52 protein-coding genes and 5 tRNA genes are annotated in these 57,671 nt (G+C 57.5%); 16 read left to right on the top strand and 41 right to left on the bottom strand.

Annotated features, from left to right (window positions below):
- Window positions 1-104 precede the first annotated feature (104 nt).
- Both rhtB and ABLV64_RS15720 read left to right on the top strand, forming a co-directional pair.
- A complete protein-coding gene (gene rhtB, locus ABLV64_RS15725) occupies window positions 105-725 on the top strand; it encodes a homoserine/homoserine lactone efflux protein (RefSeq protein WP_217325172.1) in 621 nt (206 codons plus the stop codon).
- A 162-nt stretch (window positions 726-887) separates the two neighbouring features.
- Entirely contained in the window at window positions 888-1,832 is a 945-nt protein-coding gene (locus tag ABLV64_RS15720) for an Rpn family recombination-promoting nuclease/putative transposase (protein ID WP_345759364.1), read from the top strand.
- 44 nt (window positions 1,833-1,876) lie between these two features.
- Here the strand turns inward: ABLV64_RS15720 and rhtC are convergent, their stop codons facing one another.
- From rhtC to pldA, 3 genes are all read right to left on the bottom strand, one after another.
- The gene (gene rhtC / locus ABLV64_RS15715) at window positions 1,877-2,497 is read right to left on the bottom strand and encodes a threonine export protein RhtC (RefSeq protein ID WP_004886772.1); all 621 of its coding nucleotides are present in this window, start codon (window positions 2,495-2,497) and stop codon (window positions 1,877-1,879) included.
- A gap of 61 nt (window positions 2,498-2,558) precedes the next feature.
- Window positions 2,559-4,385 (bottom strand): ATP-dependent DNA helicase RecQ, encoded by a 1,827-nt coding sequence (gene recQ / locus ABLV64_RS15710; RefSeq protein ID WP_004886773.1) that lies wholly within the window; start codon window positions 4,383-4,385, stop codon window positions 2,559-2,561.
- A 67-nt stretch (window positions 4,386-4,452) separates the two neighbouring features.
- On the bottom strand, window positions 4,453-5,313 hold the full coding sequence (pldA, locus tag ABLV64_RS15705) for a phospholipase A (RefSeq protein WP_004886777.1): 861 nt from the start codon (window positions 5,311-5,313) through the stop codon (window positions 4,453-4,455).
- A 152-nt stretch (window positions 5,314-5,465) separates the two neighbouring features.
- Between pldA and yigI the strand changes: the two genes are divergently transcribed.
- Both yigI and rarD read left to right on the top strand, forming a co-directional pair.
- Window positions 5,466-5,930, top strand: coding sequence for an acyl-CoA thioesterase YigI (gene yigI, locus ABLV64_RS15700; RefSeq protein WP_002883404.1), 465 nt, complete (start codon window positions 5,466-5,468; stop codon window positions 5,928-5,930).
- A gap of 48 nt (window positions 5,931-5,978) precedes the next feature.
- The gene (gene rarD / locus ABLV64_RS15695; protein WP_017899396.1) at window positions 5,979-6,872 is read left to right on the top strand and encodes an EamA family transporter RarD; all 894 of its coding nucleotides are present in this window, start codon (window positions 5,979-5,981) and stop codon (window positions 6,870-6,872) included.
- Window positions 6,873-6,959: 87 nt separating this feature from the next.
- Here the strand turns inward: rarD and corA are convergent, their stop codons facing one another.
- From corA to ABLV64_RS15655, 8 genes are all read right to left on the bottom strand, one after another.
- Complete coding sequence (gene corA, locus ABLV64_RS15690; protein WP_002883400.1) at window positions 6,960-7,910, bottom strand: magnesium/cobalt transporter CorA; 951 nt, start codon at window positions 7,908-7,910, stop codon at window positions 6,960-6,962.
- Window positions 7,911-8,062: 152 nt separating this feature from the next.
- Window positions 8,063-8,119 carry a YsgD/CorL family protein gene (ysgD, locus tag ABLV64_RS15685; protein ID WP_212743980.1) on the bottom strand — a complete coding sequence of 19 codons (57 nt, stop codon included), beginning with the start codon at window positions 8,117-8,119 and terminating at the stop codon, window positions 8,063-8,065.
- A gap of 148 nt (window positions 8,120-8,267) precedes the next feature.
- Entirely contained in the window at window positions 8,268-10,430 is a 2,163-nt protein-coding gene (gene uvrD, locus ABLV64_RS15680) for a DNA helicase II (protein ID WP_004886784.1), read from the bottom strand.
- A gap of 63 nt (window positions 10,431-10,493) precedes the next feature.
- Complete coding sequence (gene yigB / locus ABLV64_RS15675; protein WP_004886786.1) at window positions 10,494-11,210, bottom strand: 5-amino-6-(5-phospho-D-ribitylamino)uracil phosphatase YigB; 717 nt, start codon at window positions 11,208-11,210, stop codon at window positions 10,494-10,496.
- Window positions 11,210-12,112, bottom strand: coding sequence for a tyrosine recombinase XerC (gene xerC / locus ABLV64_RS15670; RefSeq protein WP_004886788.1), 903 nt, complete (start codon window positions 12,110-12,112; stop codon window positions 11,210-11,212). The genes yigB and xerC overlap by 1 nt, the downstream gene beginning before the upstream one ends.
- Window positions 12,109-12,816 (bottom strand): DUF484 domain-containing protein, encoded by a 708-nt coding sequence (locus ABLV64_RS15665; protein WP_004886790.1) that lies wholly within the window; start codon window positions 12,814-12,816, stop codon window positions 12,109-12,111. The genes xerC and ABLV64_RS15665 overlap by 4 nt, the downstream gene beginning before the upstream one ends.
- Window positions 12,813-13,637, bottom strand: a complete 825-nt coding sequence (gene dapF / locus ABLV64_RS15660) for a diaminopimelate epimerase (protein WP_002883394.1) — start codon at window positions 13,635-13,637, stop codon at window positions 12,813-12,815. The genes ABLV64_RS15665 and dapF overlap by 4 nt, the downstream gene beginning before the upstream one ends.
- Window positions 13,638-13,672: 35 nt before the next feature.
- Complete coding sequence (locus ABLV64_RS15655) at window positions 13,673-13,876, bottom strand: lipoprotein (protein WP_004886794.1); 204 nt, start codon at window positions 13,874-13,876, stop codon at window positions 13,673-13,675.
- 146 nt (window positions 13,877-14,022) lie between these two features.
- Here ABLV64_RS15655 and cyaY point away from each other — a divergent pair, with 146 nt between their 5' ends.
- The gene (gene cyaY, locus ABLV64_RS15650; RefSeq protein WP_004886799.1) at window positions 14,023-14,343 is read left to right on the top strand and encodes an iron donor protein CyaY; all 321 of its coding nucleotides are present in this window, start codon (window positions 14,023-14,025) and stop codon (window positions 14,341-14,343) included.
- Window positions 14,344-14,391: 48 nt separating this feature from the next.
- Here cyaY and cyaA read toward each other — a convergent pair whose 3' ends face one another.
- Window positions 14,392-16,944, bottom strand: a complete 2,553-nt coding sequence (gene cyaA / locus ABLV64_RS15645; protein ID WP_002883383.1) for a class I adenylate cyclase — start codon at window positions 16,942-16,944, stop codon at window positions 14,392-14,394.
- A 357-nt stretch (window positions 16,945-17,301) separates the two neighbouring features.
- Between cyaA and hemC the strand changes: the two genes are divergently transcribed.
- Genes hemC through hemY form a run of 4 tightly spaced genes read left to right on the top strand, consistent with a single transcriptional unit; the run spans window position 17,302 to window position 21,392 of the window.
- A complete protein-coding gene (gene hemC / locus ABLV64_RS15640; protein ID WP_004886804.1) occupies window positions 17,302-18,243 on the top strand; it encodes a hydroxymethylbilane synthase in 942 nt (313 codons plus the stop codon).
- On the top strand, window positions 18,240-18,980 hold the full coding sequence (gene hemD, locus ABLV64_RS15635) for a uroporphyrinogen-III synthase (RefSeq protein WP_017899402.1): 741 nt from the start codon (window positions 18,240-18,242) through the stop codon (window positions 18,978-18,980). Before hemC ends, hemD begins: the two co-directional genes overlap by 4 nt.
- A 21-nt stretch (window positions 18,981-19,001) precedes the next feature.
- Window positions 19,002-20,192 (top strand): uroporphyrinogen-III C-methyltransferase, encoded by a 1,191-nt coding sequence (gene hemX / locus ABLV64_RS15630; RefSeq protein WP_004886808.1) that lies wholly within the window; start codon window positions 19,002-19,004, stop codon window positions 20,190-20,192.
- 3 nt (window positions 20,193-20,195) lie between these two features.
- Window positions 20,196-21,392, top strand: a complete 1,197-nt coding sequence (hemY, locus tag ABLV64_RS15625) for a protoheme IX biogenesis protein HemY (RefSeq protein ID WP_004886811.1) — start codon at window positions 20,196-20,198, stop codon at window positions 21,390-21,392.
- A 461-nt stretch (window positions 21,393-21,853) separates the two neighbouring features.
- Here hemY and ABLV64_RS15620 read toward each other — a convergent pair.
- From ABLV64_RS15620 to trxA, 19 genes are all read right to left on the bottom strand, one after another.
- Window positions 21,854-21,930, bottom strand: a tRNA-Pro gene (locus ABLV64_RS15620).
- Window positions 21,931-21,972: 42 nt separating this feature from the next.
- Window positions 21,973-22,059: transfer RNA gene (locus ABLV64_RS15615), tRNA-Leu, on the bottom strand.
- Between the two features lie 23 nt (window positions 22,060-22,082).
- A tRNA-His gene (locus ABLV64_RS15610) sits at window positions 22,083-22,158 on the bottom strand.
- Window positions 22,159-22,213: 55 nt separating this feature from the next.
- Window positions 22,214-22,290: transfer RNA gene (locus ABLV64_RS15605), tRNA-Arg, on the bottom strand.
- A gap of 102 nt (window positions 22,291-22,392) precedes the next feature.
- Window positions 22,393-23,778, bottom strand: a complete 1,386-nt coding sequence (locus ABLV64_RS15600) for an amino acid permease (protein ID WP_004886813.1) — start codon at window positions 23,776-23,778, stop codon at window positions 22,393-22,395.
- 205 nt (window positions 23,779-23,983) lie between these two features.
- Window positions 23,984-24,724, bottom strand: coding sequence for a lipopolysaccharide N-acetylmannosaminouronosyltransferase (gene wecG / locus ABLV64_RS15595; protein ID WP_004886818.1), 741 nt, complete (start codon window positions 24,722-24,724; stop codon window positions 23,984-23,986).
- A gap of 11 nt (window positions 24,725-24,735) precedes the next feature.
- Window positions 24,736-26,082 carry an ECA oligosaccharide polymerase gene (wzyE, locus tag ABLV64_RS15590; RefSeq protein ID WP_017899404.1) on the bottom strand — a complete coding sequence of 449 codons (1,347 nt, stop codon included), beginning with the start codon at window positions 26,080-26,082 and terminating at the stop codon, window positions 24,736-24,738.
- Entirely contained in the window at window positions 26,079-27,155 is a 1,077-nt protein-coding gene (locus tag ABLV64_RS15585; protein ID WP_023319444.1) for a TDP-N-acetylfucosamine:lipid II N-acetylfucosaminyltransferase, read from the bottom strand. The genes wzyE and ABLV64_RS15585 overlap by 4 nt, the downstream gene beginning before the upstream one ends.
- On the bottom strand, window positions 27,152-28,402 hold the full coding sequence (gene wzxE / locus ABLV64_RS15580; RefSeq protein WP_004886828.1) for a lipid III flippase WzxE: 1,251 nt from the start codon (window positions 28,400-28,402) through the stop codon (window positions 27,152-27,154). Before wzxE ends, ABLV64_RS15585 begins: the two co-directional genes overlap by 4 nt.
- Before the next feature lies 1 nt (window position 28,403).
- Window positions 28,404-29,534, bottom strand: coding sequence for a dTDP-4-amino-4,6-dideoxygalactose transaminase (gene rffA, locus ABLV64_RS15575; RefSeq protein WP_004886831.1), 1,131 nt, complete (start codon window positions 29,532-29,534; stop codon window positions 28,404-28,406).
- A 4-nt stretch (window positions 29,535-29,538) separates the two neighbouring features.
- Window positions 29,539-30,213, bottom strand: a complete 675-nt coding sequence (gene rffC / locus ABLV64_RS15570) for a dTDP-4-amino-4,6-dideoxy-D-galactose acyltransferase (RefSeq protein ID WP_017899406.1) — start codon at window positions 30,211-30,213, stop codon at window positions 29,539-29,541.
- Window positions 30,191-31,072, bottom strand: coding sequence for a glucose-1-phosphate thymidylyltransferase RfbA (rfbA, locus tag ABLV64_RS15565; protein WP_348843314.1), 882 nt, complete (start codon window positions 31,070-31,072; stop codon window positions 30,191-30,193). Before rfbA ends, rffC begins: the two co-directional genes overlap by 23 nt.
- 19 nt (window positions 31,073-31,091) lie before the next feature.
- A complete protein-coding gene (gene rffG, locus ABLV64_RS15560) occupies window positions 31,092-32,159 on the bottom strand; it encodes a dTDP-glucose 4,6-dehydratase (protein ID WP_049114905.1) in 1,068 nt (355 codons plus the stop codon).
- Window positions 32,156-33,418 carry a UDP-N-acetyl-D-mannosamine dehydrogenase gene (wecC, locus tag ABLV64_RS15555; RefSeq protein WP_048293967.1) on the bottom strand — a complete coding sequence of 421 codons (1,263 nt, stop codon included), beginning with the start codon at window positions 33,416-33,418 and terminating at the stop codon, window positions 32,156-32,158. The genes rffG and wecC overlap by 4 nt, the downstream gene beginning before the upstream one ends.
- Entirely contained in the window at window positions 33,415-34,545 is a 1,131-nt protein-coding gene (wecB, locus tag ABLV64_RS15550) for a UDP-N-acetylglucosamine 2-epimerase (non-hydrolyzing) (protein WP_004886844.1), read from the bottom strand. Before wecB ends, wecC begins: the two co-directional genes overlap by 4 nt.
- Before the next feature lie 56 nt (window positions 34,546-34,601).
- A complete protein-coding gene (gene wzzE, locus ABLV64_RS15545; RefSeq protein WP_004886846.1) occupies window positions 34,602-35,648 on the bottom strand; it encodes an ECA polysaccharide chain length modulation protein in 1,047 nt (348 codons plus the stop codon).
- Window positions 35,649-35,661: 13 nt separating this feature from the next.
- Complete coding sequence (gene wecA / locus ABLV64_RS15540) at window positions 35,662-36,765, bottom strand: UDP-N-acetylglucosamine--undecaprenyl-phosphate N-acetylglucosaminephosphotransferase (protein WP_004886849.1); 1,104 nt, start codon at window positions 36,763-36,765, stop codon at window positions 35,662-35,664.
- A gap of 240 nt (window positions 36,766-37,005) precedes the next feature.
- Window positions 37,006-38,265 carry a transcription termination factor Rho gene (rho, locus tag ABLV64_RS15535; protein WP_002883293.1) on the bottom strand — a complete coding sequence of 420 codons (1,260 nt, stop codon included), beginning with the start codon at window positions 38,263-38,265 and terminating at the stop codon, window positions 37,006-37,008.
- A 332-nt stretch (window positions 38,266-38,597) separates the two neighbouring features.
- Window positions 38,598-38,927: a thioredoxin TrxA gene (gene trxA, locus ABLV64_RS15530; protein WP_002883224.1), complete on the bottom strand. Its 330-nt coding sequence runs from the start codon at window positions 38,925-38,927 to the stop codon at window positions 38,598-38,600.
- A gap of 342 nt (window positions 38,928-39,269) precedes the next feature.
- Here trxA and rhlB point away from each other — a divergent pair, with 342 nt between their 5' ends.
- Window positions 39,270-40,535, top strand: a complete 1,266-nt coding sequence (rhlB, locus tag ABLV64_RS15525) for an ATP-dependent RNA helicase RhlB (protein ID WP_002883222.1) — start codon at window positions 39,270-39,272, stop codon at window positions 40,533-40,535.
- A 117-nt stretch (window positions 40,536-40,652) separates the two neighbouring features.
- Window positions 40,653-42,143: a guanosine-5'-triphosphate,3'-diphosphate diphosphatase gene (gene gppA / locus ABLV64_RS15520; RefSeq protein ID WP_023319439.1), complete on the top strand. Its 1,491-nt coding sequence runs from the start codon at window positions 40,653-40,655 to the stop codon at window positions 42,141-42,143.
- A 51-nt stretch (window positions 42,144-42,194) separates the two neighbouring features.
- Here gppA and rep read toward each other — a convergent pair whose 3' ends face one another.
- Entirely contained in the window at window positions 42,195-44,219 is a 2,025-nt protein-coding gene (rep, locus tag ABLV64_RS15515; RefSeq protein WP_348843312.1) for a DNA helicase Rep, read from the bottom strand.
- A gap of 112 nt (window positions 44,220-44,331) precedes the next feature.
- Here rep and ppiC (ABLV64_RS15510) point away from each other — a divergent pair, with 112 nt between their 5' ends.
- Complete coding sequence (gene ppiC / locus ABLV64_RS15510) at window positions 44,332-44,613, top strand: peptidylprolyl isomerase PpiC (protein WP_004886860.1); 282 nt, start codon at window positions 44,332-44,334, stop codon at window positions 44,611-44,613.
- A 50-nt stretch (window positions 44,614-44,663) separates the two neighbouring features.
- Complete coding sequence (gene ppiC, locus ABLV64_RS15505; RefSeq protein WP_004886861.1) at window positions 44,664-44,945, top strand: peptidylprolyl isomerase PpiC; 282 nt, start codon at window positions 44,664-44,666, stop codon at window positions 44,943-44,945.
- 203 nt (window positions 44,946-45,148) lie between these two features.
- Here the strand turns inward: ppiC (ABLV64_RS15505) and ilvC are convergent, their stop codons facing one another.
- A complete protein-coding gene (ilvC, locus tag ABLV64_RS15500; protein WP_002883178.1) occupies window positions 45,149-46,624 on the bottom strand; it encodes a ketol-acid reductoisomerase in 1,476 nt (491 codons plus the stop codon).
- Window positions 46,625-46,776: 152 nt separating this feature from the next.
- Here ilvC and ilvY point away from each other — a divergent pair, with 152 nt between their 5' ends.
- The gene (ilvY, locus tag ABLV64_RS15495) at window positions 46,777-47,667 is read left to right on the top strand and encodes an HTH-type transcriptional activator IlvY (protein ID WP_002883176.1); all 891 of its coding nucleotides are present in this window, start codon (window positions 46,777-46,779) and stop codon (window positions 47,665-47,667) included.
- On the opposite strand, the gene ilvA is transcribed toward ilvY, so the two are convergent.
- The 6 genes from ilvA to ilvL form a co-directional block, all read right to left on the bottom strand.
- The gene (ilvA, locus tag ABLV64_RS15490; RefSeq protein WP_080936265.1) at window positions 47,664-49,208 is read right to left on the bottom strand and encodes a threonine ammonia-lyase, biosynthetic; all 1,545 of its coding nucleotides are present in this window, start codon (window positions 49,206-49,208) and stop codon (window positions 47,664-47,666) included. The genes ilvY and ilvA overlap by 4 nt on opposite strands.
- Before the next feature lie 2 nt (window positions 49,209-49,210).
- Window positions 49,211-51,061 carry a dihydroxy-acid dehydratase gene (ilvD, locus tag ABLV64_RS15485; protein ID WP_002883173.1) on the bottom strand — a complete coding sequence of 617 codons (1,851 nt, stop codon included), beginning with the start codon at window positions 51,059-51,061 and terminating at the stop codon, window positions 49,211-49,213.
- Window positions 51,062-51,121: 60 nt separating this feature from the next.
- On the bottom strand, window positions 51,122-52,051 hold the full coding sequence (gene ilvE, locus ABLV64_RS15480) for a branched-chain-amino-acid transaminase (RefSeq protein ID WP_002883171.1): 930 nt from the start codon (window positions 52,049-52,051) through the stop codon (window positions 51,122-51,124).
- Window positions 52,052-52,067: 16 nt separating this feature from the next.
- Window positions 52,068-52,325 carry an acetolactate synthase 2 small subunit gene (ilvM, locus tag ABLV64_RS15475; RefSeq protein ID WP_004886870.1) on the bottom strand — a complete coding sequence of 86 codons (258 nt, stop codon included), beginning with the start codon at window positions 52,323-52,325 and terminating at the stop codon, window positions 52,068-52,070.
- A complete protein-coding gene (ilvG, locus tag ABLV64_RS15470) occupies window positions 52,322-53,968 on the bottom strand; it encodes an acetolactate synthase 2 catalytic subunit (RefSeq protein ID WP_064178653.1) in 1,647 nt (548 codons plus the stop codon). The genes ilvM and ilvG overlap by 4 nt, the downstream gene beginning before the upstream one ends.
- Window positions 53,969-54,108: 140 nt before the next feature.
- Entirely contained in the window at window positions 54,109-54,207 is a 99-nt protein-coding gene (gene ilvL, locus ABLV64_RS15465) for an ilv operon leader peptide (protein WP_001311244.1), read from the bottom strand.
- A 354-nt stretch (window positions 54,208-54,561) separates the two neighbouring features.
- Between ilvL and ABLV64_RS15460 the strand changes: the two genes are divergently transcribed.
- Window positions 54,562-56,082: a YifB family Mg chelatase-like AAA ATPase gene (locus ABLV64_RS15460; protein WP_004886875.1), complete on the top strand. Its 1,521-nt coding sequence runs from the start codon at window positions 54,562-54,564 to the stop codon at window positions 56,080-56,082.
- Window positions 56,083-56,106: 24 nt separating this feature from the next.
- Here the strand turns inward: ABLV64_RS15460 and ABLV64_RS15455 are convergent, their stop codons facing one another.
- Window positions 56,107-56,445, bottom strand: coding sequence for a DUF413 domain-containing protein (locus ABLV64_RS15455; RefSeq protein WP_004886877.1), 339 nt, complete (start codon window positions 56,443-56,445; stop codon window positions 56,107-56,109).
- 118 nt (window positions 56,446-56,563) lie between these two features.
- Here ABLV64_RS15455 and hdfR point away from each other — a divergent pair, with 118 nt between their 5' ends.
- Window positions 56,564-57,385, top strand: a complete 822-nt coding sequence (hdfR, locus tag ABLV64_RS15450) for an HTH-type transcriptional regulator HdfR (protein ID WP_004886879.1) — start codon at window positions 56,564-56,566, stop codon at window positions 57,383-57,385.
- A 108-nt stretch (window positions 57,386-57,493) separates the two neighbouring features.
- Here hdfR and ABLV64_RS15445 read toward each other — a convergent pair.
- Window positions 57,494-57,569, bottom strand: a tRNA-Trp gene (locus ABLV64_RS15445).
- Window positions 57,570-57,671: the final 102 nt, after the last annotated feature.

The raw sequence follows: 57,671 nt of genomic DNA, 5'->3' as shown, positions 1-57,671 counted from the left end.
TTACACCCCTGTTAACCGCTGAAAATCGTTTTTTTGCCGTGTATCACACAATGCTGACACAATAGCGTATTGTGGCATAAAAACAGACAATCAGGGAGTTTCTCATGACCATTGAGTGGTGGTTCGCCTACCTGCTGACATCAATCATTCTCAGCCTGTCCCCGGGTTCCGGAGCGATTAATACCATGACCACCTCCATTAACCACGGATACCGCGGCGCGGCGGCGTCAATTGCCGGTTTGCAGACCGGGCTGGCCATTCATATCGTGCTGGTCGGCGTCGGTCTCGGCACCCTGTTCTCCCGCTCGGTGCTGGCCTTTGAGGTGCTGAAATGGGCCGGCGCAGCCTATCTTATCTGGCTGGGTATCCAGCAATGGCGCGCGGCAGGGGCCATCGACCTGAATACGCTGGCGAAGGCGCAGACGCGCGGCAAACTGTTCCAGCGTGCGGTGTTCGTGAATCTCACCAATCCCAAAAGCATTGTTTTTCTGGCCGCCCTGTTTCCGCAGTTTATCCTGCCCCACCAGCCCCAGGTGATGCAGTATCTCGTTCTGGGCGTCACCACCATCGTCGTCGATATCATTGTGATGATTGGCTATGCGACCCTGGCGCAGCGCATTTCAGCCTGTATTAAAGGGCCAAAGCAGATGAAGGCGCTGAATAAAGTCTTTGGTTCACTGTTTATGCTGGTTGGGGCGCTCCTCGCCTCCGCCCGTCACGCCTGAATGATGAAATCTCGCTCGCAAAGAGAGGTTCGCCTGGCGGGCGAAGCTATCTCTCTGCGCGAGCCGGCGCGCAAAGTGGGAAATTAATTTTTTTGCCCGCTGTCGACGCAGAGCCCACCGTGTCAGGATGCCGCCAGATAGGTGATTCACGGATGAACGGCGATGGCAGAAACGGCGACCCCTCATGATGCGGTATTTAAAACTTTTCTCTCACGGATAGAGACGGCGCGCGATTTCATCGAGATCCACCTGCCTCCGGCGTTAACAGCGATCTGCAAACTGGATACCCTACGTCTGGAATCCGGCAGCTTTCTTGAAGACGACCTCAGGCCCTACTACAGCGATATTCTCTATTCGCTGGAAACCACCCGCGGTAAGGGGTATGTCCATGTTCTGATCGAGCACCAGAGCGCCCCCGATAAACTGATGGCCTTTCGCTTAATGCGCTATGCCGTCGCCGCCATGCAGCGCCATCTGGAGAACGGCCATAAAACGCTGCCTCTGGTTATCCCGGTCCTCTTCTATCAGGGACGACGCAGCCCCTATCCCTGGTCTATGAGCTGGCTGGATAATTTCGCCGATCCCGAGACCGCCCGCCAGCTCTATAGCGGAGCGTTTCCGCTGGTCGATATCACGGTGATCCCCGACGACGACATTATGCAGCACCGCAGCATGGCGGCCCTGACGCTGGTGCAAAAACACATCCGTCAGCGCGATATGGCGCAATTGCTGGATAAGTTGACCCAACTCTTAATGCTGGAGCAGATGAGCGGACAACAAATCACCGTATTGGTAAACTATATGGCTCAGGCAGGGGATGCCGAGGATACTCGGACACTCTTATACGGGCTGGCACAGCGCGTGCCGCAGCATGGAGGATTACTGATGACGCTGGCGGAAACATGGCTCGCAGAAGGTATGGAAAAAGGCATCAGGAAAGGCGTACAGCAAGGTATAAAGGAAGGTATAAAGGAAGGTATAAAGGAAGGCAAACATCAGGCCCTGCTGCAGGTTGCCGAAGCGATGCGCAAACGCGGTATTGATGACGAAGCGATTATGGAAATGACCGGTCTGTCTGAAGACGAGCTGCAGCGGCTTCGCCACTGACACTTTCTCCACCCGGATATAGCCGGGTGGAGCATCACGCCAGGTTAACGCGAGATAATCAGGTGGATGCCGAAGCCCGCAAACAGGGTGCCGGCGATACCGTCGATCCACTTCGCCATCCGCTGATAGCCGCGGCGCATCCCCGGCAGGGCGAACAGGCTGGCAACCACCATAAACCAGGCCAGCGTCTCCATGATAATCAGCAGAAAAATACCCCAGCGCGCGCCGGCGCCAACGCTGTCACCGACGAACAGCGAGAACACCGAGCCGAAGTAGATAATCGCTTTCGGGTTCGCCAGATTGGTCAGCAATCCCTTCAGAAAGCTGCGTCCGCTGCGGGCCAGCTCAACCTGCGGCTCTGGCGGGGATACCGCCTCTTTTTTCAACGCGCCGCGCAGCATCTGGTAGCCCATCCAGCACAGGTACAAGCCCCCGCCGACCATAATGATGTTGTGCAGCCACGCCATTCTGGCGAGGATCAGGTTCAGGCCGAGCAGCGCTACCCCCGCCCAGATCATTACGCCGCAGGTGATCCCCAGCACTCCCATCATCGCCTCTCTGCGCGAGCGGCTGATGGCCGTTTGTGAGACAAAGAAAAAATCCGGCCCCGGACTCATCAGCGCAATGATATGCACCAGCGCCACGGTAAGGAAAAGCATCAGCATAGTTAACTCGCAGGAAAATAATGAAGAGGATAACTATTCTGGCACTTTTATAGCCAGCTGACTACTCGTCGTCGCCATCGACATGCGACCGGATCAGCGCCATAAACGGCTTGCCGAAACGCTCGAGTTTACGTGTCCCCACGCCGTTGACGCTGAGCATTTCGCCGGCGGTTAGCGGCGACTGCTCCGCCATCTCAATAAGCGTCGCATCGTTAAAGACCACGTACGGGGGAATGTTTTCTTCATCGGCAATCGCTTTACGTAATTTGCGCAGCTTGGCAAACAGCTTACGATCGTAATTACCGCCGAAGGATTTCTGCATCGCCTTCGGCTTCAGCGCCACGATACGCGGTACGGCAAGCTGCAGCGGGACGTCGCCGCGCAGCACCGGGCGTGCGGCTTCGGTCAGCTGCAGCGCGGAGTGCTGGGCGATATTCTGCGTCACCAGCCCAAGGTGAATCAGTTGGCGGATCACGCTCACCCAGTGCTCGTGACTCTGTTCCCGGCCGATGCCGTATACCGGGAGCTTATCGTGGCCCATCTCACGGATGCGCTGATTGTTGGCGCCACGCAGGACTTCCACCACATAACCCATCCCGAAGCGCTGGTTGACCCGATAAATAGTGGAGAGCGCCTTACGGGCGTCCATTAAGCCATCGTACTGCTTCGGCGGATCAAGACAGATATCGCAATTGCCGCACGGCTCCTGGCGTCCTTCGCCAAAGTAGTTCAGCAGCACCAGACGACGACAGGTCTGGGCTTCAGCAAACGCCCCCATCGCGTTCAGCTTATGCCGTTCGATATCCTGCAGCGGCCCGGCGGGCTTCTCTTCCAGACAGCGGCGCAGCCACGCCATGTCCGCCGGATCGTAAAACAGCATCGCTTCCGCCGGCAGGCCGTCACGCCCGGCGCGGCCGGTCTCCTGATAGTAGGATTCAATATTGCGCGGGATATCAAAATGCACCACAAAGCGGACGTTCGGCTTGTTGATGCCCATCCCAAAGGCCACTGTCGCCACCACAATCTGCAGATCGTCGCGCTGGAATTTCTCCTGCACGTCGGCGCGCACGTCGTTTTCCAGGCCGGCATGGTAAGCCGCCGCGCTGATGCCGCGGCTCTGCAGACGCGCGGCGGTATCTTCCACTTTCGAACGGCTGTTGCAGTAGATAATGCCCGATTTGCCGCGCTGATCCTGGACGTAGCGCATCAGCTGGTCGAGCGGCTTGAATTTCTCCATCAGCATATAGCGGATGTTCGGCCGGTCGAAGCTGCTGACCTGTATGAGCGGATCGTTAAGTCCCAGCAGACGGACGATATCGCGGCGGGTGGTGTCATCGGCGGTGGCGGTCAACGCCATAAACGGGATCTGCGGCATCCGCTGACGAAGCTGGCCCAGCGCGGCATATTCCGGGCGGAAGTCATGGCCCCACTGGGAGATGCAGTGCGCTTCGTCCACCGCCAGCATCGCCAGATTCCAGTTCGCCAGATGCTCAAGGAAATTGTCGAGCATCAACCGTTCCGGGGCGATATACAGCAGACGAACCTGCCCGCTGCGGCAGCCGGCCATCACGTCCTGCTGCTGTTCGCGGCTCTGGGTCGAGTTCAGACAGGCCGCCGCCACGCCGTTGGCCAGCAGCTGATCGACCTGATCTTTCATCAGCGAGATCAGCGGCGAGACCACTACCGTCAGGCCGCCCATAACCAGCGCCGGTACCTGATAACACAGTGACTTGCCGCCACCGGTCGGCATGACCACCAGGCAGTCACGGCCCTCGAGCACCGTCTCGATAATCGTCTCCTGGCCAGGGCGGAACTGCTGGTAGCCGAAGGTCTCTTGTAAAACCTGCTTAGCCAGCGATTCCTGATTTAATACTTCCGCCTGTGCCACGTTGACCCCATTTGCCTGAAAAGAAAACAGGCGCTATTTTCAGCGCCTGCGAGCCAGAGTGCAACGATTAAAACAGATCGTTGAGCATTAGCCCGACGCCGACGCGCGTTTGATTAAAGTTATAGTCGATAAGCGATTCGCCGTAGCCGCTGTAGATCTGGGTGTAAGCGCGAACATGTTTGGTGATGGGATAGCTCACCCCCAACTCCGCCCCGCCGTAGCCAGTGTTCCAGTTATATTGCCCCTGCGCGCTGAGGATTGCCTCGCCCAGCTGGTAACCCACCTTCAGGCGGTAATAGCCCATATATTTGGTGATATCCGGGTTATCATCGGTGCTGCCCACCACATACCAGGGTTTCACTTCCACCAGCCAGTTGCCATTTTGCGCCATCAGGCGGGCATAGAGCCGGTTCCAGCTGCGCGAGGTGGGATCGGAGCGGCCATTCGAGTCGTGGTTATATCCCATTTCGATATCGCGCAACGTCCAGCCGGCAAACTGATAGTCGGTGGCAAAGCCAAGAAACAGCTGGGGTTCGTAGTTGGTTTCGCGAAACGGCGCCGACTCTTTGCTGTTGGAGAGCTGCCACCAGGACTTCTGGGTATAGGACGCGCCGAGCAGCGAATTATCCCCCAGGATGCCGCGCCACAGCGGGAAGGCGAGGCTCAGTTGAAACTTCACTTCATCTTTACGGGCATTTTCGGCCCAGTCATAGCTGCGAATCGCCTCTTTATTGAGATCGCTGGTCCACGTGTAGAGCAAATAGTTGCTTTCATAAGGGTAGAGCAGAAAAGGATTATCATGATCCTGTAGCAGGTTGGCGATAATACTGCCGCGCACTGCTGGTTTGTCGTGTACCGACGCATCCTGCGCCATAACACCAGCCGGTAGCGCGCACAGCGCCGCCAGGCAGGCCAAAGAGATACGCATGCTGGTCTCCTGATAAATAGTTTTTATTTTTGTTTCACCTGAAGACATTCTACCTGTTTATTAATCCCCTGCCCCCAAATCCACTCCGAAAGTGGAAATCAATATTTTAGAAGCATAAAATCAACATTTTATTAACGAATGGAACCGGTGTTATGTCTGAACTTACTGCCGAAGCAGCTCTGAAACTGGTGGGGGAGATTTTCGTCTATCACATGCCGTTTAACCGCGCCCTCGGCCTCGAACTGGAGCGCTATGAAAAAGCGTTTGCCCAGCTCAGCTTTAATAATCAGCCGATGATGGTCGGCAACTGGGCGCAAAGCATTCTGCATGGCGGTGTAATCGCCTCCGCGCTGGACGTCGCCGCAGGTCTGGTCTGCGTTGGCAGCACCCTTACCCGCCATGACACCATCAATGAAGAAGAGCTGCGCCAGCGGCTTTCCCGCATGGGAACCATCGACCTGCGCGTGGACTACCTGCGTCCGGGCCGCGGCGAACGTTTTACCGCGACCAGCACCCTGCTGCGCGCCGGCAATAAAGTGGCGGTAGCCCGTGTGGAACTGCATAACGAAGCTCAGGTATATATTGCCAGCGCAACAGCGACCTATATGGTGGGTTGATTGCCCAAAATCGAGTAACATCACTCTCTTTGGCAATGGATTTTACCGATGGATGCGAAACAGACGCGGTTGGGGATTATTCTGGCCCTCGCCGCCTACTTTATCTGGGGTATCGCGCCGGCGTACTTCAAACTTATCTACTATGTTCCCGCCGATGAAATTCTGACCCATCGCGTGATCTGGTCTTTCTTCTTCATGGTGGCGCTCATCAGCGTTAGCCGTCAGTGGCCGCAGGTGAAAAAGCTGCTGAAGACGCCGCGCAAGATCTTCCTGCTGGCACTCTCTGCGGTGCTGGTCGGTGGCAACTGGCTGCTGTTCATCTGGGCGGTGAATAACCACCATATGCTGGAAGCCAGCCTCGGCTACTTTATCAACCCGCTGGTGAATATTCTGTTAGGGATGATTTTCCTTGGCGAACGTTTCCGTCGCCTGCAGTGGCTGGCGATGATCCTCGCCTTTTGCGGCGTGCTGGTGCAGCTCTGGACCTTTGGTTCGCTACCGATAATCGGCCTTGGTTTGGCCTTCAGCTTTGCCTTTTATGGTCTGGTGCGGAAGAAAATCGCTGTCGATGCGCAGACCGGCATGCTGGTGGAAACGCTGTGGCTGTTGCCGGTGGCGGCGATTTGGCTGTTCGGCATCACCGACAGCCCCACCAGCCATATGGGGCAGAACCCCTGGTCGCTCAATCTGCTGCTGATGGCGGCGGGCGTGGTGACCACCATCCCTCTGCTGTGCTTCACCGGGGCGGCAACGCGTCTGCGGCTCTCCACGCTGGGCTTTTTCCAGTACATCGGCCCGACGCTGATGTTCCTGCTGGCGGTGACGTTCTACGGCGAAGTGCCGGGCAAGGATAAAATGGTCACCTTTGGCTTTATCTGGGTGGCGCTGGCGATATTCGTGATGGATGCGGTGTATACGCAAAGGCGGGGGCGTCGGAGCTAGGACATTGCCGGATGGCGGCTCCGCCCTATCCGGCTTACAAAAGTACAGCACTCAGGCCGGATAGGCGCAGCGCATCCGGCACAACAACTACAGCCAGTTTTTACGCTTGAAGTAGAGATACGGCGCCAGGCCAGCCAGCATCATAAAGACGATCGCCCCCGGGTAGCCGAAGCTCCAGTGCAGCTCAGGCATAAATTCAAAGTTCATCCCGTAGCTGGAGGCCACCAGAGTTGGCGGCAGGAACACCACCGACACCACCGAGAAGATCTTGATGATGCGGTTCTGCTCGATGTTGATAAAGCCCATCGCCGCCTGCATCAGGAAGTTCACCTTCTGGAACAGCGATTCGTTGTGCGGCAGCAGGGATTCGATATCGCGCAGGATCTCCCGCGCCTGCTCCAGCTGGCCCGCCGGCAGGCGCGCTTTGCGCACGAGAAAGTTCAGTGCGCGCTGGGTATCCATCAAACACAGGCGGACCTTCCAGCCGATATCTTCCAGCTCCGCCAACGTCGACAGCGCTTCGTCGTACTCATCGCCCTGGTGCCCTTCCATAATCACGCGGCTCAGCTTTTCCAGGTCGCTGTAGATGTTTTCTATCTCATCCGCCAGCTGTTCGATTTTGGTCTCGAACAGATCTAACAGCAGCTCGTAGGCGTTGCCGTCCACCAGGGTCTGGTTACGCACGCGCATGCGGTAGAGGCGAAAAGCGGGCAGTTCACGCTCACGCAGCGTAAACAGGCGCCCTTCGCGGATGGTAAACGCCACGGTAGAGTTACCCGCGTGATCGTCGGCATCTTCGAAAAAGAAGAAGGAGTGGATATGTAACCCGTCTTCATCTTCAAAGAAACGCGCGGAGGCTTCGATATCTTCCAGCTCCGGGCGCGTCGCCAGGTTCTGACCCAGTTCCGTCTGCACGCGGCTTCGCTCATCGTCGTCAGGCTCGACCAGATCGACCCACACCGAGCTGGCGAGGTGCTTGATCTCATCGGCTTCCAGGCGCGTTAAACGATTGTTTTCCAGTTGAAATGCGCTCAGCATGACCGGGACTCCCAATGCAAAAAAATTATCGGACAGTTCGGTGGGCACACAGAAACAAATTGGGTTTCAGACCATTAAACAGCCTGACTCAGCGCGACGGGAATAATGCAGTCGCTGACAACCACTAAGGCCATCAGCAAGAGGAGATAGCCTTAGGAGTTGTTCCTGGATGACAGGGAATTGAGCCAGTATCTACTGGGTGTGTCCAAGGCGAATGTCCTCTTAGCGTAATCGTGCGCGCATGTTACGCCAGCGCAAAATCGGCGTCAACACGCAACGGAACGCGAAAGCGCAAATCAGGCGCCTTAACGTATAAAGGTAGCAGAATATTACAAAATAATGATATTTTTCTTAAAGTTACACTTCCTCGAGCCGGGCGTAAGCCGCGACCAGCCATTTGATCCCCTGACCCTGAAAAGCCACCTGCAGCCGGCTGTGCTCGCCGCTGCCTTCGAGGTTGACGATGGTGCCTTCGCCAAACTTCGGATGCCGTACGCGCTGGCCTAATTTGTAGCCGGTATCGCTCTCGGCAATCGGCGCGCCCAGTCGCTGATGGTTTACCGGGCGGCTCACCGTAGCCCGCAGACGCACTTCTTCTACGCACTCCTGCGGCAGTTCTCCAATAAAGCGCGACGGCCGATGGTAAACCTCTTTGCCGTACAGACGTCGGGTTTCCGCGTAGGTCAGCGTCAGCTTCTGCATGGCGCGGGTCACGCCGACGTAGGCCAGACGACGCTCTTCTTCCAGGCGGCCGCCTTCATCAAGGGCCATCTGGCTCGGGAACATCCCCTCCTCGACGCCGACGATGAACACCTGCGGGAACTCCAGCCCTTTCGCCGAGTGCAGGGTCATTAGCTGAACCGCGTCCTGCCAGGTATCCGCCTGTCCCTCGCCCGCTTCCAGCGCGGCGTGGGAGAGGAACGCCTGCAGCGGCATCAGATCTTCATCTTCTTCGTTGTAGCTAAACTGGCGCGTCGCCGTCACCAGCTCCTCTAAGTTTTCAATACGGGTCTGACCCTTCTCGCCTTTCTCCTGCTCGTACATCGCGCGCAGCCCGGAGTCTTTAATCACCCGATCGGTCTGGACGTGCAGCGGCATATCGGTGGTCTCCTGCGCCAGCGCGTCAATCAGCTCCATAAAGCGCTGCAGGGCGCTGGCGGCGCGACCGGCCAGCGCTTTATCTTTCAGCAGCTCACGGCTGGCCTGCCACAGAGTCAGCTGACGATCGCGTGACGTCTGGCGCACCACGTCCAGCGTGCGGTCGCCGATGCCGCGGGTCGGCGTATTGACTACGCGCTCAAACGCCGCATCGTCGTTACGGTTGGCGATCAGACGCAGGTACGAGAGCGCGTCTTTGATTTCCTGGCGTTCGAAGAAGCGCATGCCGCCATAGATGCGGTACGGCATACTGGCCTGCAGAAGCGCCTCTTCCAGCACGCGCGACTGGGCGTTGCTGCGATAGAGGATGGCGCACTGCTCCAGCGCCCCGCCGTTCTCCTGCCAGGTTTTTATCCGGTTCACTACGAAGCGTGCTTCGTCGAGATCGTTGAAAGCGCAGTACAGCGAGATCGGCTCGCCGTCGGCGCCGTCGGTCCATAGCTTCTTGCCCAGGCGACCGTTGTTGTTTTCAATCAGGGCGTTGGCGGCGCTGAGGATGTTGCTGGTCGAGCGATAGTTCTGCTCAAGGCGGATGGTTTCCGCACCGGGAAAATCGTTAAGGAAACGCTGAATGTTCTCGACCTGCGCGCCGCGCCAGCCGTAAATCGACTGATCGTCATCGCCGACGATCATCACCTTGCCGGTATCGCCCGCCAACAGGCGGATCCACGCGTACTGAATGTTGTTGGTATCCTGGAATTCGTCGACGAGGATATTGGTGAACCGCTCACGGTAGTGCTGGAGGATATGCGGCTTATTCAGCCACAGCTCGTGGGCGCGCAGCAGCAGTTCGGCGAAGTCCACCAGCCCGGCGCGATCGCAGGCTTCCTGATAGGCCTGATAGACCTTCTGCCAGGTCTGCTCGACCGGGTTGCCGTAGCTCTGAATATGATGCGGACGCAGCCCTTCATCTTTCTGGCTGTTGATGTACCACATCGCCTGACGCGGCGGCCACTGCTTCTCATCGAGGTTCATCGCCTTAATCAGACGCTTCAGCAGGCGCAGCTGGTCTTCGCTATCGAGGATTTGGAAATCCTGCGGCAGGTTGGCGTCCAGATGGTGCGCGCGCAGCAGGCGGTGGGCCAGGCCGTGGAAGGTGCCCACCCACATGCCGCCCTGGGTGGTGCCCATCAGCTGGCCGATACGGTGGCGCATCTCTGCCGCCGCTTTGTTGGTAAAGGTCACCGCCATAATAGAATACGGCGAGCAGTTCTCCACGCTCAGCAGCCAGGCGATACGGTGCACCAGAACGCGCGTCTTACCACTGCCCGCCCCTGCCAGAACCAGCATGTTGGTGCGCGAGGCCGCTACGGCTTCACGCTGTTTGTCATTAAGGCTGTCGAGCAGGTAAGAAACGTCCATTGGCACCGCCGGAAGAGAAGGGGTTCCACGAACCCCTGTTAATATATACAGAGTAACTGGTGATTATATCAGCGAGGTCAGAGATGCCAACCGTGAAATTTCAATATGCGGCAGCAGGCGGCTGTCCGCGGTGTGCATCAGGTCCGCGCCTTGCGGTTTGATCCAGCAGGCCTGCATGCCACAGCGCAGCGATCCGGCGACGTCAGTGGTCAGGTCATCGCCGACGTGCAGAATATGCCCGAGCGGTAAGTTCAGGCGCTCCGCCGCCAGATGGTACATGTCGGCAAACGGCTTGGAGCGGCCATCCGGCCCGGCGCGCAGCACAAAGCGGAAATAGTCGCTCAGGCCGAACAACTCTGGTCGGGCGTTGCCGTTGGTAATCGCCACCAGCGGCCACTTCTCCGCCAGCTTCGCCAGCGTATCGTGGGTCTCCTGCGGGACATCGACGCGGCTGCGCCACTGGGCGAAGTGTTCCATCGCCGCATCGGCCCCCGCTTTCGCCTCGTCGGCGGAGAGTCCGGCGTTACGCATGCCTAACTCCAGCGCACGGTGGCGCCAGACGGTCACGTCGTGATAGATCTCAGGCTCGGATGCCAACAGCGTCTGGCGCAGCTGATTAAGCTCATGGGCGTCGAACTGGCTGAGCGACGGATGGTAGCTGCGTACAAAAGCCAGCGACTCGTGCATCGTCCGGTCAATGACCGGGCGGTTATCATAAAGGGTATCGTCCAGGTCAAACGTCAGCGCGGAAATCTGGCCCAGAGGTCGGTAAAAACGCATTATTTCCCCCGTTTTGCGCGCGGATGCGCGGCATCGTACACCGAGGCAAGGTGTTGAAAGTCGAGATGGGTATAGATTTGGGTGGTGGAGAGGTTAGCATGACCCAACAGCTCCTGCACACCGCGCAGATCGCCGCTGGACTCCAGCATATGGGTGGCAAAGGAGTGGCGAAGCTTGTGCGGATGCACATGGCTGTTCAGCCCCTGCTTAATGCCCCACTCGGCGAACCGCTTCTGTACGTTGCGCGCCGAAATGCGCTTGCCCAGTTTCGACAAAAACAGCGCGTCGTCGTCAGTACCGAACAGGCCGCGTAAATCCAGCCAGTGCTCAATCCACATCACGGCGTTGCGACCGATCGGCAAGCGGCGCTCTTTGCTGCCTTTGCCCATCACCCAGACCTCGCCGCTTTCGAGATCGAGATGTTTGATATCAAGGTTGACCAGCTCGGACAAACGCAGCCCCGCGCCGTACATCACCTCCAGCATCGCCCGGTCGCGCACCGCCAGCGGATCGTTGAGATCAATATCCAGCAGCCGATTGACGTCATCGACATCGATATTTTTTGGCAGGTGACGGGGAATTTTCGGCGCGGCAATCCCTTTCGCCGGATTGGCGCTGAGCTCGCCCTGGCCGACCAGCCAGTCGAAGAAACTGCGCAGCGCCGACAGGCGAAGCGCCAGGCTTGCCGGGCCTAATCCCGCGCGGCGACTGCGCACCGCAAAACTTCGCACCTGAGCGGCATCGCACTGCGACCAGCTTTTCAGACCCGCCTCATCCGCCAGGGCAATCAGCGCGTCCAGCTGTCGCTGGTAATTCAGTAACGTGATCGGGCTGAGCTGGCGTTCAACGCCAAGGTGGCGCAGAAAGCGGGCGACGGCGGAGAAGAGAGGAGAATCGGTCATGCGCGTTCAATCCAGCGCTCCAGCAGGCCGGGCAGCATCTGGGCGATCTCCTGCAGCAGCTGCGTCCCCTGTCCTGGCTGATAATGCTGCGCATCGCGGCTGCTAAAGAGCATCACGCCAGGGGCATTATCGCCGCCCAGCAGCGACATCGCCACTGACCCAATGGCTTTCGCCTCCGGCAATACCACCAGCAGCTCCGGACCGTTCAACGGCCCAAGGTAGTGGCGCGCCTGGCCCAGACGCTGAATACGGATCGGCTCAAACGCCTGCCGGCTTAACGCCAGGTGGGTAAACTTCGAAGGCGCGCCCAGGCGCCAGCTGTCAGGGAACAGGCGCACCGTGGCGCCCGCCAGCCCCAGCTCGCGCGCCCAGCGGTGAAGGCGGTTAAGCATATCGTCGAGGCTCTCCGCCGCCGCCAGCCGCGTTTGCAGCTGCAGCAGGCGCTGGAACAGGCTTTCATTGGCTACCGCCTGCTCCATCAGCAGCGACATATTCTCTTCCAGCACATGGATATGGTTACGCGCCCGCATCATGTGCCACTCCACCAGCGAAATCGTACCGCGCACCGGATGCGGGACGCGGAGATGTTCGACCTGGGCGGCATTACGAATAAAAAATTCAGGATTTTGCAACAGATAGTCCACCACTGCACGATCGTTCAATGCGCTGGCGACCTCCTGCTGTTCTTCCCCGATTGGTTTCATAAATGAATAAATCCATCATAGACATGGGCCGCCGGGCCGGTCATAAACAGCGGCTGGCCCGGGCCTTTCCAGGCGATATCAAGACGACCGCCGGGTAATTCCACACGTACCGTTTCAGCGAGCAACCCCTGCTGGATCCCCACCGCCACCGCGGCGCAAGCGCCGCTGCCACAGGCCTGGGTTTCCCCCGCGCCGCGTTCGTAGACGCGCAGACGAATATGGGACCGGCCGACCACCTGCATAAAACCGATATTCGCGCGCTCCGGAAAACGCTCATGGCTTTCCATCACCGGGCCGAGGGTTTCCACCGCCGCCGTATCCACATCATCCACCTGGATAACGCAGTGCGGGTTCCCCATGGACACCACGCCGCACAATACTGTCTGCTCGGCGGCACGCATGATATAGGTCTTTTCCGCTTTGTTGGCGCGGAACGGTACCTGGGAGGGCTCGAAGTTGGGCTCGCCCATATTCACCCGCACCAGATCGTCTTCCGTTACGCTTAATACCATACGGCCGTTGGCCGTACTCACGCGGATATCACGTTTATTGGTCAGGCCTTTCAGCCGGACGAAACGCGCGAAACAGCGCGCGCCGTTGCCGCACTGCGACACTTCGCTACCGTCGGCATTAAAGATCCGGTAATGGAAATCCAGATCCGGATCGTAGGGCGGCTCCACCACCAACAGCTGATCGAACCCGACGCCAAGGTGGCGATCCGCCAGGCGGCGAATCAGCTCCGGCGAGAAAAAAACATTCTGCGTTACCGCGTCAACGACCATAAAATCGTTGCCAAGGCCATGCATTTTAGAGAACTGCATCATCTACTCCAGTTGCGCGGAACAGAACGTTATCGTTAGTAATTGACCTGGCTCGGACCACCAGTATCGCCACGATCGTTACGATCCGGCGTTGAGCTCTGAATGCCCGGGTTAACCGGTTTGGTCGGCGGCGGCGCAGTTTTATCAGCCGGCGGGAAATAGAGAGGCCCTTTCAGACCGCAGCCGGTCAGGCTGAAGATCGCAAACAAAACGGCAAGCGTAGGAAAAACGTTTTTCATTGATAGTTGCCCGTGATTCATTCTTTCTGCTTTCTATCATCGCAGGAGAAGACGTAAAAGCAAGCCTTTAGCATCCGACTGCGCGCGCTTTTGTTTCGCGCTATACTGCGACCCATCTTCAAAAATCAAAAAAGCAGAATAAAATTATGAACGACAGTGAATTCCATCGCCTGGCCGATAGCCTGTGGATGACCATCGAAGAACGCCTGGATGACTGGGACGGCGATAGCGACATCGACTGCGAAATCAACGGCGGCGTGCTGACCATTAGCTTTGAAAACGGCAGCAAAATCATTATTAACCGTCAGGAGCCGCTGCACCAGGTGTGGCTGGCCACCAAACAGGGCGGCTACCATTTCGATCTCAAAGGCGACGAGTGGATCTGCGATCGCAGCGGTGAAACCTTCTGGGATCTGCTGGAGCAGGCGGCGAGCCAGCAGGCCGGTGAGACGGTGAGATTCCGTTAATGACATGTTTCCCGGATGACGGCGCATTGCGCCTTTTCCGGGCCAAATCTACGAGTAGCGCTGCTGCAGCACCGGCGAGGCGGTAACGTCCTGGCTGGTGGGGATCGCGGCGGCAATCGCCTGGGTGCGGAAAGGGATCACCTGGGTGCGCCCGTCCACCTCGACAATCTGATAGAACTGCGGCAGGTTGAAGTTGATAAAACTGGAGCCGTAGGTAAAACGATCGTGCGATGACGAATAGAAGCGGCTGACGTCGCGCACCAGCTCCTCTTTGCTGCCCTCGCAGTGGTGATAGACCTCAGCGCGGTTGCTCTCATCGAGAATATAGATGTTAAAGCCGCTGTCGTTGTTATCCGCGTCTTCAAAGAAGAACTGGATAATCCCTTCGCTGGCGAATCCGTCCACTACCGCCGGCAGCTTAACGTGATTGGTTTCCACCTGCACCGACAGGCCATGGAGCTTGTTGTGCGAGATAGCGCCGTAGAACTCAATGGCGTTTTCCAGCTTCTGCACCGAAACATTGAGACGCTCGAAGAACAGTCCCCAGGTCTGACCGGAGACGCGCAGCGCTTTAAAGCGCCCGGTATCCTGACGGGTACTGGAGAGACGCAGTTCGATGCACTCGGAGATCATCTGCTGTACGCGGGTGCGGATCAGGCCGCGCAGATGCTGGCTATAGCAGAAGACCTCCACGCTGTCCGGCGGCGCGGCATCCTGATGCATTTTACCAAGGATCGTTTTCAGCGCTTCAATCATCGCCTGCTCGCCGTTGAAATGCAGCGTACGCACTTCATTCCACGAGTTGCGATACAGCAGATCAACGCTGCCGATCAGGCATTTTTGCTCTTCGCCGAAGCTGAAAACATCGAGCTTGCGGAAATCGAAGTGCACCACCTGATTGCGGAAGGCCGCCGTCGGGTCATATTCGAGGTTGACGATAATCGCCAGGTGGCGAATTTCGCACGGGCTGTATAGCGCTTTTGGCGTGGGCGCCGGCAGGCGCAGTGGGAAGTGGTGCGACACATCGGCCACCATCTCCTGCAGCTTCGCCAGATCGACGATGCCGTTGCCCTTAATAAACAGGCGGGTGCGTGAGGTCAGCAGGCCGTTAAACCAGGCCCAGGCCACCAGCTTATTAAGATAACGGTTATATTCCAGCGGCTGATGGCTGATGATCGATTCCATATCCGGCGCGCGGTTGTACAGATACCAACCGGTACGGTTGGCGCGACCCGGCGGCACGTGGATAAAGGTCAGATTCGGTTCCGAGAGATCCGGCGAAATTTGCGGGTTCACCAGCGTCACTTTGCCCGGCAGCGCTTCAAAGGCCGCATACAGCTTACGCGTCAGCACGCCGATATCCTGCGGACTAGCGGAGACGCTGAGGTTATTACGCCGTGCGAAGCGGATCAGATTACGATAGCTCTGCATCATCGCATCGAGCAGTTCGTTGTGCGCCTTGCGCACTTCATCAATTTTCCAGTTCGCCCGGTTGTCGAGCATCATCAGACGCTTTTCATCCCAGCCCCACGCGTTGACCAGCTGGCTGACGACTTCGCGACGCCAGCCGACGCAGGCGCGCTCGCGGCTGAGTTTTTCGCACACTTTCAGGTAGAAGCAGCGGCGCACCAGGTCGAGACGAGTTTCATCTTCAATGGCCTGGAGGTAGGTGGTCACGCGCTCCAGCATCATGCAGTAGGGGTCGAGTCCGAAGGAGACGATCTCGCCGTCGTGCAGGCGCTGTTTGATATCTTTCGCCAGCAGGCGGTTGTTGGGGTATTCCCAGGAGTAGGCTTCCAGCAGCAGCGTTTTCAGCACCGCTTTATAGGGCGAGTCGATACTCTTATACAGCTGCCACAGGCTGGCGCCGAAGTACTCTTCCGCCGACAGTGAACTGAGGCCGCCGAGATCGAGCCACTCGTTTGGCGTCAGCACGCCCTGGGCATACAGCCCCATGACGTAATCGTCGTAATGCTCTTCTTCATCGCACGGCACCATATTCCACAGAATACGCTTGCCGGCGAGACGCACCGCGGTGCGGTAGAACTCATCGAGCAGTAAAATATGCTGGGTCGAACCGCAGTCTTCGCCGCCGAGGCTGCCGCTTTCGTTATGGCGGAAGCGGTTTTCGTCGATCAGGAAGAAGCTGACTTCCACGCCGAGCGAGGCCGCCCAGCTCTCAAGCAGGCTGCATTTTCGCTGCAGCAGCTGGCGCTCTTCGCTATCCAGCCAGGCCTGGTGACATACCCAGATATCAAGATCGGAAGAACAGCTCTGGCCGACGGAGGAGGTACTACCCATCGAGTAGACGCCGGTGATCGGCAGCTCGCCTTTTGGCGGCTCCTGGGTCTGCATGCCGCGATGCAGTTCCAGTTCTTCAAGATAGTGGCGTTGGGTTTCATCAGGCGTGTAGAGGCAAATGCCACGGGGAACGTTACCGTCAAGGTAACCCGGCATCAGCGGGTGATGATAATGTAATAACGTTGGCAGTAGACTGTAAACCTGCTGGAAAGCGGGTCCCATGGCAGCAAGCGCGCGATCCACGCGCAATTGGTTGATGGCATCCAGTCTCTGTTTCAGTGTCTCAATATAGAGGTACAAGACATATCGCCTGATGTTCAAAAACCCGAGGTACAATAGTACGGAGGATTTCAGTATTTCAACAAAAACCGTCACCATTCGTCGTCGGTGTGGTTGTGATGAGCAGCGGACGGACAAATGGTTTAAAACGTGATCAATTTAACACCTTGCTCATTGACCGTAAAGAAAGATGCGCTACATACAAGTGTAGCACCGTTTATTACCTGTAAATTCCTCACTACGCCTCCGGCAACCGCCACGCGCATGAAAGGTTAAAAAAGAGTGGGCCGGAGCTATCTCCCACATAAACCGTGAAAACTAACATCCGTAAGACAACAATGTTAGGATGGTTAGTGGTCGACAATGACGGTAACAAGCATGTTAGACAAAGTTTTGAAAATTGCCACACGGCAAAGCCCGCTTGCGCTATGGCAGGCGCAATATGTTAAAGCGCGCCTGGAACACGCGCATCCCGGACTGAAGGTCGAGCTGGTGCCGATGGTCACTCGCGGGGATGTCATCCTTGATACTCCGCTGGCAAAGGTGGGTGGCAAGGGCTTATTTGTGAAAGAGTTAGAGCTTGCCATGCTCGAAGGGCGCGCCGATATCGCCGTTCATTCGATGAAAGATGTGCCGGTGGAATTCCCGGAGGGTCTGGGGCTGGTGACTATCTGCGAGCGCGACGATCCGCGCGACGCGTTTGTCTCCAATCACTATGCCTCGATTGATGAACTCCCGGCCGGCAGCGTCGTTGGCACATCAAGTTTACGCCGTCAGTGCCAGCTGGCCGCCACTCGTCCGGACCTGGTGATCCGCTCTCTACGCGGTAACGTCGGTACCCGACTGAGTAAGCTGGATAACGGCGAGTATGACGCCATCATCCTCGCCGCCGCCGGCCTGAAGCGCCTGCAGCTCGAGGCGAGAATTCGCCAGCCGCTGTCGCCGGAGCAATCCCTGCCGGCGGTCGGCCAGGGTGCGGTCGGCATCGAATGCCGTCTCGACGATGCATGGACCCAGGGGCTGCTAGCGCCTCTCAACCATACGGAAACGGCAGTGCGCGTGCGCGCCGAGCGGGCGATGAACACTCGTCTCGAAGGCGGCTGCCAGGTGCCGATTGGCAGCTATGCGGAACTCGTCAACGGCGAACTGTGGCTGCGGGCGCTGGTTGGCGCCCCGGATGGTTCGCAGATGGTACGCGGCGAACGGCGCGGGCCAGCAGAGCAGGCCGAAGCGCTCGGCATCTCGCTGGCGGAAGAGCTCCTGGATAACGGCGCGCGCGACATTCTCGCGGCAGTTTATGATGGAGAAGCCCCACGATGAGCATCCTGGTCACTCGTCCATTACCGCAAGGAGAAGCGCTGGTCAGCCGTCTGCGGGCCATGGGACGCGTGGCCTGGGGCTTTCCGCTGATAGAATTTACGCCTGGCCGGGAGCTTCCCGCGCTGGGCGACGCGCTTGCCCGCCTCGGGCCTGACGATCTGCTGTTTGCGCTGTCCCAGCATGCGGTGGAGTTCGCCCATGCCCGCCTGCAGCAACAGGGGCTGCCCTGGCCCACTTCCCCACGCTATTTTGCCATTGGCCGCACGACGGCGCTGGCCCTGCATACGGTCAGCGGGCAGCATATCCATTACCCGTTAGATCGGGAAATTAGCGAAGTCTTGCTACAATTACCTGAATTACAAAACATTGCCGGGAAAAATGCGCTGATCTTACGCGGCAATGGCGGGCGGGAACTCTTAGGCGCGACGCTGACCGAGCGCGGCGCCAGGGTCACATTTTGTGAATGTTATCAACGTAGTGCAAAGCATTACGATGGCGCAGAAGAAGCGATGCGCTGGCAATCTCGAGGGGTCACCACGCTGGTGGTCACCAGCGGCGAGATGCTGCAGCAGCTATGGTCGTTAATACCGCAATGGTATCGCGAACGGTGGCTCCTGCACTGCCGCGTTGTCGTTGTCAGCGAACGTCTGGCCCTTCAGGCCCGGGAGCTGGGCTGGCAGGAGATTCAGGTTGCCGATAGCGCCGACAACGATGCGCTGCTACGCGCATTACAATAACTCTCAACATTGGAAGCCATAATGACGGAACAACAAAATCAATCCGCCGTGGTTGAAGAGACCAGGGAGGCCGTGGAGACCACACCACAGCCAGAGAACACTGATAAGAAGAAGGCTGGCAACAAAACCAGCCTGGCGCTCAGCGCGATCGCTATCGCCATTGCGATAGCCGCCGGTATCGGTCTGTATGGCCTGAACAAACAGCAGGCCTCGCGTCAAAACGAAACCACCTCTGAATTATCAAGCCAGGTCGCGGCACTGCAAAAAGCGCAGGAGAGCCAAAAAAGCGAACTGGAAGGCATTATCAAACAGCAGGCCGACCAGCTAAACGAAGCAAAACGCCAGCAGGAGACGCTGGCCAAACAGCTGGACGAAGTCCAGCAAAAAGTGGCGGTCATTTCCGGTAGCGACGCCAAAACCTGGCTGCTGGCCCAGGCCGACTTCCTCGTCAAGCTGGCGGGACGTAAGCTGTGGAGCGATCAGGATGTCACCACCGCCGCCGCGCTGCTGAAAAGCGCCGACGCCAGTCTCGCCGACATGAATGACCCGAGCCTGATCGGCGCCCGCCGGGCGATTACCGACGACATCGCCACTCTCTCCGCGGTGAACCAGGTGGACTACGACGGCATGATCCTCAAGGTTAATCAGCTGGCGAACCAAATCGATAACCTGCGGCTGGCGGATAATAACGATGACGATTCGCCGATGGATTCTGATAGCGATGAGCTCTCCAGCTCCATCAGCGAATGGCGCATCAATCTGCAGAAAAGCTGGCAGAATTTTATGGACAGCTTTATCACCGTGCGCCGCCGCGATGAAACGGCGGTCCCGCTGCTGGCGCCGAATCAGGATATCTATCTGCGGGAAAATATTCGCTCTCGCCTGCTGGTCGCCGCGCAGGCGGTGCCGCGCCATCAGGAAGAGACCTGGAAACAATCGCTGGATAACGTCTCGACCTGGGTACGCGCCTATTACGATACCGATGACGCCACCACTAAAGCCTTTCTTGAAGAGGTGGATAAACTCAGTCAGCAAAGCATTACCATGACGGTGCCGGAGACGCTGCAGAGCCAGGCGTTGCTGGAAAAACTGATGCAGACCCGGGTGCGTAATCTGATGGCGCAGCCTGCCGTTTCCGCGGGCGGCGCGCCCGCACCTGCACCGTCTGCACCTGCTGCACCGGCCGCCCCCGCTGCGCCGCAAGGAGAGTAACGCATGCTGAAAATTCTTTTACTCTTCGCACTGTTGATCGCCGGGATCGTGCTTGGCCCGATGATCGCCGGCCATCAGGGCTACGTCCTGATCCAGACTGATAACTACAATATCGAGACCAGCGTGACCGGGCTGGTGATTATCCTGATCCTCGCCATGGTGGTGCTGTTCGCCATTGAATGGCTGCTGCGCCGCATTTTCCGCACCGGGGCGCATACGCGCGGCTGGTTTGTCGGCCGTAAACGCCGTCGCGCGCGTAAGCAAACCGAGCAGGCGCTGCTTAAGCTGGCGGAAGGTGATTACCAGCAGGTTGAGAAGCTGATGGCGAAAAACGCCGATCACGCCGAACAGCCGGTGGTGAACTATCTGCTGGCGGCGGAAGCGGCCCAGCAGCGCGGCGATGAAGCGCGGGCTAACCAGCATCTGGAGCGCGCCACAGAACTGGCGGGCGATGATCTGATCCCGGTGGAAATCACCCGCGTTCGCCTGCAGCTGGCGCGCAATGAAAATCACGCCGCGCGCCATGGCATCGATAAGCTGCTGGAGATCACCCCGCGTCATCCGGAAGTGCTGCGCCTCGCCGAACAGGCTTATACCCGCACCGGTGCCTGGCAGTCGCTGCTGGATATCATTCCGTCGATGGCGAAAGCTAACGTCGGCGATGAAGAGCACCGCGCCGCGCTGGAACAGCTGGCGTGGGTTGGCCTGATGGACAAAGCGCTGGCCGATGGCGGCAGCGAGGGGCTGCGTGAATGGTGGCGCAACCAGAGCCGTAAAACGCGGGCGCTGGTGCCGCTGCAGGTGGCGATGGCCGAGCGCCTCATCGAGAGCGACGATCACGATACCGCGCAGCAAATTATCATTGATGGTCTGAAGAAACAGTATGACGATCGTCTGGTGATGCCGATCCCGCGCCTGAAGACCAATAACCCGGAACAGCTGGAGAAAGTACTGCGCCAACAGATCAAAGCCGTTGGCGACCGTCCGCTGCTGTGGAGCACCCTGGGCCAGTCGCTGATGCGGCACGGTGAATGGCAGGAGGCCAGCATCGCCTTCCGCGCCGCGCTTAAGCAGCGTCCGGATGCCTTTGATTACGCCTGGCTGGCCGATGCCCTGGATCGCCTGCATCAGCCGGAGGAAGCGGCCACCATGCGCCGCGATGGCCTGCTGCTGACGCTGCAGAATAACCCTCAGCAATAACCTGGTCTGGCTATCGCCTCCTGCGGGGCGATAGCGCTTCTCCCCCGCCTTCGCGTTGACGATCCCCTGAAAGAAAAAAACGCCTGCGCTGAAATCAGGGCAGGCGTTAAAACAGGTCTGTTTGACAACAAATTGGGTGCTTCACTCAACGTAATGTCCATGGTGTTTGATGAGGCATAAATGCGACATCTGTCAGTGGACGATAAGCACCGTAAGAACGGCTCTGCATCATTCCGGAGTTTATGAGGCACGAAGGCGAACATAAGAGATGGAATGAGCATCTACCCGGTTATTATCGCACAGGATCCGGGGAAATTGCATCTACCACAGTGATGAATTGAGAGTTTTCCTGACGCGTATTCTTAAGCAAAGAGAAGATTTTTTATCAGCAAGATCAGGGGAATAAGTCATGGCAGGAAGTAACAGAAAACAAAAAACCCCGCCGAAGCGGGGTTCAAAATTGGTCGGCGAGAGAGGATTCGAACCTCCGACCCACTGGTCCCAAACCAGTTGCGCTACCAAGCTGCGCTACTCGCCGAAATACTGCTTTTTGAATTTTTAGTTCAATTCGTTAAAGTCGTGGTGCGAGGGGGGGGACTTGAACCCCCACGTCCGTAAGAACACTAACACCTGAAGCTAGCGCGTCTACCAATTCCGCCACCTTCGCAAATTCACAACTCTATCAAATAATGGGGTGGCTAATGGGATTCGAACCCACGACAACTGGAATCACAATCCAGGGCTCTACCAACTGAGCTATAGCCACCACTGCAAACCTTTTACGCGGTATTAAAACCACCGCAGCTCCAGCACCGGGTTAATGGTGCGCCCGACAGGATTCGAACCTGAGACCTCTGCCTCCGGAGGGCAGCGCTCTATCCAGCTGAGCTACGGGCGCTTAGCGCCGTTGCGGGGTCGGATAATACGGACTTCCTCCCCCGCTGTCTAGTGCCTTTTTAAAGAAAATTATCGTTTGCTCATGCTTTGTTCGTTTTGACGCTTATTCAGCCGGATTATTGATTTGTCCCTGTCTTCCGAGGCCAAACACCTTATAAATCAGGGTAACGGCAGCAAGGAAAATAATACCGACAAAGAGCGACATCCGGGTTTCATCATTCAGCCCCATCCCGACCAGCACGCAGATCAGGAAAGCCATGGTGAAATAGTTGGCCCACGGAAACAGCAGCGAACGGAACGGATGGCTGGCTATCGCTGCCTGATGTACGCGACGGAAACGCAGCTGACTAATCAGGATCACAAACCACGGCACCATCCCCGGCAGGACGCTGGCGCTATAGACATAGACAAATACCCGCTGGGGATTAGGAATGATGTAATTCAGGCAGGAGCCTACCAGCAGGATCAGAATCGACAGCGCTACGCCGACGGCAGGAACGCCGTTGCGCGATACCTTACCGATCGCCGCCGGCAGCTGACGGTTCTTCGCCAGGGCGTACAGCATACGTCCGCAGCTGTACATCCCGCTGTTGCAGCCGGAAAGCGCCGCCGTCAGCACCACGAAGTTGATAATCCCCGCCGCGGCGGTAATACCGATTTTGGCAAACGTCAGTACGAACGGGCTGCCGTTGGAGCCGATTTGATCCCATGGGAAAATGGTGACGATAACGAAAATCGCGCCGACGTAGAAAATCAGGATCCGCCACAGCACTTTGCCCACCGCGCTGCGTAACGTGACCTGCGGATTTTTCGCTTCACCTGCGGTAATGCCGATGAGCTCCACGCCCTGATATGACGCGACCACGATACACAGCGCCGTCAGGAAGCCCTTCCAGCCGCCGGCAAAGAAACCGCCATGTTCGGTCAGGTTGCCAAAACCGATGGAGTGGCCGCCGTTGCCAAAGCCGAAGAAAATGACGCCCAGGCCCACGACGATCATCACAATAATGGTGGTCACTTTAATCATGGCGAACCAGAACTCGATTTCACCGTACAGCCGGACCGCCGCGAGGTTTGCCAGCGCCACCAGCCCCACGGCAATTAATGCCGGGATCCACTGCGCCATCTCCGGGAACCAGAACTGCACATAGACGCCGATGGCGGTAATCTCCGAGATGCCCACCGCCATCCACATAAACCAGTACGACCACGCGGTCAGGTAGCCGAAGAAGGGGCTCATATAGCGATGCGCATACACCGCGAAAGAGCCGGTGACGGGCTCAAGGAACAGCATTTCGCCCATTGAGCGCATAATGAAAAAGACGAACAGGCCAGCGATAATGTACGCCAGCAGCACGGAAGGTCCAGCCCACTTCAGCGTACTGGCCGCCCCCATAAACAACCCCACGCCAATCGTCCCACCAAGGGCGATCAGTTCAATATGCCGGGCCTCCAGTCCACGCTGGAGCTCCGCTTTTTTCTCAGTCATATATCCTCTTGTGTTTGCCGTATTCCGGGTACTCCCGGTTATTGTTATTAACTGAACTCATAGCCTTGCCGACGCGCAGGTCTCCCCCGCGCGTATAAAGCCTGCGAATGGTTAATTAATTTTGCGGAAATGGCAAATAAAGTATCAGGCGAGTGAAGAGATTACACAGAATATGTATGCAAACTCGCCTGGTTGCAGTGGAATATCAGAGCTTACCGGAATAATGCCAACGTAAATAGCGCAGTAGGCGGAACTGTCTCTTGATGCGGCTCGGCTGTAAAAGCAGACGATAGAACCATTCCAGCCCCAGATCCTGCCAGAACTTCGGCGCCCGATGCACGTGCCCGGTGAAAACATCGTAAGTGCCGCCGACGCCCATATACAGCGCGTGCGGGTACAGACGCCGACAGTCGCGCATAAAGATCTCCTGACGCGGGGACCCCATGGCGACGGTGACGATTTTCGCCCCGCTGTCGCGAATGCGTTCGAATAATGCCTGGCGCTGTTCAGGAGCAAAATAGCCGTCCTGGGTGCCGACGATATTCACCTGCCAGCGCTGGCGCAGGCTGGACGCCGTCTGCGCCAGGACTTCAGGTTTACCGCCGACCAAAAACACCGGTGTGCCTTCAGCGCCGGCGCGCTGCATTAACGCTTCCCAGAGATCGGCCCCTGCCACGCGGGACACCTGGGCTTGCGGATATTTTTTACGCAGCGAACGCACCACGCTGATGCCATCCGCATATTTAAACTCCGCCGCCTCAATCAGCGCCCGCACCTCGGGGTTATCCTCTACGGCCAGCATTTTCTCGGCATTAATCGCCACCAGCGTCCCCTCGCGGAGAACGCCGTCGGCATACAAATAATCCAGAGCGTGCTGCATATCGCGCCAGCCTATGAGCTGCAGCCCTCTTAACAGGTACAACGGCGCGGAAATGGTCCCAGTCATGTCCATCCTTCTCAGACTTGCGGTTGCGAAAGCGGTTTTACGCGCTTATGAATCAGTCCCACGCTATCCAGGAACCAGTACAGCAGTTTCGCCGCCAGCAAGCAGATACCAAAGATCACGAGGAAAAACACCACGCGGGAGCCGAACGAATCCAGGCCCTCGCGCGCCAGCACTATCATGTTGAAGATAGCGCCGAAACAGAAACTGTGCAGGATAGCCGCTTTATAGCGATTGCTCTCCCGGTTGCCCAGCTCATACAGCCAGTCGAACCATTTAATAATCAACCCGACCGCCACGGCGCCCAGCGGCACAAACCAGACGCCGCCCATCACCACCAGCGAGCCAATCAGCGTAGGCGAAATCGCCAGCCCCGAATGGTTGTTTAATACTTCCCAGGTAAAGTAGTTGGCGGTATTGAGCACCATCGTCGGGCGACCGTGCCACATCCAGCTGGGGATAAAGACGTAGAAATCGCGGATCATCGGCGCCAGACCCTGAAAATCGATCTTGTCGTAGTTTTGCAGCAGCAGCGCCAGGTTCTCCCACGGCGAGAAGGTATCGCGTGTGAGATAGAGGAAGGTATAAAACGCTTCGTCGCCGCTGACGTTCATCCCGTAGCGCTTCAGCGCCAGCCAGAACATGCCGACGATGCCCAGCACGCCCGCCGCCGCCAGCATCCACAGGCTGATCCAACCGCGAATAATGCCGATAAACAGGAAGATGGCGAAGGCGATGATGATATTGGCGCGCGTCCCGCCGACGATGGCGTAGGTCAGCAAACCAAAGGCCACCGTGCTGACGAGGAAGAAGATCCACGCCTTATAATCCTGGCGCAAGAAATAGACCACCAGCATCGCCGGAATAAAGAAGTAGAAGAAGCGCTTCAACGCCACGCCGGAGACTTCAGCAGAGAAAATCTGGCTGTAGGAGTTGAGCTTAAACAGCAGGAAACCGTTGTGGGCGAAGAAGATGCCAACGCACAGCAGCGCCAGCCCCATCAAAATGCCCCACGCCAGATGGGTTTCTACCCGGTTCATGGTAAACAGCGGCCGACGCGCAACCTCACGCGATGCCGGACGCAGCCGCGTTTTATAGGTCACGTAGTAAATCGCGTAGAAGCACACCGCGATCAGCAGCGTCTGCAGCAAAATCTCCGGCGGCGCCACGCTGACGTCAAAGCGGAACACCAGAATACTGGTCAGCGGGAAACCGAAGAAGAAAGTCAGCAGAAACAGCAACGAGAAAAAGACGTTGAAGTTGAAGCGTACCCGGCGGAACTCAAACCAGGTGGCGGTAGCGATAAACAGCGTCGACAGCAGCCAGACTACCAGCAGCCCGCTAAATTGCATTAACGTCATGCCTGCCCCTCCGCCGCTAACCGTAGCGCCCGCTGCCAGCCCGTCAGATAGTTCGGCCGGAAGAAAGCGATACCCGACTTATCCACGCTCGCCAGTTGGCGCTGCGCTTCGCGCACCACGCTGACGTCCAGCGCATCGCTGGTGAACAGCACCGGCACATGCTGCTCGGTCATATCCTGCCAGAACGGGTTTTCGCGGTTGAGCACGCAGGGAATGCCCGCCTGAATCAGCAGGCACAGGGTGCCGATCCCCTGCTGACGCGCGAACAGGAAATAGCCCAGATCGCAGCGGCGCAGCAGCGCCAGATAATCATGAAACTCCAGTTTCTCGCTGAGGATCTGCAGATGCTCACCGCTAAACAGCGCCGCCCCCGCCTCACGAACCTCATTGATATAGGCCTCGTTATTCGCCGGATAGCCCATCGGCACGATGACGTTTACCGTATCGCCAAACTGCTGATGAATAGCCTTCAGCGCGGCAATATGTTCATTGCTGCGATCCCCGGAGTTACCCACCAGAATGGTCAGCGTGTCGCCGCGCGGCGCGTTTTCGGCCAGGGTATTCAGCGCCGGATCCATACGGGTCGGGAAATAGAGCAGTTCGCCCGGGACGCGCGGATGACGGTTTGCGAACCAGCTCAGATCGCCGCGGGTGGCGAAAACGCGCCCTACCCGCCCCTGCGCCAGGCGGCGCAGCGGATAGAACAGGCGGAACTTCAGGCTGGTGGCGTTTTCGTACAGATCCGCCCCCCAGATATGCCAGTTAAACTGCGACGGGCGGATACCACCGCCCAACAGCGCCAGCCACAGGCCGGTATTGAACTGGCCGTGGAAGAAAAAGCGCTGCTGGCGGTTGGCTTTGGCTTGCGCAATCACCGCCTGCGCCAGCGACTTCTTCCCCGGATAACAGGTGATGTCCAGCGCCGGATACCCATCACGCACGCTGGCCTCATCACCGACGATCATAAATCTCCTGGCCTGCGGATCGGCGGCCAGTTCGTCGTTAAAGAACCGCAGTACGGTCTGGTTATGATGCGGGATATCTGATCCCAGTACATGTATCAGTGCTGTCATGCCCGTTTACGCCAGAGTAAAAACACGCCACTACAAAGGGCGAAATAAACAATATAAGTGGCCATATACGCCTGCGCCGCGCCAACCGCGCCGTGCGCCGGTATAAGCCAGTGTGAGAATGCGGTCAGCAGTGTGAACTGGCTGATTTCCGTCAGAATATAAAAACGCAGCGACGCTTTGGCGATCACCAGATAGCCATAGACGTAGGCGCCTACTTTTAAAACGTCGCCCACCAGCTGCCAGGCGAACAGGTCACGCATCGCGGTAAAGCGATCGGAAAACAGCAGCCAGATGGCAAAATCGCGCAGCAGCCAGACCGTCAGGCTCGCCGCCGCCACTGCCGGCAGGACGAATTTCAGCGACTTGACTATCTCGCGGGTGATATCCGTTTTGGCGCTCAGCCGCGACAGCGTCGGCAGGAGATAGACGCTGAACGAGGCGGTAATAAACTGCAGATAGGCATCAGAGATGCTGCTCACCCCCTGCCAGATACCGACCGCCTCCCAGCCATAATGCGCCGCCAGCAGATTACGCATCATCACATAAGCCACCGGCAGGGTCACTGAGGTTATCAGCGCCATCAGGGTAAATTTCGATAGCTGTCCCGCCAGACCGTTATCCCAGCGCGGACGCAGGGCGCTCAGCGGGATATTACCCCGCCGCCAGAGCATAATACCCGCCGGAACCACCACCAGCGCCGGAACTAACGCCAGCCCCAGCAGCGCGCCCTGATAGCCGCCCAACACGTAGCAAGCATAGTAAGCCGCCACGCCGATCAGGCTCCCGGCAATCAGCGAGAAGGCGTTACCCGCCGCATCGCGAAAGCCTTTCATCAGCGCCAGCAGGAAGTTTGCCCAGGCGATCCCCATCTGTACCAGCGCCACCAGCCGTACCAGATTCTGATAATGAGTATGGCCGAACAACCCCTGGCTTATCGGCGCCGCGGCCAGTAAAAACACCAGCGCCAGCAGTGTGGAAAAGCCAAGCACCATCGCCGACGAGGTGCCCACCACCTGCTTCAGGCGCGGGGGATCGTCGTGATGCTGCGCCACCAGCTTCGTGACTCCATTAAATATCCCGGCCCCGGCCAGCACGCCGAGTACGGTGACCAGTTGCCGGAAGTTACCGGCCTGGCCAACGCCCGCGGGCCCAAACGAGACGGCCAGCAGCTTGACGACCAACAGCCCGGCGCCGATTTTGACCAGCGTCGATGCCGCCGTCCACAATGAAGCTTTTGCTAACGACATATCAGGAGAAGTAGCTCAGCAGCGAGTTAATCACCGTCCGCTGGTTCACCACAGACAGATTGTAAAACAGCGGCAGGCGTACCAGGCGCTCGCTCTCCTGGGTGGTATAGCGGTCTTCACCGTGGAATTCGCCGAAGTGTTCGCCTGCCGGACAGCTGTGCAGAGGAATGTAATGGAATACCGCGAGGATCTCCGCCTCTTTCAGCCAGGCGATCAGCCTGCTGCGATCCTCGATATCGCGCAGCTTAATGTAGAACATGTGCGCGTTTTGCCCGCAGTCGGCCGGGATCGTCGGCAGTTCGATACGTCCCGCGCGGGCCAGCGGCAGCAGGGCGTCATAGTAGTTCTGCCACAGCGCCAGGCGCTGTTGGTTGATGCGTTCTGCCGCTTCCAGCTGCGCCCACAGGTAGGCGGCCTGCAGGTCGGACATCAGATAGCTGGAGCCAATGTCCCGCCAGGTATATTTATCCACCAGGCCACGAAAGAACTGGCTGCGGTTGGTGCCTTTTTCGCGAATGATCTCCGCGCGCTCCACCAGCGTGCGATCGTTGATGAGCGTCGCCCCGCCCTCACCGCCAGCGGTGTAGTTTTTGGTTTCATGGAAGCTGAAGCAGCCGATATGGCCGATGGTGCCCAGCGCACGCCCCTTGTAGGTGGACATCACCCCCTGCGCGGCATCTTCCACCACGAACAGGTTGTACTTGTCGGCGATGGCCATGATGATATCCATCTCGCAAGCTACGCCGGCATAATGCACCGGGACGATCGCCCGGGTTTTATCGGTGATAGCGGCTTCGATTAACGTTTCATCGATATTCATGGTATCGCGACGGATATCGACGAAGACGATTTTCGCCCCGCGCAGCACAAAAGCATTGGCGGTGGAGACAAAGGTATAGCTGGGCATAATCACTTCGTCGCCCGGCTGGATATCCAGCAGCAGCGCGGCCATCTCCAGCGAAGCCGTGCAGGAAGGGGTTAGCAGGGCTTTTGCCGTGCCAAAACGCTGCTCCATCCACTGCTGGCAGCGGCGCGTAAAGCCGCCGTCGCCGCACAGCTTGCCGCTGTTCATCGCAGACTGCATGTAATCAAGCTCGGTTCCAACCACCGGCGGCGCGTTAAATGGGATCATGAGGTCACCTGTATAGCCAGTAGGCGGTGCTTTCCACATTAGCACCGCTGAGAATATAACGTTTAAGCGCGGCGGTGTTGCCCATCTGGGTCGCCACCCGCAGTGTAGAAAGTCCGCGCGAAGCGGCCCAGTACCGCGCCGCCTGCATCAGCTGCGCCCCGGCGCCGCGTCCGGCCAGCAGGCCGATACGCGCCTCGCTGGCATTGAGCTGGCGCAGGGAGACAAAGGCGCGAATATCGCCCTCAGGATGGCGGTAAATCAGGCACTGATGATCGAAGGTGCCGCGCACCGCATTTTCAATCCACTGGGCATAGAAGCGGCCGCTGGCATCGGCAGCGTACCAGGGCGCACGAAAGCGGCTCAGGGCAAAGGCCTGCGCCGCCAGCTCGCGCAGTGGCGCAATATCCGCCTCCACGGCGACGTCGGCGCCCGCATCCGCAGGGTTGCCCACCGGTAGCGCCAGATCGACCTCGCCTTCCACCAGCTGAAAACCCAGCTGCTGCAGCGCGTCGAGCCGGACGGTGTCGCTGGCGGCTACCTTTGCCTGCACCCGCGACCACCCCGCCAGCGCCTCAGGCGTCAGCAGCGGCGCACGCTCGTCAAAGTGAACGACGGCGCTGTTAACGGCAAAGAAGCGGTTCTCCCACTCCAGGGGATCAATACTGGCGCGGACGGGCACGGAGCAGATCCAGCAGATATTGGCCGTAGCCGGTTTTTTCCAGCCGCTTCGCCGCGCGTTTGACGCCGTCGTCGTCCAGCCAGCCGTTGCGCCAGCCGATCTCTTCCAGACAGGCGATTTTAAAGCCCTGACGCTTCTCGACGGTCTGCACAAACATGCTGGCCTCGATCAAGCTATCGTGGGTGCCGGTATCCAGCCACGCAAAGCCACGTCCAAGCAGTTCGACGGTTAATGCGCCATCTTCAAGGTACATCTGATTGATGGAGGTGATTTCCAGTTCGCCGCGCTCGGATGGCTTGACCCGTTTGGCGTACTCCGCCACCTTGCCATCGTAGAAATAGAGACCGGTGACCGCCCAGTTCGACTTCGGCTGCTTCGGCTTCTCTTCCAGCGACAGCGCGCGGAAGTTGTCATCAAACTCCACCACGCCAAAGCGTTCAGGATCCATCACCTGATAGCCAAAAATCGTCGCCCCTTCCGTGCGGGCAGCCACGCTGCGCAGCTTGGGGCTGAAGCTCTGGCCGAAGAAGATGTTGTCGCCTAACACCAGGCACGCCGGTTCACCGTTAAGAAAGGCTTCGCCGATGATAAACGCCTGGGCTAAACCATCCGGCGACGGCTGTACGGCATAGTGCAGCGCAATGCCAAACTCTGAACCATCGCCGAGCAGGCGCTGGAAATCGCGCAGATCGTCCGGCGTGGTGATGATCAGGGTCTCACGGATCCCGGCCAGCATTAATACCGACAGCGGGTAGTAGATCATCGGCTTATCGTAGATCGGCAACAGCTGCTTCGACACGCCGCGGGTGATAGGATGCAGTCGCGTTCCGGACCCCCCCGCCAGAATAATACCTTTCATCATTCCCCCCCAGAGATGATTAGCCTTGCAGCCCAAGACGCTCGCCCTGATAGCTACCGTCCTGAACCTGGCGCCACCATGTCTCGTTCGCCAGATACCACGCCACGGTCTTACGCATGCCGGAAGTGAAGGTCTCAGCCGGCGTCCAGCCCAGCTCACGGGCAATCTTCGAGGCATCAATGGCATAGCGCAGATCGTGGCCCGGGCGGTCGGCAACAAAGGCGATCAGGTCGCGATAGTGCGCCACGCCCTGCGGCTTATTCGGCGCCAGCGCTTCGAGCAATTCGCAAATGGTTTCCACCACCTCGATGTTTTTACGTTCGTTATGACCGCCGATATTGTAAGTCTCGCCCGGTTCGCCGCGGGTCGCCACCAGATATAGCGCCCTGGCGTGATCTTCCACGTACAGCCAGTCGCGGATCTGCTGTCCATTGCCATACACCGGCAGCGGCTTGCCCGCCAGCGCGTTGAGGATCGTCAGCGGGATCAGCTTCTCGGGGAAGTGATACGGGCCGTAGTTGTTCGAACAGTTGGTGATAAGCGTCGGCAGGCCATAGGTTCGCAGCCAGGCGCGCACCAGGTGGTCGCTGCTGGCTTTCGAGGCCGAATAGGGACTGCTTGGCGCATAGGGCGTGGTCTCGGTAAAGAAATCATCGCTGCCGTGCAGATCGCCATACACTTCATCGGTGGAGATGTGATGGAAGCGAAACGCCGATTTTTGCGTCGTAGCCAGCGTATTCCACCAGCTACGGGCCGCCTCCAGCAGCGTATAGGTGCCCACGATATTGGTTTCAATAAACGCCGCCGGGCCGTCAATCGAACGATCGACATGGCTTTCCGCCGCCAGGTGCATCACTGTATCCGGTTGATACTGAACGAAAATACGATCAAGCTCGCCGCGGTCGCAAATATCCACCTGTTCAAAGGCGAAACGCGCATCCTGCGCCACCGGCGCCAGCGACATTAAATTGCCGGCGTAGGTCAGTTTATCCACCACCACCACGCGATCGGCGGTGTGCTGGATAATCTCCCGCACTACCGCCGAACCAATGAAGCCCGCGCCGCCGGTGACCAGAATGGTTCTCACCGCCACACTCCTTTGGTGTCGATGATATACGCCTGGGTGACGCTATCGCCGCTAACGGCTTTAAATTCATGGTGATCGACCAGCATCACCAGCACATCGGCGCTGGCCAGCGCCGCATCGAGGGTCGCCAGCGTACACAGACCGTCGAGCTTCTTCGGCAGCGCGTGAATGTTGGGCTCAACCACCTGCGTCGTGCCGCTGTGCCAGCGGGCAATCTGCGCGGCAATTTCCATTGCCGGGCTTTCGCGCAGGTCGTCAATATTCGGCTTAAAGGCGAGGCCAAAACAGGCAATGGTCAGTTCGCTGGCCCGTTTGTTGGTGGTATTCAGGCAGTCCGCTACCTGCGCTTTCACCTGTTCGATAACCCATTCCGGCTTGTGGTCGTTAACCTCACGGGCCGTGCGGATCAGACGCGCCTGCTGCGGGTTCTGCGCCACGATAAACCACGGGTCGACGGCGATACAGTGGCCGCCGACGCCTGGACCCGGCTGCAGGATATTCACCCGAGGATGACGGTTCGCCAGGCGGATCAGCTCCCAGACGTTAATGCCCTGGTCAGCGCAAATCAGCGACAGCTCGTTGGCAAAAGCGATGTTGACGTCGCGGAAGCTGTTTTCCGTCAGCTTGCACATCTCAGCGGTGCGCGAGTTGGTCACCACACATTCGCCTTCAAGGAAGATTTTATACAGCTCGCTGGCGCGAGCGGAGCAGACTGGCGACATGCCGCCGATAACGCGGTCGTTTTTAATCAGCTCGACCATCACCTGACCGGGCAATACCCGCTCCGGGCAGTAGGCGATATTCACGTCCGCCGCTTCACCCACCTGCTGGGGGAAGCTAAGATCCGGGCGCATCTCCGCCAGCCACTCAGCCATCTGTTCGGTCGACCCGACCGGCGAGGTGGACTCGAGGATCACCAGCGAACCTTTCTTTAACGTTGGCGCAATGGATTTTGCCGCCGACTCGACAAACACCATATCCGGCTCGTGGCGATCTTTAAACGGCGTCGGCACGGCAATCAGGTAGGCATCCGCTGCCACCGGGGTGGTGGTGGCGCTTAAATACCCCTGCTCGACCGCGGTCTTCACCACGCTCGCCAGATCCGGCTCCACGATATGAATCTCTCCACGGTTAATGGTCTCCACGGCATGTTGATTGACATCAACGCCGACCACCCGCTTCTGCCGGGAGGCGAACGCGGCAGCGGTTGGCAGCCCGATATAGCCAAGGCCAATCACTGAAATGGTAGAAAAACTCATAGCGTTACCTGATTATTTTTAAGTGCAGACAAAATTCGACGACATGCTTCGCCATCGCCATAAGGATTATGCGCGCGGCTCATCGCCTGGTATGCGGCATCATCCTCCAGCAGACGCGTCACTTCCGCGACGATGCGCTGGCTGTCAGTGCCCACCAGACTCACGGTGCCGGCGGCCACCGCTTCCGGACGTTCGGTCATATCGCGCATGACCAGCACCGGTTTCCCCAGGGAAGGCGCCTCTTCCTGAATGCCACCGGAATCGGTCAGGATGAGCCAGGCCCGATCCATCAACCAGACGAACGGCAGGTAGTCCTGCGGTTCAATCAACATCACGTTGTCGATATGGCCGAGAATACGGTTCACCGGTTCGCTGACATTAGGATTCAGGTGAACCGGATAGACAATCTGCACCTCAGGGTGAGTATGGGCTATCTCCGCCAGCGCCTGGCAGATCTGCTCAAAACCGCGGCCGAAGCTTTCCCGCCGATGGCCGGTAACCAGAATCATTTTTTTACCGTGGCTAATGAAAGGGTAGCGCTGCAGCAAGGTCTCCCGTAGCGCTTCATCGCCCAGAACCCGATCGCGCACCCAGAACAGAGCATCGATGACGGTATTACCGGTCACCGTGATGCGACTGTCGGCAATGTTCTCCCGCAGGAGATTCTGCCGCGAGGTTTCCGTAGGGGCGAAGTGGTACGTCGCCAGATGCCCGGTCAACGTACGGTTGCCCTCTTCCGGCCACGGCGAACTTAAATCGCCGGTCCGCAGCCCCGCCTCTACATGGCCCACCGGTATGCGCTGGTAAAACGCCGCCAGGCTCGCCGCCATCGTGGTGGTGGTATCGCCATGCACCAGCACCACGTCGGGTTTAAACGACTCCAGGACCGGCTTCAGCCCCTCAAGAATACGGCAGGTGATCTCGGTGAGCCCCTGCCCCGGCTTCATGATGTTGAGATCGTAGTCCGGGGTGATGGAGAATAGTTTCAACACCTGATCGAGCATCTCCCGATGCTGCGCGGTCACGCATACTTTCGCCTCAAAATGAGGATCCTTTGCCAGCGCATGGACCAGAGGAGCCATCTTGATGGCTTCCGGCCTCGTGCCAAATACAGTTAGTACTTTCACATCGATTCTCTTCGATTAGGCGATGAAGGTCATCTGCCCTTCACCACAGGCCGCAATCACAGGACACGACGACGCGATAACGCCACGCCTGCGCCGATGAGCGCACCCACAATCCCCCACATCACCATCAGAAATACACGGCGCGGGCTATCGCGTTTTACAGGTTCTTCCGGCGTTCGCAAATACCGGTAAGTCTGAAAACGCGGGTCCAACGTTGGACCGACGTTCAACGTGCTCAGCATGGCGCGATTCTGGTCGTAATCGAGGTCATATTCCGGTCCGACGGCCTGCAGGTTTTCCAGTCTGGCCTGCAGCATCGGCCTGCCCAATAAAAATAGCTCTGAATCCGGCAACTGATCGGCAGGAACATCCGTTTCGCTGCGTGAGATGTTATGCTGCTGAGCGACCTTCAGCGCTTGCTCCACGCTGTGGGTCCGGCGGTTGAAAATAGCCTCGGCCACCTCCTCCTGGCGCTTCACCTGCGCCTTCATTTGCACCGTCCGCGCCGCCCAGGCGCCTTTGAGTTCGTCGTTAAGATGGCCGGCCGCCCGCTGGCTGGCGAAAGCCACATACTGGCGCAGCAAATTATTGGCATCCTGCCCGGTCTCGGCAGTCAGTTTGACGCTGTCATTGACGCTCTTGGCCGCATCGCCGGGCATAAACTGGATATTGTTAATCAAATCATCCAGCATCGCCGCATCGGCGCGAGCATTACCCGACTGGCGCTGCTTGTAGTAGTCCGTTTGCAGCCAGAAATCACGCCGGGTGTCCCAGGAGGCCAGCTGCATGATGAACTCTTTATACGCTTCATCCATGGCGGAAGGCTGATCCACCGAGGCCAGGTCGGCTTTGATATCCAGATTGCGTAAGAACTGCTGCTGGGAATAGTACCCCCCCAACATGTTGACAGTAGGCCGATCGGTGATCGCCGTGGCGCTCCACTCCTGGCGAGCAAAGAAGGTGTACACCAACACGATAGCGGCGAAGAGAACAGCGCCGCCGACTATCCAGCCTTTTCCTGCCCATAAAGCGCGAAACAGCCCGCGAATATCCAGCTCGTTCTCAACGTTCACTGCTTGTGCTCCCGGTAATGGTTGAGTCATCACATCCCCAGCTTTACTTGGTTAGTTTCGGATTATTGCCGCTGTGTCGCCGAATTCTGCGTCTGATGCGCTTAACCAGACGCGCCACTTTCCAGGCGCGCTTAATACAGTAGCCATAAAGGAAGAAGGCCACCAAAAAGAGAATTAACATCACCCATTCCGGCACAATGCGGGTATATTCCGCCGCGACGCCAACCAGCGCCAGCAGGGCAGCGGCCAGGGTAATCAGGACGAACGCCTGGCGGGAAGTAAACCCGGCGCGCATGATCAAATGATGAATATGCTGACGGTCCGGTGAGAAAGGACTCATGCCTTTGCGCAGGCGGCGATACATAATCGCCACCATGTCCATCAGCGGGATAGCGATAATCCACAGCGCAGTGACCGGGCTGATGGGATGCGTTTTACCTTGGGTGGTTTCCAGCAGGATCCAGATGATGGTGAAGCCAATCATGGTGCTGCCGGCGTCACCCATAAAAACTTTATAGCGGCGGCCGAGGGCGCCAAGATTAAGAAGAATATAGGGCAGAATGGCGGCGATCATCGCAAAACACCACATCGCCAGGCTGTACTGGCCATCAAACCAAAGGATGATCCCGGTCGCCGCAAAGGAGACCGATGACAGGCCGCCGAGCAGACCGTCAATCCCATCGACCATATTAAACGCATTGATGGCGGCCCAGACGGCAAACAGAGTAAGGAAGAAGCCGAAGGGCCCCAGCACCAGCTCCCACGAGCCAAAAATAAAGCCCAGACTACTCAGATGCAGATTCCCTGCCATCATCATAATCACGGCGATCGCGGCCTGAATGACCGCGCGAATTTTCACGCTGATGTCGAAGCGATCGTCCAGCGCACCAACCAGCACCAATACCCCCGCACAGGCCAGATACAGCGAGGCGTGAGGAATATAATAATCGGCGATAGCGAAGGTAAAACAGATGCCTGCATAAACTGAGATACCACCGACCAACGGAATCAACCCCTGATGCCGTTTGCGATAGTTTGGTTTATCCACTAGCCCAATCTTTTTTGCCACTTTCCGCGCGACAAAAATAAAGAGGGTCGTGAATAAGAAAATACTGATTAATTCAGTAATAGCAGTGAGTAAATTCACAACGCATGTGCTCTCAGCATAGTTAATCCGGGAAGTATAGCGATGATGCCCCAACTCCAGAAGGGGAAAAGCAGAACATTACAAATTTATTGTATAGATTTTAGTCTGTTAAAGCTGTCTCCGCCTGCTGTCCGGCGCCATTATACGACAACTTTCGTCCCGCTTTCTCTGTCTCTGGATCATACAAATCCCAAAATGAAAACGCCACGCAAAGGCGTGGCGTTTTTGGCTTTTTTTACCTTACGAGCGCTTCATCATATCGAAGAAGTCATCATTCGTCTTAGTCATTGCCAGTTTATTAATGAGGAATTCCATCGCGTCGATCTCACCCATCGGATGGATAATTTTGCGCAGGATCCACATTTTCTGCAGCTCTTCCTGAGTGGTGAGCAGCTCTTCTTTACGCGTACCGGAACGGTTGTAATCGATAGCCGGGAAGACGCGTTTTTCAGCAATCTTACGAGAGAGGTGCAGCTCCATGTTACCGGTGCCTTTAAACTCTTCGTAGATAACTTCATCCATTTTGGAGCCAGTGTCGATCAGCGCCGTGGCGATGATGGTCAGGCTACCGCCCTCTTCAACGTTACGCGCCGCGCCGAAGAAACGCTTCGGACGGTGCAGGGCGTTAGCGTCCACACCACCGGTCAGCACTTTACCGGAAGCCGGGACCACAGTGTTGTAGGCACGCGCCAGACGGGTAATGGAGTCGAGCAGGATGATAACGTCTTTCTTGTGTTCAACCAGACGTTTCGCTTTCTCGATAACCATCTCAGCAACCTGAACGTGACGGGATGCCGGTTCGTCGAAGGTGGAAGCAACGACTTCACCTTTCACCAGACGCTGCATCTCGGTCACTTCTTCCGGACGTTCGTCGATCAGCAGCACCATCAGCACGCAGTCCGGATGGTTGTAAGCGATGCTCTGCGCGATGTTCTGCAGCAGCATGGTTTTACCGGCTTTCGGCGGCGCGACGATCAGACCACGCTGGCCGCGGCCAATCGGGGAAGCCAGATCCAGTACGCGAGCGGTTAAGTCTTCGGTAGAACCGTTACCACGCTCCATACGCAGACGAGAATTCGCGTGCAGCGGCGTTAAGTTCTCGAACAGGATCTTGTTACGGGCGTTTTCCGGCTTGTCGTAGTTAACTTCGTTAACTTTCAGCAGCGCAAAGTAACGCTCACCCTCTTTCGGAGGACGAATCTTACCGGAAATGGTGTCACCAGTGCGGAGGTTGAAACGGCGGATTTGGCTGGGGGATACGTAGATGTCGTCAGGGCCGGCGAGGTAGGAGCTGTCTGCGGAGCGGAGGAATCCAAATCCATCCTGCAGTATCTCCAGTACGCCGTCGCCAAAGATATCTTCGCCACTCTTCGAATGCTGCTTGAGGATGGCAAAAATAATATCCTGCTTACGCATACGAGCCAGATTTTCCAGCCCCATATTTTCGCCGAGAGTAATCAGCTCAGAAACCGGCGTATTCTTTAATTCGGTAAGATTCATAGTGGTGTGGGTTCTTAAACTCGGGGTAAATCTCGAACTTAATGTTGTGAATGGTATGGCAGGAACTTCCATGCCTGTTAACGGCCTTCATCTCGTGTCTGTACGTTGCCTGGTCACAGGAAAGAACGCAGAACTGAAACGACTAGACGGAATGAGTGAAAAGCCCGGAATTAATAGCTTCACGCGCATTTTTTTGCGGGATGCTTCGGGTAAAACAAGATTCAAACAAGGTATGTTTAAAACGAAGTCTGTGGATTAACTTAGCACGACTCCAGCCGGGCGTCCAGAGTTCCGCAAAAAATAGGAATCTGGACGCCGGAACAGCAATTCGCTTACGCCAGGTTGGCGTCGAGGAACTCTTTCAGCTGACCCTTGGACAGGGCGCCAACTTTGGTGGCCGCCACTTCGCCGTTTTTGAACAGCAGCAGGGTTGGGATGCCGCGAATGCCGTACTTCGGCGCGGTACCCGGGTTCTGGTCGATGTTCAGCTTAGCTACGGTCAGTTTGCCCTGATACTCTTCAGCGATCTCATCCAGAATCGGGGCGATCATTTTGCACGGACCACACCACTCTGCCCAGAAATCGACGAGGGTCAGCCCGTCAGCCTTGAGTACGTCCGTGTCAAAACTGTCGTCAGTCAGGTGAATAATTTTATCGCTCATATTTAACTCCACAGGAATAAGCCTGGTGTGTTGGTGTCGTAGCCATCAACGACGCGCTGCAGCTACGTTATGCACGCTATTCTTCAGGATACCTCAATTCTCTGGTCTGCCAACTGGCGCGATCCATCATGGACCCACCTTTTGACGCCAGGGTTGCCCGAACGCGAACTGCATGCTGCAGATTTATCGCTCCCGACTCGCTTAGTGGTCTAAGCTATCCTGGATTCGTTCAGTTACCGTAGACGTACCTTGAATAATTTCGCACACCGCCAACGAAAGGTTGACGTTATTTCACCGGATACGCTTTCTTAATGCAATAGTTAGCTGATATTCTACCACACTATGAGCAAAACACATTTAACAGAACAGAAGTTTTCCGACTTCGCCCTGCACCCGGCAGTCATTGAAGCCCTTGAAAAGAAAGGGTTTCATAATTGCACACCTATTCAGGCCCTCGCCCTTCCGCTGACGCTGGAAGGCCGCGATGTCGCCGGGCAGGCGCAAACCGGTACCGGTAAAACGATGGCGTTCCTGACGTCGACGTTTCATTATCTTCTCTCTCACCCGGCTATCGCCGATCGCCAGGTAAACCAGCCGCGCGCGCTGATTATGGCGCCGACGCGTGAACTGGCGGTACAGATCCACGCGGACGCTGAACCGCTGGCGCAGGCCACCGGTCTGAAGCTGGGTCTGGCTTACGGCGGCGACGGCTACGATAAGCAGCTGAAAGTGCTGGAAAGCGGCGTCGATATTCTGATCGGCACCACCGGTCGTCTGATCGATTACGCGAAGCAAAACCACATTAACCTCGGCGCCATTCAGGTCGTCGTGCTGGACGAAGCCGATCGCATGTACGATCTCGGCTTTATTAAAGATATCCGCTGGCTATTCCGCCGCATGCCGCCGGCCACTCAGCGTCTGAACATGCTGTTCTCCGCGACCCTTTCCTATCGCGTACGCGAACTGGCGTTCGAACAAATGAACAACGCCGAGTACGTTGAAGTCGAGCCGGAACAGAAAACGGGCCACCGTATTAAAGAAGAGCTCTTCTACCCGTCCAACGAAGAAAAAATGCGCCTGCTGCAGACGCTGCTGGAAGAAGAGTGGCCCGATCGCGCCATCGTCTTCGCCAATACCAAGCATCGTTGTGAAGATATCTGGGGCCATCTCGCCGCCGACGGCCATCGCGTAGGTCTGCTGACCGGCGACGTGGCGCAGAAAAAACGTCTGCGTATTCTCGAAGAATTTACCCGCGGCGACCTCGATATCCTGGTCGCGACTGACGTTGCCGCTCGTGGCTTGCACATTCCGGCCGTGACCCACGTCTTTAACTACGATCTACCAGACGATTGCGAAGATTACGTTCACCGCATTGGCCGTACCGGTCGCGCTGGCGCAAGCGGTCACTCCATCAGCCTCGCCTGCGAAGAGTATGCGCTGAACCTGCCGGCTATCGAAACCTATATTGGTCACTCAATTCCGGTCAGCAAGTACAACCCGGACGCGCTGATGACCGATCTGCCGAAGCCGCTGCGCCTGACCCGTGCTCGCCCAGGCAACGGCCCGCGCCGCAACGGTCCACCGCGCAATCGTCGTCGTTCAGGTTAAGAAATCTATGCTATACGCTCAATCATTCAGAATGTGCCAGGGCGCGCTTCCCCGGCAACCCGCTCAGTTACACGGATTGGGCACAAGCGCCCCGTCGACCAGGGAGCCTTCTGAACGATGAAGAGCATGAGCTCCACCTCGCTGTATGCCGCCATTGATTTGGGCTCCAACAGTTTTCATATGTTGGTGGTGCGCGAGGTGGCTGGCAGTATCCAGACGCTGAGCCGCATTAAGCGCAAAGTCCGTCTTGCCGCCGGCCTGAATAGCGACAACACGCTCTCCGCAGAAGCGATGGAGCGCGGCTGGCAGTGCTTACGCCTGTTTGCCGAACGCCTGCAGGATATTCCGCCGGCGCAAATCCGCGTCGTGGCCACCGCCACGCTGCGTCTTGCCGTCAATGCCGGCGAATTTCTGGCGAAAGCGCAGGAGATCCTCGGCAGTCCGGTACAGGTCATTAGTGGCGAAGAAGAAGCGCGTCTGATTTATCAGGGGGTCGCCCACACCACCGGCGGCGCCGATCAGCGTCTGGTGGTCGATATCGGCGGCGCCAGCACCGAACTGGTGACCGGAACCGGCGCGCAAACGACCTCGCTATTTAGCCTGTCGATGGGCTGTGTGACCTGGCTTGAACGCTATTTCGCCGATCGCAGCCTGACGAAAGAAAATTTCGATCTTGCCGAGGCGGCCGCGCGTGAGGTGCTGCTGCCCGTCGCCGATGTGCTGCGCTATCACGGATGGAAAGTGTGCGTTGGCGCCTCCGGCACCGTTCAGGCTCTGCAGGAAATTATGATGGCGCAGGGGATGGATGAGCGGATCACCCTGACCAAACTCCAGCAGCTTAAACAGCGCGCCATTCAGTGCGGACGCCTGGAAGAGCTGGAGATCGAAGGCTTAACCCTTGAGCGAGCGCTGGTGTTTCCAAGCGGGCTGGCGATCCTTATCGCTATCTTCAGCGAACTGAATATTCAGTGTATGACCCTCGCGGGCGGCGCGTTACGTGAAGGTCTGGTGTACGGCATGCTGCATCTCTCCGTTGAACAGGACATCCGCAGCCGCACTCTGCGTAATATTCAGCGTCGTTTTATGATCGACACCGAACAGGCCCAGCGCGTCGCTGGTCTCGCCAGCCACCTGCTCAGCCAGCTGGACGGCAGCTGGGAGCTGGATCCGCTAAGCCGCGACTTGCTCCTCAGCGCCTGTGCATTGCATGAAATTGGCCTGAGCGTGGATTTTAAGCGCGCGCCGCAGCACGCGGCCTATCTGGTCAATAATCTCGACCTGCCCGGCTTTACCCCGGCGCAGAAGAAGCTGATTGCGACGCTGCTGCTTAACCAGACTAACGCCATCGACCTCTCATCGCTTCATCAGCAGAATGCCGTCCCGCCGCGAGTTGCCGAACATCTTTGTCGCCTGCTGCGACTGGCGATCCTCTTTGCCAGCCGGCGGCGTGACGATTTGCTGCCCGCCATCAATCTTGTGGCCGATGATGAAAAACTGTCCCTGACGCTGCCGGAAAACTGGCTGGATAATCACCCGCTTGGGGCTGAGCTGATCGAACAGGAATGCCAGTGGCAGAGCTATGTGCACTGGGTGCTTGAGGTGAAGTAATACGCTGAACATTGCCGGGCGGCGGCTTCGCCTTACCCGGCCAGCTTATCGCTATCCTTTCTCTTTAGCTTTTGCCAGCATGGCGCGAATGTTCGCCACGTTAGCCTGTCCTTTATGCATTCGCTCTTCAGCGGTAATCACTTTGCGCGCCTGCTCCCAAATCAGATCGTCCTGGGGTAGCTCCAGCAGAAAACGGCTCGGTTCCGGGCGCACCACCTCACCATACTGCCGGCGCTCCTTACAGAGCGTAAAGGTCAGCTCTTTCTGCGCGCGGGTGATGCCCACGTAGGCTAACCGGCGCTCTTCATCGACATTATCTTCATCAATGCTGCTCTGGTGCGGGAGCAATCCCTCTTCCATTCCCACCAGGTAAACATACGGGAACTCCAGCCCTTTTGAGGCATGAAGGGTCATCAGCTGCACCTGATCCAGCTCTTCATCCGATTCACCGCGCTCCATCATGTCGCGCAGCGTAAAGCGGGTGACCACCTGCGTCAGGGTCATTGGCTCATCGATTTCGCTGCCTTCCAGCATCTCGGTCATCCAGGTGAACAGCTGGTTGACGTTTTTCATGCGCATTTCTGCGGCCTTCGGGCTGGGCGAGGTTTCATACAGCCAGGATTCGTAGTCAATTCCGCGGATTAAGTCGCGCACGGCGTTGACCGGCTCGCGTTCGGCCAGCTGCTGGATCTCACGCAGCCAGTGGGTGAAGCGGGTGAGTGATTCATACCCGCGCCCGGTCAGCGTCTGGCTGAGACCCATATCAAAGCTGGCGGTGAACAATCCTTTGTTGCGGCCCATCGCCCACTCACCGAGCTTTTGCAGCGTCGCCGGGCCGATCTCGCGCTTCGGTGTATTCACGATACGCAGGAAGGCGCTGTCGTCGTCCGGGTTGGTCAGCACGCGCAGATAGGCCAGCAGATCTTTAATTTCCGGGCGCGAGAAGAACGACGTGCCGCCGGAGATTTTGTACGGGATGCGGTTCTGCATCAGCATCTTTTCAAAGACCCGCGACTGGTGATTGCCGCGATAAAGGATCGCGTAGTCTTTGTAATTGGTTTTATTAATGAAGTGGTGGGCGATCAGCTCCCCGGTCACGCGCTCCGCTTCATGATCTTCATTGTTGGCGGAGAGCACTTTCAGCTCAGCGCCATATCCCAGCTCAGAGAACAGCCGCTTTTCAAAAACGTGCGGGTTATTGGCGATCAGAATGTTAGCGGCTTTCAGAATACGCCCGGAGGAGCGATAGTTCTGCTCAAGCTTGATAACCTGCAGCGCCGGGAAGTCCTGGCTGAGCAGCACCAGGTTCTGCGGCCGCGCGCCGCGCCACGAGTAGATCGACTGGTCATCGTCGCCTACCACGGTAAAACGCGCACGCTGGCCCACCAGCAGCTTCACCAGCTCATACTGGCTGGTGTTGGTATCCTGATACTCATCCACCAGCAGGTAGCGGATCTTATTCTGCCAGCGTTCGCGCACCTCCTCGTTGCGCTGCAGCAGCAGCGTCGGCAGCAGGATCAGATCGTCAAAATCGAGGACATTGCAGGCCTTCATATGCGCATCGTACAGCCCATAGCAGTGGGCGAAGATGCGATCCCGTTCGCCTTTCGCACCCGCGGCGGCCTGCGCCGGGGTTTTCAGATCGTTTTTCCAGTTGGAGATCGTCGAGATCAACTGCTGGAGCACCACTTTGTCATCTTCGATCAACCCTTCGGTCAGCTCTTTGAGCAGCGCCACCTGGTCAGTATCGTCGAATAAGGAGAAGTTAGACTTCATGCCCAGCGCGGCGTATTCCCGCTTGATGATATCCAGCCCCAGAGTGTGGAAGGTGGAAATCATCAGCCCGCGCGCCTCTTTGCGCCCCAGCGTTTGCCCAACGCGCTCTTTCATCTCGCGCGCGGCTTTATTGGTAAAGGTCACGGCCGCGATATGACGCGCCTGATAGCCGCAGCCGCGGATCAGGTGGGCGATTTTATTGGTGATCACGCGGGTCTTACCGGAGCCGGCGCCCGCCAGCACCAGGCAAGGTCCGGTTACAAATTCGACGGCTTGTTGTTGGCCAGGGTTTAAACGCATGGGAGTCTTGCTCAATCTTCGAACGGGGTGGGGATTGTAGCAGAAAGCGGAGCCGAGATTTACCGACTGATGGTAAAGTGAAGAAATCGCGATTAACCCGTAGAGCAGAACCATGAAAAAGACCGCAGCAGCCCTGCATATCCTGGTCAAAGAAGAGAAACTGGCCCAGGAGATCCTTGCCAAACTGGAACGCGGCATCAGCTTCGATCATCTGGCGAAGCGCTATTCGAAATGCCCGTCCGGGCGTAACGGCGGCGATCTGGGGGAGTTTCAGCAAGGCGCGATGGTCGGCCCATTCGATCAGGCGGTCTTTAGCTGCCCACTTCTCAAGCCCTACGGTCCGGTAAAAACCAAATTTGGCTACCATATCATTAAGGTGCTTTATCGCCGCTGACGCGTGGTATATTGCGCCCCGATTTATCTCAACCTATTCAAGGCACGATCATGGCAAAAACAGCAGCAGCACTGCATATTCTTGTTAAAGAAGAGAAACTGGCTCTGGATCTTCTGGAGCAGATTAAAAACGGCGCCGACTTCGGTAAGCTGGCGAAGAAGCACTCCATTTGCCCATCAGGCAAACGCGGCGGTGATTTAGGTGAGTTCCGCCAGGGCCAGATGGTGCCGGCGTTCGATAAAGTGGTTTTCTCCTGCCCGGTGCTGGAGCCAACCGGCCCGCTGCATACCCAGTTCGGCTACCACATCATCAAAGTGCTGTACCGGAAATAATAAAAAAACCCGGGGATCTTAATCTCCGGGTTTTTGCCTGATGGCGCTTCGCTTATCAGGCCTATTAAACAAATCCATTCCTCTATGGATTTCGGCTTGCCGGAAGGCGGCAAGGAGGTACATCCCCACGAACATAGATTACTATGTGACTGGGGTGTACGTACCGTAGCCAACGCATCGGCAAGTCGAAAGACGACGAGGAATTAGCCGGCTACCGCGATACGCTTCATATCGGTCATATAACCGCGCAGTTTCTTACCAACCTGCTCAATAGCGTGGCTGCGAATGGCTTCGTTAACATCACGCAGCTGAGCGTTGTCTACCGCGCCTTCGGCAATCGCCGTACCCAGGTCGCCAGTCTGCAGGGTGGTCATGAACTCTTTCAGCAGCGGTACGCAAGCATAAGAGAACAGGTAGTTACCATATTCAGCGGTATCAGAGATAACCACGTTCATCTCGTACAGACGCTTACGGGCAATAGTATTGGCGATCAGCGGCAGCTCGTGCAGTGATTCGTAGTAAGCGGACTCTTCGATGATGCCGGAGGCCACCATGGTTTCGAAGGCCAGCTCAACGCCCGCTTTCACCATCGCGATCATCAGAACGCCTTTATCGAAGTACTCCTGCTCGCCGATTTTACCTTCATACTGCGGCGCGGTTTCGAACGCGGTTTTACCGGTCTCTTCACGCCAGGTCAGCAGTTTCTTATCGTCGTTCGCCCAGTCCGCCATCATACCGGAGGAGAATTCGCCGGAAATGATGTCGTCCATGTGTTTCTGGAACAGCGGCGCCATAATCTCTTTCAGCTGCTCGGAGAGCGCATAAGCGCGCAGTTTCGCCGGGTTAGAGAGGCGATCCATCATCAGGGTGATGCCGCCCTGCTTCAGCGCTTCGGTGATGGTTTCCCAGCCGAACTGAATCAGTTTTTCTGCATACGCCGGATCGGTACCTTCCGCCACCAGCTTGTCGAAGCACAGCAGAGAACCCGCCTGCAGCATGCCGCAGAGGATGGTCTGCTCGCCCATCAGGTCAGATTTCACTTCGGCAACGAAGGAAGATTCCAGCACGCCCGCACGATGGCCGCCGGTCGCCGCCGCCCATGCTTTCGCAATGGCCATGCCTTCGCCTTTCGGGTCGTTTTCCGGATGTACCGCGATAAGCGTCGGTACGCCGAAACCGCGTTTGTACTCTTCACGCACTTCGGTACCCGGGCACTTCGGCGCCACCATCACCACGGTGATGTCTTTACGGATCTGCTCGCCCACTTCCACGATGTTGAAACCGTGGGAGTAGCCCAGCGCCGCGCCGTCTTTCATCAGCGGCTGTACGGAGCGCACAACGTCAGAGTGCTGTTTGTCCGGAGTCAGGTTAACCACCAGGTCCGCCTGCGGGATCAGCTCTTCATAAGTGCCGACTTTGAAGCCGTTTTCGGTCGCTTTACGCCAGGAGGCGCGCTTCTCGGCGATCGCTTCTTTGCGCAGCGCATAGGAGATATCCAAGCCGGAGTCACGCATGTTCAGACCCTGGTTCAGGCCCTGCGCGCCGCAGCCGACGATGACCACTTTTTTACCCTGAAGGTAGCTTGCGCCATCGGCGAATTCGTCGCGCGCCATAAAACGGCATTTGCCCAGCTGTGCCAGCTGCTGGCGCAGGTTCAGTGTATTAAAGTAGTTAGCCATGTCTGTAACTCCGTGATGTTGTGTCGTGCTTATTGTTCGGTTCGCTTTTGCGAGAATGAACTTACTATATGACAGGAATTTTATTGCGGAAATTGATATATTCACAACGTCACGTTGCATTTTATGAAATACAAAACCGGGGAGTACGCGCCGTGGATTTACGCGATCTGAAAACCTTTCTGCATCTGGCGGAAAGCCGCCATTTTGGCCGCAGCGCGCGGGCCATGCACGTCAGCCCGTCGACGCTTTCGCGCCAGATCCAGCGTCTGGAAGAGGACCTCGGCCAGCCGCTGTTCGTGCGAGATAATCGCACGGTGACCCTTACCGAAGCCGGGGAGGAGTTACGTACCTTTGCCCAACAGACTTTACTGCAGTATCAGCAGCTTCGTCACGTCATCGATCAGCAGGGCCCTTCGCTCTCCGGCGAGTTGCACATCTTCTGCTCCGTCACCGCCGCCTATAGCCATCTGCCGCCGATCCTCGACCGCTTTCGCGCCGCGCACCCCTCGGTGGAGATCAAGCTGTCGACCGGCGACGCCGCCGACGCCATGGAGAAGGTGGTCACCGGCGAAGCCGACCTGGCGATTGCCGGTAAGCCGGAGACTCTGCCAGGGTCGGTGGCGTTTTCGATGCTGGAGAACCTCGCCGTGGTGTTAATTGCCCCGGCCCTTCCCTGCCCGGTGCGCAACCAGGTGACCGTCGAGCGCCCCGACTGGTCGACAGTGCCCTTTATCATGGCCGACCAGGGGCCGGTACGTCGGCGCATCGAGCTGTGGTTTCGGCGGCATAAAATCAGCAATCCGTCGATCTACGCCACCGTCGGCGGGCACGAAGCGATGGTGTCGATGGTCGCCCTGGGATGCGGCGTGGCGCTGCTGCCGGAGGTGGTGCTGGAGAACAGTCCGGAGCCGGTACGCAACAGGGTGATGATCCTGGAACGCAGCGATGAGCAAACCCCGTTTGAGCTCGGCGTTTGCGCACAAAAAAAGCGGCTGCATGAGCCGCTTATTGATGCTTTCTGGAAAATTCTGCCGAACCACTAGCCCGCGAGGAAAAAGCGGAATGCCGGGTTATGGGTCTCATCATGACACTCATAGCCCAATTCATTAAGACGGGTTTCAAAATCCGGCTCGTGCTCGCCCAGCTCGAAGGCCGCCAAAACCCGACCATAGTCGGTGCCGTGGCTACGGTAGTGGAATAGCGAAATATTCCAGTGGGTGCCGAGGGTGTGCAGGAACTTCAGCAGCGCCCCCGGCGATTCCGGAAACTCGAAGCTGAACAGCCGCTCCTGCAGCGCTTTGGACGGTCGGCCGCCGACCATATAGCGCACATGGAGCTTGGCCATTTCGTCATCGGAAAGGTCAACGACGCTGTAGCCACCATCGTTCAGTAACTGGAGGATCTCTTTCCGCTCCTCCAGCCCACGACTCAGACGTACCCCCACAAAGATGCAGGCGTCTTTGGCATCGGCAAAGCGGTAGTTGAACTCCGTCACCGAGCGGCCCCCCAGTAGCTGGCAAAACTTCAGAAAGCTGCCCTTCTCTTCCGGGATCGTCACCGCCAGCAGCGCTTCGCGCTGTTCCCCGAGCTCGCAGCGCTCAGACACGTAGCGCAGACCGTGGAAGTTGACGTTGGCCCCGGACAGGATGTGAGCCAGTCGCTCGCCGCGAATATTGTGCTGAGCGACATATTTCTTCATCCCCGCCAGCGCCAGCGCGCCGGAAGGCTCTGCCACCGCCCGCACATCTTCGAACAGATCCTTCATCGCCGCGCAAATAGCGTCGCTGTCGACGGTGATGATGTCGTCCAGATACTCCTGGCACAGACGGAAGGTTTCATCGCCGATGCGTTTGACCGCCACGCCTTCGGCAAACAAGCCGACGCGCGGCAGGTCCACCGGATGACCGGCGTCCAGCGCCGCCTTCAGGCAGGCCGAATCTTCCGCTTCCACCGCGATCACTTTGATCTGCGGCATCAGCTGCTTGATCAGCACCGCCACGCCTGCCGCCAGGCCGCCGCCGCCCACCGGGACGAACACGCGGTCGATGTGGGCATCCTGCTGCAGCAGCTCCAGCGCCAGGGTTCCCTGACCGGCGATGACCATCGGGTGATCGAACGGCGGCACCCAGGTAAAGCCCTGCTGCTGCGCCAGCTCAACCGCCCTCGCCTTCGCTTCGTCAAAGTTGGCGCCATGCAGCAGCACTTCGCCGCCAAAGCCGCGAACGGCATCCACTTTGATGTCGGCGGTCGCTACCGGCATCACGATCAGCGCCTTAACGCCCAGCCGCGATGCGGAGAACGCCACGCCCTGGGCATGATTGCCCGCCGAGGCGGTGATCACCCCGTGGGATTTCTGTTCCGCGGTCAGGCTGGACATCATCGCGTAGGCGCCGCGCAGCTTAAAGCTGTGTACCGGTTGGCGATCTTCGCGCTTCACCAGAATAACGTTATCCAGGCGAGAAGAGAGTTTGTCCATTTTTTGCAGCGGCGTTTTCTGCACCGCTTCATAAACCGGCGCGCGCAGCACTGCTCTCAGGTATTCGGCGCCCTCAGGGGCACCGGACAGGGGTTGTGAATCCGCCATGATTAGCCACCCAGTTTCGATTTATCGCGAACCGCGCCTTTGTCGGCGCTGGTCGCCAGGCTGGCGTAGGCGCGAAGGGCAAAGGAGACCTGACGCTGGCGATTTTTCGGCGTCCACGCCTGGTCGCCACGCGCTTCCTGGGCTTCACGACGCGCCGCAATTTCCGCATCGCTCAGCTGCAGCTGAATGCTGCGGTTCGGAATATCAATCGCGATCATGTCGCCATCTTCAATGAGCGCGATGTTGCCGCCGCTCGCTGCTTCCGGTGAGACGTGACCGATAGAGAGCCCTGAGGTGCCGCCGGAGAAACGGCCATCGGTGATCAGCGCGCAGGCTTTGCCCAGCCCCATCGACTTCAGGAAGCTGGTGGGGTAAAGCATCTCCTGCATCCCCGGCCCGCCTTTCGGCCCTTCGTAGCGGATCACGACGACGTCGCCTTCAACGACTTTACCGCCGAGGATGGCCTCTACCGCATCGTCCTGGCTCTCATATACTTTCGCCGGACCGGTAAATTTCAGGATGCTGTCGTCCACGCCGGCGGTTTTCACGATACAACCGTTTTCCGCGAAATTGCCGTACAGTACCGCCAGGCCGCCGTCCTTGCTGTAAGCATGTTCCAGAGAACGGATACAGCCTTCGGCGCGATCGTCATCCAGCGTATCCCAGCGGCAGTCTTGCGAGAACGCCTGGGTGGTACGGATGCCCGCCGGGCCGGCGCGGAACATCTTTTTCACCGCATCGTCCTGGGTGACCATCACATCGTACTGTTCCAGGGTCTGCGGCAGCGTCAGGCCGAGAACGTTTTTAACCTCGCGATTCAGCAGCCCGGCGCGGTCCAGCTCGCCCAGAATGCCCAGCACGCCGCCGGCGCGATGCACATCTTCCATATGGTATTTCTGCGTGCTCGGCGCCACCTTACACAGCTGCGGCACTTTGCGGGAAAGCTTATCGATATCGCTCATGGTGAAGTCGATTTCAGCTTCCTGCGCCGCCGCCAGCAGGTGCAGAACGGTGTTGGTGGAACCGCCCATGGCGATATCCAGCGTCATGGCGTTCTCAAAGGCCGCCTTGCTGGCGATATTGCGCGGCAGCGCGGAAGCGTCATCCTGCTCGTAATAGCGTTTGGTCAGCTCAACGATACGTTTCCCGGCGTTAAGGAACAGCTCCTTACGATCGGCGTGGGTCGCCAGCAGAGAGCCGTTACCCGGCTGCGACAGACCCAGCGCTTCGGTCAGGCAGTTCATGGAGTTGGCGGTGAACATCCCGGAACAGGAGCCGCAGGTCGGACAGGCGGACCGTTCCACCTGATTACTCTGCTCGTCGGACACTTTCGGATCCGCCCCCTGGATCATCGCATCCACCAGGTCGAGCTTGATGATTTTATCTGACAGCTTGGTTTTCCCGGCTTCCATCGGGCCGCCGGACACAAAGATCACCGGAATGTTCAGGCGCAGGGAAGCCATCAGCATCCCCGGGGTGATTTTGTCGCAGTTGGAGATACAGACCATCGCATCCGCACAATGGGCGTTAACCATGTACTCCACCGAGTCGGCGATCAGCTCGCGGGATGGCAGTGAATAGAGCATACCCCCGTGGCCCATGGCGATCCCATCATCCACTGCGATGGTGTTGAATTCTTTGGCCACGCCACCGGCGGCTTCAATCTGCTCGGCAACCAGTTTGCCAAGGTCGCGCAGGTGCACGTGCCCAGGAACAAACTGGGTAAAGGAGTTAACGACGGCGATAATCGGTTTGCCGAAATCGGCATCGGTCATCCCGGTTGCGCGCCACAACGCGCGGGCGCCCGCCATATTGCGGCCATGTGTGGTGGTGGCGGAACGGTACTTAGGCATGCTCTTTTTACTCCCATCTGTGTTTATTAAATGGGACGGTGCGTGCCGTCCCATTTTTAATTACTTACTTACCGGATCCAACCAGCCCCATTTATCTTCTGTTTCACCGGTGAAGAGGCCAAAGAAGGCTTCCTGAATGCGTTTGGTGACCGGACCGCGACGGCCTGCGCCGACCTGGATGCCATCCACGCTGCGTACCGGGGTGATTTCCGCCGCGGTGCCGGACATGAAGACTTCATCCGCCAGGTACAGGGATTCACGGGACAATACCTGCTCGCGGACTTCAATACCGAGATCTTTCGCCAGCTTGATGATGGCGTCGCGGGTAATGCCCGGCAGCGCGGAAGAGGTAAACGGCGGGGTGAACAGCACGCCGTCCTTCACTTCAAACAGGTTTTCCCCTGCGCCTTCGGAGATATAGCCGTTAACGTCGAGGGCAATACCTTCCTGATAGCCATGGCGACGCGCTTCGCTGCCAACCAGCAGCGAGGAGAGATAGTTGCCGCCGGCTTTCGCCGCCGTCGGTATGGTGTTCGGCGCCGCGCGGTTCCAGGAAGAGACCATGGCATCGATCCCCTGCTCCAGCGCTTCTGCGCCGAGGTAGGCTCCCCACGGGAACGCCGCGATGATCACGTCAGTGTTGTAACCCGGAGGCGGGTTTACCCCCATGCCGACATCGCCAACAAACACCAGCGGGCGGATATAAGCGCTGGTCAGATTATTAGTGCGAATGACTTCGCGGCAGGCTTCCATCAGTTCGTCGACGCTCTGGGAGACCGGGAAACGATAAATTTTGGCTGAGTCATGCAGACGCTGCATATGTTCGCGATGACGGAACACCACCGGGCCTTTGTGCGAGTCGTAGCAACGGATGCCTTCGAATACCGAGGTGCCATAGTGCAGCGCATGGGACATCACATGAACTTTCGCTTCGCCCCACGGAACCATCTCGCCATTGAACCAGATGTAATCAGCTTTTTTCGTCGTCATTTTTCTTCCTTTGCGCTCAGGCGCGGATTTGTTGTGATGTGGGTTGCTGGATCTCGACGCAGGCAACGTCGACCAGTTTACTTAATTGACTAAACAGTAATTCGACGGGCCGCGGGCTGGCAACGGTCAATTCGATATTTATGTTCTGTGCGTCCGCTGCGGTTTCCATGTTCATTGCGCAGATTTGAAAACCACGGTGACGGACAACGCGCAGCACGCGCTCTAAGGTTTCCGGGTTGAAACGTGCCTGTAAAGCGACCTGATGTTGCATCATGATAATTTCTCCAGCATTTCAGAGTTACTGGCGCCGGGCGGCACCAACGGCCAGACATTCTCAAGTTCGTCGATTGAGACATGAAGCAGGTATGGCCCCTGGCTCGAAAGCATGGTGTCGAGTGCCGCTTCAACCTGGTCTTTACGGGTGATGTGTTGGCCAGGAATACCGAAGGCGCTGGCCAGCGTGAGGAAATCAGGGTTATCAGTCAGAGTGGTTTCGCTATAACGTTCCTGGAAAAACAGCTGCTGCCATTGTCGAACCATCCCTAACCGCTGGTTGTCGAGTAATACGATCTTCAGCGGTAACTGCTTGCGTTTTACGGTGCCCAACTCCTGCACATTCATCATGAAGGAGCCGTCACCAGAGATACAGATCACCGTATCGTTAGGGCGCGCCACCTGGGCACCAACGGCGGCCGGCAGGCCAAAGCCCATGGTGCCTAAGCCGCTGGAGGTGATGAAGTTTTCCGGGCGGCTAAAGGTCATATGCTGAGCCGACCACATCTGATGCTGGCCTACGTCGGTTGTCACCACGCTGTCCGCCGGCTTGCGGTCGGAAAGCTGTTTCAGCAGCAGCGGCGCGTAGATAGCCTCACCGGGATGATCGTAACGCCAGGCGTGGTCGGCACGCAGTGCGGCACTCCGCTCGCGCCAGCCATCGATCGCTAACGGCTGCTGCAGCGCCGGCAGCAAGCGGTTCAGATCGCCGGTCAGACCAATGTGCGCCTGGCGCAGCTTGTTCAGCTCCGCCGGATCGATGTCCATATGGATCACTTTGGCATGCGGCGCGAAGGTGTTGAGCTTGCCGGTCACGCGATCGTCAAAGCGCGCGCCGACGGCAATCAGCAGATCGCACTCCTGTACCGCCAGATTGGCCGCCTTGGTGCCGTGCATTCCCAGCATGCCGAGATAATACGGGTAATCGGCGTCCACCACGCCCAGCCCTTTCAGGGTGCAGGTCGCCGGCATCCGGGTCACTGCGAGGAATTCGCGCAGCGCCGGTACCGCCTGCGCCATGCCGACCCCGCCGCCAACATACAGCATCGGTTGCTGCGATTGAGCCAGCATCTGCAGAGCCTGAGCCACTTCCGCCTGCGGGAATGCCATCTCATCGGCGACCATAGAGAAATGGGGATCGAGATCGCCCTGCGCCATCTGAATATCCTTAGGGATATCAACCAGCACCGGGCCTGGACGGCCTGAGTTTGCCACCTGGAAAGCTTCAGCAATGACCCGCGGCAGCTCGTCCAGAGACTGCACGAGGAAACTGTGCTTAGTACAGGCCAGTGACAAACCGAGAACGTCTACCTCCTGGAACGCATCCGTGCCGATGAAGGGTGCGGCCACCTGGCCGGTGATAGCGACAATGGGGATGGAGTCAAGCAAAGCGTCCGCCAGGCCGGTGATCAGGTTGGTTGCGCCCGGGCCGGAAGTCGCGATACATACCCCGGTTTTACCGGTTGCTCGCGCATAACCAATGGCCGCCATGGCTGCCCCTTGCTCATGCCGGCACAGCAGGTGCTCCACGCCGCCGTCATACAGTGCATCGTAAACCGGCATAATTGCGCCACCCGGATAGCCAAAAACGGTGTCGACCCCCTGTGTCCGCAAAGCATGTACCACCCACTGCGCGCCATTCATAGTTAGTTCCCCGTCATAAATCGGGAGAAACAGAATTTTATGCTAAAAGTCATCATCTGCTCCTCGCTTAGGTTATTTCAGTTATAAAAAAACCCCCGGACCTTTCGGTGCGGGGGTCTTAGTTCGTTAAGGCTTGATTATTAAGCCTTTCCTCGTCCAAGTGCAGCCCCGCACGGTGGGATAATAATCACCACCACGCTAATCACGACCAGGCTAATCACTCGTAGAAGGGCTGTCATTTTCTGTACTTTCTGGCTTCTTGTTCGAAGGAATACCTAAAGAGGTACCACAGACATCACATAAAACACAAGATTTTTTTATATCTCTGTTGCTGAGCAGCCTAACAGTTTCAGCAAAAATAATTGTTTTATATGAAAAAATTCGAAGATGAAAAAAACTCAGTTTTCTCTCGCCTGCCGCGCTCTTTTGCGCCCTCCTTCCCAACGCCGCTCTGTTTTGCGAGCGAACTTCCAGTTTCGGCTAAATGTAACAATATGGCGCGAAAAGTATGGATTTATGGTCCTAACTTCTGACTATTACCGATCCCGTTTTAACACAGGTCAGCCATAATCCTGCCTGGTCCAGGAGGTTTTATGTCGCTCGCCATCGTCTATACCCGCGCGGCGCTCGGTATCGAAGCGCCATTGATTACTGTCGAGGTTCATCTCAGCAACGGTCTGCCCGGCCTGACTATGGTCGGACTGCCGGAGACCACCGTGAAAGAGGCCCGTGACCGGGTTCGCAGCGCCTTGATCAACAGCGGCTACGCTTTCCCTGCGAAGAAAATAACCATTAACCTGGCGCCAGCGGATCTGCCTAAAGAGGGCGGGCGATACGATCTACCTATCGCTCTCGCGCTTCTCGTTGCCTCAGAGCAGCTCAACACGACGCGACTGAATCAATATGAGTTTGTGGGCGAACTCGCCCTCACAGGTGGGTTACGCGGCGTTCCAGGGGCGATCCCCAGCGCAATGGAGGCCATCAAAGCCGGCCGGCGCATCGTCGTCTCCTCTGATAATGCGGCTGAGGTCGGCCTGATCGGCGGCAGCGACTGCCTGGTCGCCGACCATCTGCAGGAGGTGTGTGCTTTTCTCGCGGGGCAGACATCGCTATCGCGTCCTCTCACCGAGGCACCCTCTGTTGATGAACGCGGCGAAGATCTGCGCGATGTTATCGGCCAGCAGCAGGGCAAGCGAGCGCTGGAGATTGTGGCCGCAGGGGGTCACAACCTGCTCCTGATCGGCCCACCCGGCACCGGGAAAACCATGCTTGCCAGCCGGCTACCCGGTCTCCTGCCGCCATTAAGCAATCAGGAAGCCCTGGAGAGCACGGCCATTCAGAGCCTGGTCAATCTGCATACCGCGAAGACCCGGTGGCGTCAGAGGCCGTTTCGCGCACCTCATCATAGCGCTTCGCTGGCAGCGATGGTGGGCGGCGGCTCGATACCGGTCCCCGGTGAGATTTCCCTGGCCCATAATGGCGTGCTGTTTCTTGATGAGCTGCCGGAGTTTGAGCGGCGTGTACTGGATGCGCTGCGCGAACCCATTGAGTCAGGCAAGATCCATATATCACGCTCGCGCGCCAAAATTGACTATCCGGCGCGCTTTCAGCTTATCGCGGCAATGAACCCAAGCCCGACAGGGCATTATCAGGGCAAACATAATCGTACATCGCCTGAGCAGACATTACGTTATCTGGGACGTCTGTCAGGCCCCTTCCTTGACCGCTTCGATCTCTCCTTAGAGATCCCGCTGCCGCCGCCAGGGATACTGAGCCAGGGCACGCAGGGCGAAGAGTCTAGCGCAACGGTCCGACAACGGGTGCTGGCGGCGCGCGAACGGCAAATGCTCAGACAAAATAAGCTCAATGCCCACCTTGAGAATCGTGAAATGAAGAGCTGCTGCCACTTACGGCGGGAGGACGCTGTCTGGCTGGAACAGACGCTAACGCAGCTGGGGCTCTCTATACGAGCCTGGCAGCGTCTGTTAAAGGTGGCGAGAACCATTGCCGATCTGGCAGAGGCTGAAGAGATTGAACGCCGTCATTTGCAGGAGGCGCTCAGCTATCGGGCGATAGACCGGATGCTAAACCATCTGCAGAAAATGATGGCGTAAAAAAAGGGCTTACGCCCTTTTTTCTTAGTCATCGCTTTCGGTGTAATCGTCAGCGCCTTCCATCTGCGGTTTGCCGCCGGAAAGAGTATGGAAACGCTTCGGCCGCTTGATGCGCGCCATATACTTAATCCATACGCGTTCTGCTTCCGTTACCGGCTCACGCTCACCACGGCACACCGAGACAAACTGTTTTTCATCATCGGTAACAGGTTCGCGTTTACCCAGTTCCAGTTCGTTAAAGGCATAACCATGACGTTCCAGCAGTTGCGCCTCTTTGATGGTGAAATCACCGTGACGGGAGAACCCGCGTGGATAATTTTTATTGTCGAAAAAACGATTAGTCGTCGTAAAGCTTTCCGCCATCCTACACGCTCCTGATTCTTTGGCCGAGCTATTTATGGCGCGGAGTATTAGTTACGCTTGACAGAGCGTCAAACAAAACATTTAAATCATCACGACAAATAATTTTGTGGAGAACGGTGTGGATACGGAATTGCTCAAGACTTTCCTGGAAGTGAGCAGAACTCGTCACTTTGGGCGAGCAGCAGAGGCGCTTTACCTGACGCAGTCAGCGGTCAGCTTTCGTATTCGTCAGCTGGAAAATCAACTTGGTGTGAACCTGTTCACCCGACATCGTAATAACATTCGCCTGACGACCGCCGGAGAAAAGCTCCTGCCCTACGCCGAAACGCTAATGAATACCTGGCAGGCTGCGCGCAAGGAGGTCGCACACTCTTCGCGACATAATGAATTCTCCATCGGGGCCAGCGCCTCGCTGTGGGAATGCATGCTTAACGGCTGGCTCGGCACCCTCTACAGCGCACCTTACAATCTCCAGTTTGAAGCGCGTATCGCGCAGCGGCAGTCGCTGGTTAAACAGCTTCACGAACGCCAGTTGGATCTGCTGATCACCACCGAATCGCCGAAGATGGATGAATTAAGCAGCCAGCTGTTGGGTAATTTTACTCTTGCCCTGTATTGCACATCGCCTGCAAAAAACAGAAATGAATTGAACTACTTGCGCCTTGAATGGGGGCCCGATTTTCAGCAAAACGAAGTGGGTCTGATAGGAAGCGATGATGTTCCGCTGCTCACTACCTCTTCAGCTGAACTGATCTATCAGCAATTATCGCGTCTGAGCGGCTGCTGTTGGCTACCTGTTCGCTGGGCGAAAGAGAAGCATGGGTTACATACGGTCATGGACAGCGCTACGCTGTCCCGCCCACTCTATGCGATCTGGTTACAAAATAGCGATAAGCAGGCGCAGATCCACGAGATCCTGAAAAGCCCTATCCTGGAATAAGCGGTACTCTCCATGGACGGAGAGGAGCAAGGTATTTTGAATAGGGATATTGCAGATGGATAGTAGAGATAAAAAAAATCCTTTGCCTGAGCAAAGGATTCTTATAAATGGCAGGGGCGGAGAGACTCGAACTCCCAACACCCGGTTTTGGAGACCGGTGCTCTACCAATTGAACTACGCCCCTAAAGCTTTCTTACCACTAAGCCTGCTATCTGAGCAGGCTTAATGTTAAATAAGTGGCGGAACGGACGGGACTCGAACCCGCGACCCCCTGCGTGACAGGCAG

The organism is Klebsiella sp. JB_Kp031, assembly GCF_040064295.1.
GTDB lineage: Bacteria > Pseudomonadota > Gammaproteobacteria > Enterobacterales > Enterobacteriaceae > Klebsiella > Klebsiella quasipneumoniae.
Note: the sequence above shows the minus strand (reverse complement) of the source record. Positions and strands in the feature narration are given on the sequence as shown.

Coding starts and splice junctions, on each gene's coding strand:
- wecC (WP_048293967.1), bottom strand. CDS start 33,418: ATGAGTTTTTCTACCATTTCAGTGATTGGCCTTGGCTATATCGGGCTG.
- ABLV64_RS15655 (WP_004886794.1), bottom strand. CDS start 13,876: ATGAAAAACGTTTTTCCTACGCTTGCCGTTTTGTTTGCGATCTTCAGC.
- hemY (WP_004886811.1), top strand. CDS start 20,196: ATGCTGAAAATTCTTTTACTCTTCGCACTGTTGATCGCCGGGATCGTG.
- rfbA (WP_348843314.1), bottom strand. CDS start 31,072: ATGAAAGGTATTATTCTGGCGGGGGGGTCCGGAACGCGACTGCATCCT.
- wecG (WP_004886818.1), bottom strand. CDS start 24,724: ATGACTGGGACCATTTCCGCGCCGTTGTACCTGTTAAGAGGGCTGCAG.
- uvrD (WP_004886784.1), bottom strand. CDS start 10,430: ATGGACGTTTCTTACCTGCTCGACAGCCTTAATGACAAACAGCGTGAA.
- ABLV64_RS15720 (WP_345759364.1), top strand. CDS start 888: ATGGCAGAAACGGCGACCCCTCATGATGCGGTATTTAAAACTTTTCTC.
- trxA (WP_002883224.1), bottom strand. CDS start 38,927: ATGAGCGATAAAATTATTCACCTGACTGACGACAGTTTTGACACGGAC.
- ABLV64_RS15600 (WP_004886813.1), bottom strand. CDS start 23,778: ATGACTGAGAAAAAAGCGGAGCTCCAGCGTGGACTGGAGGCCCGGCAT.
- pldA (WP_004886777.1), bottom strand. CDS start 5,313: ATGCGTATCTCTTTGGCCTGCCTGGCGGCGCTGTGCGCGCTACCGGCT.
- ilvG (WP_064178653.1), bottom strand. CDS start 53,968: ATGAATGGCGCGCAGTGGGTGGTACATGCTTTGCGGACACAGGGGGTC.
- rho (WP_002883293.1), bottom strand. CDS start 38,265: ATGAATCTTACCGAATTAAAGAATACGCCGGTTTCTGAGCTGATTACT.
- ilvE (WP_002883171.1), bottom strand. CDS start 52,051: ATGACGACGAAAAAAGCTGATTACATCTGGTTCAATGGCGAGATGGTT.
- ilvM (WP_004886870.1), bottom strand. CDS start 52,325: ATGATGCAACATCAGGTCGCTTTACAGGCACGTTTCAACCCGGAAACC.
- wzxE (WP_004886828.1), bottom strand. CDS start 28,402: ATGTCGTTAGCAAAAGCTTCATTGTGGACGGCGGCATCGACGCTGGTC.
- yigI (WP_002883404.1), top strand. CDS start 5,466: ATGTCTGAACTTACTGCCGAAGCAGCTCTGAAACTGGTGGGGGAGATT.
- ilvD (WP_002883173.1), bottom strand. CDS start 51,061: ATGCCTAAGTACCGTTCCGCCACCACCACACATGGCCGCAATATGGCG.
- ppiC (WP_004886861.1), top strand. CDS start 44,664: ATGGCAAAAACAGCAGCAGCACTGCATATTCTTGTTAAAGAAGAGAAA.
- yigB (WP_004886786.1), bottom strand. CDS start 11,210: ATGCGTTTTTACCGACCTCTGGGCCAGATTTCCGCGCTGACGTTTGAC.
- ilvC (WP_002883178.1), bottom strand. CDS start 46,624: ATGGCTAACTACTTTAATACACTGAACCTGCGCCAGCAGCTGGCACAG.
- hemD (WP_017899402.1), top strand. CDS start 18,240: ATGAGCATCCTGGTCACTCGTCCATTACCGCAAGGAGAAGCGCTGGTC.
- ABLV64_RS15585 (WP_023319444.1), bottom strand. CDS start 27,155: ATGACAGCACTGATACATGTACTGGGATCAGATATCCCGCATCATAAC.
- rffA (WP_004886831.1), bottom strand. CDS start 29,534: ATGATCCCATTTAACGCGCCGCCGGTGGTTGGAACCGAGCTTGATTAC.
- wzyE (WP_017899404.1), bottom strand. CDS start 26,082: ATGACGTTAATGCAATTTAGCGGGCTGCTGGTAGTCTGGCTGCTGTCG.
- ilvA (WP_080936265.1), bottom strand. CDS start 49,208: ATGGCGGATTCACAACCCCTGTCCGGTGCCCCTGAGGGCGCCGAATAC.
- ABLV64_RS15665 (WP_004886790.1), bottom strand. CDS start 12,816: ATGAAACCAATCGGGGAAGAACAGCAGGAGGTCGCCAGCGCATTGAAC.
- ilvL (WP_001311244.1), bottom strand. CDS start 54,207: ATGACAGCCCTTCTACGAGTGATTAGCCTGGTCGTGATTAGCGTGGTG.
- hemX (WP_004886808.1), top strand. CDS start 19,002: ATGACGGAACAACAAAATCAATCCGCCGTGGTTGAAGAGACCAGGGAG.
- rep (WP_348843312.1), bottom strand. CDS start 44,219: ATGCGTTTAAACCCTGGCCAACAACAAGCCGTCGAATTTGTAACCGGA.
- wzzE (WP_004886846.1), bottom strand. CDS start 35,648: ATGACTCAACCATTACCGGGAGCACAAGCAGTGAACGTTGAGAACGAG.
- rhtB (WP_217325172.1), top strand. CDS start 105: ATGACCATTGAGTGGTGGTTCGCCTACCTGCTGACATCAATCATTCTC.
- rarD (WP_017899396.1), top strand. CDS start 5,979: ATGGATGCGAAACAGACGCGGTTGGGGATTATTCTGGCCCTCGCCGCC.
- gppA (WP_023319439.1), top strand. CDS start 40,653: ATGAAGAGCATGAGCTCCACCTCGCTGTATGCCGCCATTGATTTGGGC.
- ABLV64_RS15455 (WP_004886877.1), bottom strand. CDS start 56,445: ATGGCGGAAAGCTTTACGACGACTAATCGTTTTTTCGACAATAAAAAT.
- ABLV64_RS15460 (WP_004886875.1), top strand. CDS start 54,562: ATGTCGCTCGCCATCGTCTATACCCGCGCGGCGCTCGGTATCGAAGCG.
- cyaY (WP_004886799.1), top strand. CDS start 14,023: ATGAACGACAGTGAATTCCATCGCCTGGCCGATAGCCTGTGGATGACC.
- rhtC (WP_004886772.1), bottom strand. CDS start 2,497: ATGCTGATGCTTTTCCTTACCGTGGCGCTGGTGCATATCATTGCGCTG.
- rhlB (WP_002883222.1), top strand. CDS start 39,270: ATGAGCAAAACACATTTAACAGAACAGAAGTTTTCCGACTTCGCCCTG.
- xerC (WP_004886788.1), bottom strand. CDS start 12,112: ATGACCGATTCTCCTCTCTTCTCCGCCGTCGCCCGCTTTCTGCGCCAC.
- corA (WP_002883400.1), bottom strand. CDS start 7,910: ATGCTGAGCGCATTTCAACTGGAAAACAATCGTTTAACGCGCCTGGAA.
- hemC (WP_004886804.1), top strand. CDS start 17,302: ATGTTAGACAAAGTTTTGAAAATTGCCACACGGCAAAGCCCGCTTGCG.
- ppiC (WP_004886860.1), top strand. CDS start 44,332: ATGAAAAAGACCGCAGCAGCCCTGCATATCCTGGTCAAAGAAGAGAAA.
- dapF (WP_002883394.1), bottom strand. CDS start 13,637: ATGCAGTTCTCTAAAATGCATGGCCTTGGCAACGATTTTATGGTCGTT.